Raw genomic sequence first — 56,783 nt, 5'->3', positions numbered from 1 at the left:
CTTGTCGGTGACACGTGTCAGGCCACCTGTGCCTGGCAATACGCCGAGCAATGGCACTTCGGGCAAAGACACTGCAGAAGAACGGTCGTCCACCAACACGATGTCGTCGCAGGCCAAGGCCAATTCATAACCGCCACCAGCACATGCGCCGTTCAATGCGGCCACAAACTTCAAGCCAGAGTATTTGCTGGAGTCTTCAATGCCATTGCGTGTTTCGTTGGTGAACTTACAGAAGTTCACTTTCCAGCCGTGTGTCGACACGCCCAACATGAAGATGTTGGCACCAGAGCAGAACACGCGGTCTTTCAAGCTGGTGACTACCACGCTGCGAACTTCGGGGTGTTCAAAGCGGATGCGCTGCAGGGCATCGTGCAATTCAATGTCTACGCCCAAGTCATAAGAGTTGAGCTTCAATTTGTAGCCAGGGCGAATGCCTGCGTTTTCGTCGATGTTGATCGACAGGGTGGCCACGGCACCGTCAAAGGCCAAGCTGATGTGCTTGTAGTTTTCGGGTGAGGTTTGGTAATTGACGATGGGCGCTGTGGTCATGAAGGTCTCCAATGAAGGTCTTTGTAGGGTCTGAATCTCTGGTGCGAGACTTAAAAAGCCATCGAACCGCGTTGACATGCAGTTTATTGCATTCAACCTAGGGACTCAACATGCAATTTAATGCAATTATTAAGTGTTTACCCTATGTTTTGAGAATTTTTTCAAACCCTACTCAACCCATTGAATCACTTTGCGAACTTCCGTTTTCAAGCGCTTGAAACTTTCTTCGGCATCTTGTGCACTGGTATCGATGCTGAGATCGGCTTTGGAATAAAACGCAGAGCGTCCTTCCAAAATGCGTTTCAAATCTTCCATCGCCTCGGGACTGGCGGCCATGGGGCGCAGGTCACCTTGCGCAGCGACGCGTGACATGTGGTCGTTGGCACTGGCTTGCAACCACACGGTGGTGCAATGGGTCAGCAGCAAATTGAAATTGGCGGAGTCAGAGACCAAACCACCCGGTGTGGCAATCACCACCTCGGGGTAAATTTGAATGGCCTCTTCCAATGCACGTCGCTCATATCGGCGATACGCATTGGCACCGTACAAGTTGTGAATTTCACTGATTTGGCAACCTGCAAACTTTTCAATTTCGCGGCTGAGTTCAATGAACGTAAAACCCAAATCATCGGCCAAACGCTGGCCCAGTGTGGTTTTGCCAGCCCCTCGCAAACCAATGAGGGCAATGCGGGTGCGGCGTGCTGTGGCGTCACCACTTTCACCAAACATTTCTGTCAACTGAACGCGCGCACGACGCAGATCGGCCTCTGTGCGCTTGCTGAGCAGTTCACGAATCAACAACCATTCGGGTGAGCTGGTGCTGATGTCACCCAACAATTCTGCCAATGAGCATTGCAAGGCATGCGACACCTGCAACAACACCAACACAGAGACATTGCCTGTGCCGTACTCCAAATTGGCCAAGTGCCGTTCTGACACATCGGCCGCTAAAGCGACTGCTTTTCGGGTCATGCCTTTGCGAGAACGCAGGTTGCGCACACGATCACCCAGCGCCATCAAAAATGGGCTGCGCAGGGGCTCTAAAGAGCTACCCACTTCAACAAATGCGGTCGATGATTCGGTCACCGAAGTCTCCAAGGACAATGAATTGGCGATGCTGATTTTTCAAAATAAAGGGAAAACCCTGATTTTTCATGACAGACAAAACATGCACTTTATTGCATACTCGTCCGCAAGCAAGATAGTGCATTTATACCGCGAGTTGTCCTAAAGCCCAAGCGTTTTAATGCACACCATCCAAATTTTTGATCAAGATCACGGAGATCAACATGACGCTGCCCTCAGCCCCACCCGCGCAATTCAACTTCGCGCAATTTTTGATCGCAGCCAACAACAGTCGCAAAGACAAGACGGCGCTCATCGACGATGTAGGCAGCCTCACCTATGGCGAAATGGGTGAACAGATCAGAGCCTGTGCAGCGGGTCTGCGCAAGTTGGGACTGAAGCGCGAAGAGCGCGTGCTCTTGCTGATGCAAGACAGCACCGATTGGGTTGTGTCATTTTTGGGCGCTCTTTATGCTGGGGTGGTGCCCGTGGCGGTCAATACGCTGTTAACAGCGGACGACTATGCCTTCATGATCAACAACAGCCGCGCGCAAGCGGCCTTGGTGTCCTCCGCATTGCTGGGCACGTTGAATGCCGCCATTGCACAAGGCACCAAAAGCATCAAACACATCGTGGTCTCACGCCACGAGGGTGATTTGCCTGCACCCAACCTGCACTTCAAGGATTTCTTGGCTTCGGCAACAGGCCCCAGCTTGCCTGCCGAAACACATGCCGACGAACCCGCCTTCTGGTTGTTCTCATCGGGCTCTACTGGCAACCCCAAAGGCACAGTGCATACCCAAGGCAATTTGTATTGGACAGCGCAGTTGTATGGCAAAGGCGTGTTGGCTTTGACGTCTAACGACGTGGTGTTTTCAGCCGCCAAATTGTTCTTCGCTTACGGCTTGGGCAACGCCCTCACCTTTCCTTTAAGTGTCGGCGCCAGCGTGGTGTTGATGGCCGAACGCCCCACACCGCAAGCCACATTCAAACGCTTGGTCGATCACAAGCCCACCGTGTTTTACGGTGCGCCCACAGGTTACGGCGGTATGTTGGCAAGCCCTGACTTACCCACCAAGGACAAAGTGGCCTTGCGCCTTTGCTCATCTGCCGGCGAGGCCTTGCCCGCAGACATTGGCGAACGTTGGACGGCTCATTTTGGCTGCGAAATCATTGACGGCATTGGCTCGACTGAAATGCTGCACGTGTTCTTGTCCAACACACCAGGCGATGTGCGCTATGGCACCACAGGCAAACCTGTACCTGGCTACGAAGTGCAATTGCGCGGCGAACAAGGCGAAGTGCTAACCGGTCACAACGAGATTGGCGACCTGTACATCAAAGGCCCTTCAGCCGCTTTGATGTATTGGAACAACCGAGAAAAATCTCGCGACACCTTTCAAGGTGAATGGACCAAGAGTGGCGACAAATACTCGCGCGACCCCGAAGGCTATTACACCTATGCTGGCCGCAATGACGACATGCTGAAAGTCAGTGGCATCTATGTGTCACCTTTTGAAGTGGAATCAACCTTGGTTCAGCATCCCGCCATTTTGGAAGCCGCCGTCATTGGCAAAGTGGACGCCGATGGCCTGACCAAAACCAAAGCTTTCATTGTGCTGAAGGCGGGACAAAGCTTGACCGAAGAAGAGGTGAAGTCCTTTGTGAAAGAGCGTTTGGCGCCCTACAAATACCCACGCTTCATTGAATTCGTCACTGAACTGCCCAAAACCGCCACAGGCAAAATTCAACGTTTCCGTTTGCGCGATTTGGAAAACAAAAAGGCTTGAAAGCCTAAGCCTTCAAGCCTTTGCGAAGTGGCCTCATTCAGAGGCCACTGCTTTTTGTATCAAGTGTTTTTTGACACGGTGATGGTTGGGAACTTGGCAGAAAAGTCCTTGGCCTTGGCCGCAATTTTGATGGCCACTTGGCGCGCCACCGATTTGTAAATGCTGGCCACTTCGCCATCGGGATCGGCCACCACAGTGGGTTTGCCATTGTCAGCTTGCAAACGAATTTGCATGTTCAAGGGCAAGGCACCCAGGTAGTCCATTTGGTAGTTCTCGGCCATTTTCTTGCCGCCATCAGCGCCAAAGATGTGCTCAACATGACCGCAGTTTGTACAGACGTGAACCGCCATGTTTTCCACAATACCCAAAATAGGCACGCCTACTTTTTCAAACATCTTGATGCCCTTTTTGGCATCCAGCAAGGCGATGTCTTGGGGTGTGGTCACAATCACGGCGCCTGTCATGGGCACGCGTTGGCTGAGTGTGAGTTGAATGTCACCCGTGCCAGGCGGCATGTCGATGATCAAATAGTCCAAATCTTTCCAATTGGTTTGTCGCAGTAACTGCTCAAGGGCCTGCGTGGCCATGGGGCCGCGCCAAATCATGGCCTCGTCTTGGTTCACCAAGAAACCAATCGACATCACTTGCACGCCGTAGTTTTCCATGGGCTCCATGGTTTTGCCGTCTTCGCTCTCAGGACGACCTTCAATGCCCATCATCATGGGCTGGCTGGGGCCGTAAATGTCGGCGTCGAGCAAGCCCACACTGGCGCCCTCTGCGGCCAGCGCCAAGGCCAAATTGACAGCCGTGGTGCTCTTGCCCACGCCGCCTTTGCCAGACGCAACAGCGATGATGTTTTTGACCTGCGGCAACAAGGCCACGCCGCGCTGAGCTGCGTGGGCCACAATTTTCATGGTGACGTTGGCTGAGACATTGGTCACGCCGGGCACCTGCTTGGCGGCGGCAATGAGGGCATTGCGCAAACCCGGAATCTGGCTCTTAGCTGGGTAACCCAATTCAACGTCAAAGGCCACATTGCCGCCGTCTACCACCAGGTTTTTCAGGGCTTTGGTGGAGACAAAATCTTTGCCGGTGTTGGGATCGATGACCGATTCGAGGGCTTTTTGGAGTTGTTCTGGGGTCGACATGTGAAACTTTCTGCGAATGGCCGGAAGTTTAGCGACATCAAGTGGCTGAAGCCCATAAAATCAAGGATTCCCCTACAAATTGACCCCTCATGTCTGCCTCGTCTGTTTCGAACCTCACTGCTGCCCAGCGACAAATTTTTGTCACGACCGCATTGCCCTACGCCAATGGCAATTTCCACATCGGTCACATCATGGAGTACATCCAGGCCGACATCTGGGTTCGCGCACAACGCATGCAAGGCCATGAGGTGCATTTCGTGTGCGCTGACGATGCGCACGGTGCCCCCATCATGATTGCCGCCGAAAAAGCCGGCATCACACCTCAACAGTTTGTGGCCAACATTGCAGCGGGCCGCAAACCTTATCTGGATGGCTTTCACATTGCCTTTGACAATTGGCATTCCACCGATGGCCCTGAAAACCACGAACTGGCGCAACAAATTTACCGCGACCTCAAAGCCGCTGGCTTGATTGCCACCAAAACCATCGAGCAATTCTTTGACCCTGAAAAGTCAATGTTCTTGCCCGACCGCTTCATCAAAGGCGAGTGCCCCAAGTGTGGCGCCAAAGACCAGTACGGCGACAGCTGCGAATCTTGCGGTGCGGTTTACTCGCCCACAGAGGTCAAGAACCCCTACTCCGCTTTGTCTGGCGCAACACCCGTGCTCAAACAATCGGAGCACTACTTCTTCAAATTGTCTGACCCACGCTGCGTTGAGTTCCTTGAAAAATGGACACACGACACCGGCCGCCTGCAGCCCGAAGTGCTGAACAAAATCAAAGAGTGGTTTGCCAAAGACGAAGAGGGTCAAGGCGGCCTGGGCGACTGGGACATCAGCCGCGACGCACCTTACTTCGGCATTGAAATTCCCGACGCACCCGGCAAATATTTTTATGTGTGGCTCGATGCGCCCATTGGCTACTTGGCTTCGCTCAAAAACTATTTGGGCAAGATCGGTGTGGACTACAACGCCTACATCAACAACCCCAATGTCGAGCAGTACCACTTCATTGGCAAAGACATCACGTATTTCCATACGCTGTTCTGGCCGGCCATGCTGCACTTCAGCGGCCGCAAAACACCCAATGCGGTCTATGTGCACGGCTTCTTAACCGTCAGCGGCGAGAAGATGAGCAAGAGCCGCGGCACCGGCCTCGACCCGCTCAAGTATTTGAAGCTCGGCATGAACCCCGAGTGGTTGCGTTACTACATTGCCGCCAAACTCAATGGCCGCAACGAAGACGTCGATTTCAACCCCGAAGACTTCATGGCCCGCGTCAACTCCGACTTGGTGGGCAAGTACATCAACATCGCATCGCGCGCTGCAGGCTTCATTGCCAAGCGATTGGGCGGCAAGTTGGGCACGGTGTCGGCTGATGGCCAGGCTTTGCTGAAGCAATTGCACGAAGGCGTGCCCCCTATTGCCAAACTTTATGACGAGCGTGACTACGCCAAAGCCCTGCGCGAAGTGATGCTCTTGGCCGATCGCGTGAACGAGTACGTCGATCAAAACAAACCTTGGGAATTGGCCAAACAAGAAGGCATGGATGCACGCCTGCACGACGTTTGCACCACCTGCATTGAAGCTTTCCGATTGCTCAGCCTGATGCTCAAGCCGGTGCTGCCTTCATTGGCCAGCAACGTGGAAAAATTCTTGAACATCGATGCCATGAACTTCACCCATGTGCAAGCTTCCCTGGGTGCAGGTCACGCCATCAACGACTACAAACATTTGATGCAGCGTGTGGATGTGGCCATGCTCGATGCCTTGTTCGAAGCGCCCGAGCCCATGGTTGAAGCGGCACCGCTGCCAGGTGGCGAGGCCATTGCGCCCACCATCTCGATTGATGACTTCGCCAAAGTAGATTTGCGCATCGCGCAGATCGTGCAATGCGAAGCAGTGGAAGGTTCGACCAAACTCTTGCGCCTCACTTTGGATGTGGGCGAAGGCAAACACCGCAATGTGTTCAGTGGCATTGCCAGCGTTTACAAACCTGAAGACTTGGTGGGCAAGCTCACCGTGATGGTGGCCAATTTGGCGCCGCGCAAAATGAAGTTTGGTGTGTCTGAAGGCATGGTGCTGGCCGCCAGCCATGCCGATGAAAAAGCCGAACCCGGCATTTATGTGTTGAACCCATGGCCCGGTGCAAAACCTGGCATGCGCATTCACTGATCGGCGTCACATCAAAGGCCATTTGCAACGCTACACTGACACATGGCCTTTTTCTTTCGCCCCAAGCTCGTTGACTCGTTAAAGGCTTACTCGCGCGAGCAGCTGGGCGCTGACATCGCCGCTGGACTTACCGTTGGCGTGGTGGCCTTGCCCTTGGCCATGGCCTTCGCCATTGCCTCTGGCCTCAAACCCGAAGCGGGTTTGTTCACCGCCATCATTGCAGGCTTCATCATTTCTGCATTGGGTGGCAGCAAGGTCCAAATTGGCGGTCCAGCCGGCGCCTTCATCGTCATTGTGTATGGCATCTTGGAACGCTATGGGTTGGCCAATCTGATCATTGCCACCGCCGCATCGGGCGTGCTTTTGTTCATCATGGGCTTACTCAAATTGGGCACGCTGATTCGCTTCATTCCAGTGGCGGTGGTCATTGGCTTTACCAACGGCATTGCTGTGCTCATCATGCTGTCACAGGCCAAAGATTTTTTAGGTCTCAAAGTGAGCAACATGCCTGCCGACTTCTTTGGCATCTTGCGCGCTTTGAGCGATGCATTGCCCAGCTTTCAACCCACTTCTTTTGCTTTGGCTTTGGGATCTCTCCTTTTGATTGTGGTGTGGCAACGCACTTTTGCAGCTCGCCCGTCACAAACTCAAGCCAGTGGCTTGCGCCGCACATTGCAAGTCATCCCAGGCTCCATCGTGGCCTTGGTCGTAGCCACTTTGGTGGCGCAAAGCTTGAGCTTGCCTGTGGAAACCATTGGCAGCAAATTTGGCGGTATCCCTTCCGCGTTGCCCAGCTTTGTGTGGCCCGAGTTCAGCTTGGAGGCATTGAAGAACTTGAGCATGCCCATCTTCACCATCACCTTGTTGGGCGCCATTGAGTCATTGTTGTGCGCACGCATTGCCGATGGCCTGATTGGCGACAGGCACAACCCCAATCAAGAACTGATGGCGCAAGGCGTGGCCAACTTTGTCACACCCTTCTTTGGTGGCATGCCAGCCACAGGCACCATTGCGCGGACCGTGACCAACGTGAAAAGTGGCGGACGCTCGCCGGTCGCAGGCATGGTGCATGCGCTGACCTTGTTGGTGGTGGTGTGGGTGGCCGCGCCGCTGGCCAACCACGTGCCCTTGGCTGCCTTGGCCGCCATCTTGATGTTTGTGGCATGGAACATGGGTGAATGGCACGCATTTTCTGATTTGAAACAGTTCCGTGCGCCCTATCGTATCACCCTGCTGGCTGTGTTTTTGCTCACCGTGATGGTCGACCTGACAGTGGCGGTTGAATTTGGCTTGTTTGCGGCTTGCGTGACCTTCATTTACCGAATTTCCAACCTCAGCCGGGTGGAGCAACTGTCGCCTGTGGACACCCAAGCCCTGATTGGCCAAGACGGACGCATCAGCGCTTATCGGTTTTACGGCGCTTTGTTCTTTGGTGCGGTCAAACTGGTGGAGGCCATCGAAGACCACTTACCGCAAAAAGCGGTCATTTTGGACCTCAAAAACATCATTTACATCGATTCTTCAGGCGCTGATGCCTTGATGGCATTGGCGCAGGTCTGTCAAAAACGGCAGGTTCGACTCTTGATCTGTGGCCTGAACCACCAACCCATGGACATTGCCAAGCGCACAGGGCTTCTGGATTTGGTCGGCAAGGACTGCCAGCCCGATTGGGGCACGGGCCTCGAAACCGCCTTGTCGTCAGAAAACCTCTAGCGCAAGCCCGCTAAAATACGGACTTCTAACCAGAAAGCGCTTTGTCATGTCGCTCTTGCATTTTTTCCGTCGTCCAGACTATCAGTCCGACGCCACACAATTCATTGAACAGCTCAAAGCTGACCGCCCGCATTTGGATGCCGCCCAACAAGAAGCCCGCGCTTTGTTGTGGAACGCATCAGTTGACCGTCATGTGTTGAAAGAATTCAACGAAGGTCGCGTCGCTCAAAAACCTTACGTCTATCAGACCAAAGGTTGAGACTTTTGGAAAACACGGCCACATCTCCCGAGGTTCTTCCCGCGATTGACAACACCGCGGGCTTGCCCGAGGTCATCGACCACGTGGCCGTGGCACGCCTGTATGGCGAGCCTTTGTTTTCCATGCCCAACGACCTCTACATCCCACCGGATGCCTTGGAGGTTTTTCTAGAGGCCTTTGAAGGTCCTCTGGACTTGTTGTTGTATTTGATTCGCAAGCAAAACTTCAACATCCTCGACATTCCCATGGCGGCGGTTACGCGCCAGTACCTCAGTTATGTCGACGAAATCCGCGAGCACAACTTAGAGTTGGCCGCTGAATATTTGCTAATGGCGGCCATGCTGATTGAAATCAAATCACGCATGTTGCTGCCACCCAAGAAAGTGGCTGAAGGTCAAGAACCTGAAGACCCACGTGCCGAATTGGTTCGCCGTTTGCTCGAGTACGAGCAAATGAAAATGGCCTCCATGCAATTGGGCAATTTGCCGCAATACGGCCGCGATTTCCTCAAGGCCCAGGTATACATCGAGCAAAGTTTGCAACCCCGCTTCCCCGATGTCCATTTGGTGGAATTGCAAGAAGCCTGGCGCGACATTCTGAAGCGTGCCAAGTTGGTTCAGCATCACAAAATTTCGCGCGAAGAGCTCAGCGTGCGCGAGCACATGAGCATCGTCTTGAAGCACCTTCAAGGCCGCAAGTTTGTGGAGTTTGAAAACTTGTTCGATCCCAGCAAAGGCACACCGGTGTTGGTGGTCACCTTCATTGCACTACTGGAACTGGCCAAAGAAACTTTGATTGAAATCACGCAAGCCGAAGCATTCGCTCCCATCTACGTGCGCTTGGCCTTCACACCTGCATAAGCTTGGCAAAACCACTGCCCCGAATGGGTCAGGAACTTAAAGACGCTTCGCCTTTGGCACCCCGTCCCATCAATGCGGCGACGGCTTCTGCAGGTTTCAACTGGCCATCGAGCAAGGCCACAACCGCTTGAGCAATGGGCATTTCAACGCCTAAGGCCATTGCGCGCTTGACCACAGTGCGCGCGCTGTAAACCCCTTCAGCCACATGACCCAAAGATTGAACCGCTTGCTGCAAATCCATGCCTTGCGCCAGCAACAAACCCACTTTGCGATTGCGACTTAAATCACCTGTGGCAGTGAGCACCAAATCGCCCAAGCCAGACAAGCCCATGAAGGTTTCGGGCTTGGCGCCCAAGGCTACGCCCAAGCGCGTCATTTCAGACAAGCCACGTGTGATCAACGCGGCGCGGGCATTCAAACCAAGGTTCAAGCCATCGCACAAACCTGTGGCAATCGCCAATACGTTTTTAACTGCACCACCCACCTCAACGCCCACAATGTCCTCGTTGGCATAAACGCGCAAACTGGCACTGTGAAACGCATCCACCAACAACTGACGCACCTTGGGGTGCGCACTGGCAGCCACCAAAGCGGTTGGCTGTGCTGTGGCCACTTCCAAGGCAAAGCTAGGACCACTTAAAGCCCCCGCTTGAAGTTGGGGAGCGACTTGCTGACACACCTCATGCGGCATGGCACCCGATTCAACACCTTGGCTGCCCGCTTCAAAGCCTTTGCAAAGCCAAGCCACGGGCACCTGCACATCTTTCAAGGTCATCAACATGCTGCGCAAAGCAGACATGGGCGTGCCAATCACAACCAAATCGTGCTGCTGAGCCCAGGCGGCCAATTCAGACACAGGTGCGCTGACACACTGCAATGACGCAGGAAAACGAATCCCAGGCAAATAGCGCTGATTGCTTCTTTGGGATTGAAGTTCTTTGGCGGCAGCAGGGTCACGCGTCCACAACTGAACGTGATGCCCTGTGCCCTCACGGCTGGCACTGATGGCCAGCGCGGTGCCCCAAGCACCTGCCCCGATGACCGCAATCTTCAGGCTCAAGCTGAGGCCTTGGTGATGAATTTACTGAACTTGAGGTGCAGCCGCCGCTTGGCCCGCAGCTTCAGCTTGTTGCTGCTCATACATGGCTTGGAAGTTGATTTCGGCCAAGTGCACAGGCGGGAAGCCAGCGCGAGTGACCATGTCGGCCACATTGCCACGCAGGTAGGGGTACACGATTTGGGGGCAAGCGATGCCCATGATGGGGCCCATTTGGTCTTCAGGCAAATTGCGGATTTCGAAAATGCCTGCTTGTTTGCACTCCACCAAAAAGACCGTTTTGTCTTCAATTTTGGTGTGCACGGTGGCCGTGACGCAAATTTCGTAAACGCCTTCAGCCGCCTGGTTGGCTTCCACACCCAATTGAATGTCGACCGCAGGTTGTTGTTGCTCCAACAAAATGGCGGGTGAGTTGGGCTGCTCCAAAGACGCTTCCTTCATGTAAACGCGTTGGATTTGGAACACGGGGGTGTTGGCTTCTGACATAAATAATTTTGCTTTGAGGGTGATCATCCCTGCGGCCGCTTGAACAAGCCCCAACCGCGGGTTCAGGTCAGATTATCACCGATGGCAGGGGGCGCAAAAGCCCCCCTGCAAAGATCAGCTGGCTTGCAGCAACGGCATCAAGCCGCCTTTGGCATCCAAAGCCATCAGGTCATCACAGCCACCCACATGCGTCTCACCGATGAAGATTTGAGGCACTGTGCGGCGACCCGTGATTTTCATCATGTGATCACGTGCTTCAGGTTGGGTGTCGATCCTGATTTCCTCAATGTCCGTGACGCCTTTGGACTTCAAGACTTGTTTGGCGCGGACACAGTAGGGGCAAACGGCCGTTGTGTACATCTTCACTTGTGGCATGACAACTCCAGATTCGATGGTTAGGCTTTTTCAACAGGCAGGTTGGCTTCGCGCCATGACTTCAAACCGCCGGACAAGGCCTGCGCACGTTCAAAGCCCAGCTTCTGGGCTTGGGCCGCAGCGCGGCTGGCACGGCCACCCACTTGGCAGACCATGATGACCGGCAGGCTTTTGTTTTTGACCAACTGGGGCAGTTGTTGCTCAAGCTGACCCAAGGGAATGTTTTTGGAGCCGACCACATGGCCTTGGGCAAATTCGGCAGGCTCGCAGACATCAATGACCACCGCTTTTTCACGGTTCATGAGCAGAACCGCTTCGGAAGGTTCCACCCCACCGGCAGCACCTTTGGTAATGGCTGGCCAAAAAAGCGCCAAGGCTGAGGCCGCGGCCACGGAAACCAACATCCAGTTTTCAATCAAAAAATTCACAAAAAACCCTTAAAAAGTTCACATGCAGCACATTTCACGGCCGCACGCCAGATTCGAATTCTAAAATGGCGAACGGAAAACCGTATTGTCCTCTCTGATTAAACCTTTCACCATGTACAAATTCGTTCTCATTCGCCACGGCGAGTCCACTTGGAATTTAGAAAATCGCTTCACTGGCTGGACCGATGTTGATTTAACCCCCACCGGCATTGAGCAAGCCAAAGCCGCTGGTCGTCTTCTGAAAGCCGAAGGCTATGAGTTTGACTTGGCCTACACCAGCGTCTTAAAGCGCGCCATTCACACGCTGTGGCACACCTTGGATGCCATGGACCGCCAATGGCTGCCTGTGCACAACAGCTGGCGTTTGAACGAGCGTCACTACGGTGCGCTCCAAGGCTTGAACAAAGCTGAAACTGCCAAAAAGTATGGCGATGATCAGGTTTTGGTCTGGCGCCGCAGTTTTGACACGCCGCCACCCGCTTTGGAGCCGCAAGACCCCCGCTGCGAACGTGGTGATCTGCGTTACGCCAAGATCAACGCCCAAGACGTGCCATTGACCGAATGCCTCAAAGACACGGTGGCGCGTGTGGTGCCTTTTTGGACCGAGTCCATGGCACCTGCCATCAAAGCAGGCAAGCGCGTGGTGGTGGCCGCCCACGGCAACTCCATTCGAGCACTGATCAAGTACTTGGACAACATTTCAGACGACGACATCGTGAACTTGAACATCCCCAATGGCATTCCCTTGGTGTACGAGCTCGATGCCAACTTGAAGCCTGTCAAAAAATACTATTTGGGTGATGCCGAAGCAGCCGCCAAAGCGGCAGCGGCTGTGGCCAGCCAAGGCAAGGCCTAATTACCACCAAGACAATCCCTGATGCCTCCAAACTTGGGCGTCAGGGTGTATATTGGTTCAAAAGGAGACCCTCTGGGTCAATGAACATGGGTCAAAAATTGAAAATAGTGGGCTGGTTAAGCGTGGGCGCCTTGGCAGGTGCACTCACTACGGTGTCCTTGCAAACCACGGCACGAGGCGCGTTTGCACCTTTGCCACTCGAAGAGTTGCAGCAATTGGCTGCCGTGTTTGGCATGGTGAAAAGCGACTACGTCGAAGCTGTGGATGAGAAAAAACTCATCACTGAAGCCATCTCGGGCATGGTCGCCAGTCTCGACCCCCACTCTCAATATTTTGACAAGAAAAGCTTCAAAGAATTCAGCGAAGGCACATCCGGTCGATTCGTCGGCGTGGGCATTGAGATCACCCAAGAAGAAGGTGTGGTTAAAGTGGTGTCCCCCATTGAAGGTTCTCCCGCAGACCGGGCTGGCCTCAAAACCAACGACCTGATCACCAAGATCGACGACACTTTCGTCAAAGGCTTGTCCATGAACGATGCGGTGAAACGCATGCGCGGCGAGCCCAACACCAAAGTGCTCTTGACCATTTTCCGCAAAGACGAGAGCCGCACCTTCACCGTCACCATCGTGCGGGAAGAAATCAAAACACAATCGGTCAAAGCCAAACTTTTGGATTCTGGCTACGGTTGGATTCGGGTGTCTCAATTCCAAGAACGCACCGTCGAAGACTTTTCTAAGAAGCTAGAAGACATGTACAAACAAGAACCCAAGCTCAAAGGCTTGGTGCTTGATTTGCGCAACGACCCCGGTGGTTTGCTCGATGCAGCAGTGGCCTTGTCTGCCGCTTTCTTGCCAGAAAACGCCACGGTGGTGTCCACCAACGGCCAGTTGGAAGAAAGCAAGTTTGTTTACAAAGCAGCGCCGCAGTTTTGGCGCCGCAGTGCCGATGTCGATCCCATTCAGCGACTCACCCAAAACACCCAAGGTCAGTTGAAAAAAGTACCGCTGGTGGTGTTGGTCAATGAAGGCTCTGCTTCAGCCAGCGAAATTGTGGCCGGTGCATTGCAAGATCACAAACGCGCTGTGGTCATGGGCAGCCAAACATTTGGCAAAGGCTCCGTGCAGACGGTGCGCCAACTGGGTCCTGACACCGCATTGAAACTCACCACAGCGCGCTACTACACACCCAGTGGTCGCTCCATCCAAGCCAAAGGCATCTTGCCCGACGTGATGCTGGACGAAACCGAGAACGGCAATGTGTTTGCAGCCTTGCGTACACGTGAAGAAGATTTGGAAAAGCATTTGGGCAATGGCCAAGAAGCCGAGAAGAAAAACGAAGAGCGCCAAAAGGCACGTGAAGAAGCGCTGAAGAAATTGGAAGCAGAAGCCAAAAAACCAGAGTCCGAAAGACGACCCCCTGAGTTTGGCTCCGACAAAGACTTCCAACTCAACCAAGCCTTGAACCAACTCAAAGGTTTGCCCGTCAAAGTGAGCGCCACTTTGGCCGCGCGCAAAGAAGAGAAAAAAGACAAGTAAGCGCCCATGAGGGACGACCAACTCCTGCGCTATTCGCGCCACATTCTGCTGGACGAATGGGGTGTTGAAGGGCAGGAGCGAGTGAACGCATCGCATGCACTCATCATTGGTGCGGGTGGCTTAGGCTCTCCAGTTGCTTTGTATTTGGCCAGCGCAGGCGTAGGCCGCATCAGCCTGGTGGACCATGACCACGTGGATGTCACCAATTTGCAGCGCCAAATTGCACACACCCAAGCACGTGTGGGCCAACCCAAAGTTGAATCACTGCGTGCCGCCATGAGCGCCATCAATCCCGATGTTCACATCAGCACACATGCCTTGAAGGCTGATGCCACTTTGTTGCACCGCTTGGTTCCCCAAGCCGATGTGATCCTGGATTGCACCGACAATTTTGAAATACGCCACGCCATCAACTTGGCATGTGTGACGCATGGCAAACCCCTGGTCTCTGGCGCTGCCTTGCGTCTTGATGGCCAATTGGCGGTGTACGACACACAGCACACCGAGTCACCGTGCTACGCCTGTGTGTTTCCGCCGACTCAAAATTTTGAAGAAACTCGATGCGCCACCATGGGCGTGCTGGCGCCACTGGTGGGTGTGATTGGCAGTTTGCAAGCCACCGAGGCACTCAAAATTTTGAGTGGCATGGGCAGCAGTTTGCGCGGACAACTGATGATGTTCAATGCGCAACACATGGAATGGCAAACCCTTCAAACACATCGCCAAGCCCATTGCCCTGTGTGCAGCAGCTTGCGCCGCTAAGCGTTTGCCTGAAGGTCCTCGGCAGGTAAATGCCTCTATGATTGCCGCATGAATTCTCTCCAAGCTTGGTTGCCCTTTCTCAAGTGGCCGCGCTTAAGCGCTCAGCTGTTTCGACAAGAGTGGCTCGCCGGCTTTTCGGTGGCCCTGCTCATGGTGCCGCAATCGGTGGCCTACGCCGCGTTGGCGGGCATGCCCTTGGTCACCGGTCTCTACGCGGCTTTATTGCCAGCTGTGGTGGGCGTGATGTGGGGTGGGTCAACCCGTTTGTCCATTGGCCCCTCCGCCCTCACCTGCGTTCTCATCAGTGCGTCGCTGGCTGGCATGGCGCAACCGGCCAGTTCACATTGGGTGCACTTGGCCGTTTGGTTGGCACTCATTGCGGGCGCCTTGCAATTGCTGATGGGCATCATGCGTTATGGCTGGCTGCTCAACCTGATCAGCTCGCCCGTCATGATGGGATTTACACAAGCTGCAGGTTTGTTGGTCATGGCCTCTCAATTGCCCGCCATCACAGGCTGGCAAGCAGGCGGCTCTGTGCAAGTGTCAGATCTGGCATTTGGACTGATCAGCCTGGCCTCCCTCTTTGCCGCCAAAAAATGGCTGCCCAAATGGCCCAGCATCATGTTGGTGGTGGCCGCGTCTGCGGTCATCAGCTATGCCATCGGTTTTGCCGAACAAGGTGGCACAGTGATTGGCGCTTTGCCAACGTCCTTGCCCGAACTTTCGCTACCGCCTCTGATCACTTGGACCGAGCTGGGCATGTTGGCGGGGCCTGCGGTGTTGATCGCCTTGGTGAGTTTTTTGGAGGCTGCTTCAAGCGCCAAAACTGAAAATCAAAAAGACGGCACCTTGTGGCAAGAGAACCAAGATTTGATTGGACAAGGACTGGCCAAAATCACTTCTGCGCTTTGCGGCAGTTTTGCAACCAGTACCTCGTTTTCCAGGTCCGCCATCAGTTTGGCATCAGGCGCCAAAACTGGGTGGGCCGTGATCGGCACCACGTCCTTTGTGCTCTTGGCGGTGTTTGCTTCACCCGCCTTGTTTCATGTGCCGCGAGCGGTGTTGGCGGCCATTGTGATTTTGGCTGTCTCGAGTTTGATTCAACCCAAAGCTTTTGTGAAGCTCTGGCACATATCGCGCATTGAAGCCATCACGGCTGGCCTGACCTTTGCCATCACACTGCTCAGCACGCCTCGAATTTATTGGGGTGTATTGGCTGGGGTGCTGATGGGCCTGAGCCACTTTTTGCATACGCGTCTTCATCCACGCATCATCGAAGTGGGCCTGCATGAAGATGGCAGCCTGCGCGATCGTCACCTTTGGCAACTGCCCGCCATCACGTCCGATGTGCTTGCTTTGCGCATGGATGCCGAGCTCGACTTTGCTGCGGCCAGCAGCTTTGAAAAATACATCACTGAAAAATTGCGTGATTTGCCGCACATTCAACATGTGTGCTTGTTTGCACAGCCCATCAATCGCATCGATGCCACGGGCGTCGAAACCATGCAGCAGTTGCGCAAGCAATTGACACAAGCTCACATCCAGCTGCACATCAGCGGCATCAAACTGCCCGTTGAAAAAGCACTGCGTTTGGCAGGCGAGTTAGATGGCAAAGACGGCGTAAAGTTGTACCGCACCGACACTGAGGCCGTCAACGCATTGCGCGCCTTGCAAGCCTTGCCCGACGACATTGCAGGCATGGCCATTTAAATTCAGGCACTCACAATCCAGCCTTCGAGTGGATCAAAGTTGGGCAAGCCATAGTTGGCCTGTTGCCCGGCAGCTTCAGCCGCAGTGTGTTGCGTTGCAGCCCAAGCGGCTTGCACCATGCACAGCACAGCATCCAAGCTGTCGCCCGATGCATCGGCCAACAAAGTGTCGTGCTGTGAAGCACTCAGTTTCAAGCGAAGACCCAAGCGCGTTTGCGCCAGGTCCAGGGCGTGCAAAATGTCTTTGCGTGCCACCCACCGTTCAGGCGTTTGTTTTTGTTTGTCGTCGCTTTTGTAACTTCTGTGCCCCACCACTTCGCGCGCCAGCAAACCTGGATAGGCTTCTAAAGCAACACAGTCGGGCCGCCCTGTTTGCAAGCCGGGCAAGGTCCAAGCAGCTTGCCGCAGCAAAGGCACACCTGCATGCATCATCCAAGCCACAGGAGGATTGACCCATTTCATGGAGGGGCTAGACCCCGCAGGTAGATCTGTCTTGCGATGCGCAAACTTCGACCCTGCCGGCCTGGCATCGCAGAAAGATTTGAACAACTGCCGCAATTCCTCGCGCGAATGGGCGGCAAAACGGTCCATGCATTCAGGCCAGGTTCTTGGCCAGTTCACGGCTTCTACCCATTCCCGGGGCAAGCCAAAGGGCAAGTCAAAACCGCCCACACAGGCTTGACCTTCGGGCGCAGGTTGTTGAAGGAATTCTTGAAACGATGAGAGGGTTTCAAACTGTTGCAATTGCTTCAGTTGAACACTGCCTCGGTGCACGGCACCCAATGCCACCACGATGGGTTTGCGCTTGCTGGGGCTGCTTGAAAAATCGCATCCCAGCAAACACAAGGCAGAAAGATCAGGCGCGCCCAATGATGGAAGCCGTGGCCATCAGTTCTTCCAGCAATGCCAGAGAAACTGAACCAGAGACACTGTAGGGGTCGAGCTCTGCACGCTCGGAGTACTTGAGCAAGATGCTGGTGTTGACACGTGCCACATCGACTTGGCCCATGGTCCAACCACTGAAGCGGCGCTCTGAAATTTCTTCGTAATGCAGCAAGACCACATTTTTGTGACGCGCGTCTTTTTGAATGTGGCCATAGAGGTCACTGACGGCTTCACGACCACCTTCGATGGCCTGCAAAAAGATACCTCCGCCGTAAACCAGAATGCCTGTGATGCCAGTGCTGGGGTTGAACTGTCGAGACTGCGCCAAAATGGATTCAATGACATCGGGGTGAGCATCCACCGCACGACTGGCGTAAAGTAAACGGACCAACATGTTCAGGCCTTTCTGGGGATCAATGACAAGAATTCACGGCGCAAGTTGGCGTCTTTCAAGAACACACCGCGCATGACCGAATTGATCATTTTGCTGTCCATGTCTTTGACACCCCGCCAGCCCATGCAAAAGTGGCTGGCCTCCATCACGATAGCCAAACCATCGGGTTGTGTTTTGCGCTGAATCAAATCAGCCAACTGAACCACAGCTTCTTCTTGAATTTGAGGACGTCCCATGATCCATTCGGCCAAACGAGCGTACTTGGACAGGCCAATGACGTTGGTGTGTTCATTCGGCAAGACGCCAATCCAGATTTGACCAATGACAGGGCACAGGTGGTGGCTGCAAGCGCTGCGCACAGTGATGGGGCCCACAATCATGAGTTCGTTCAAATGCTCGGCATTGGGAAACTCTGTGACTTCGGGGCCTTCAACATAGCGGCCTTTGAAGACTTCCTTCAAATACATTTTGGCCACACGCCGCGCTGTGTCTTGGGTGTTGTGATCGTTTTGAGTGTCGATCACCATGCTGTCCAACACCGTTTGCATTTTGCCTGCAACTTCGTCGAGCAAATGATCTAACTCACCGGGCTGGATGAACTCAGCGATGTTGTCGTTGGCATTGAATCGTTTGCGCGCAGCCTTGATGCGCTCGCGAATCTTCACGGAAACCGGCGTACCAATGTCCTCAGCGTTTAAATGGACGGGTGCATTCATAAGCGTTTTTTGAAAAGTCAAACCCTGATCCTACCAGTGATTGATGCCATTGCAAGGTGTAGGGCTTGGCAACAACAGGGCATGCCGAGGTGCTCAGTAACGATTTCCTGTCAGCCAAATTGCAAAACGCATCAAGCCAAAGGCCACCCAGTCCATGCCGCGCTGAAGCTTTGAGCGCGTCAGCAACGCCTCTGCGACGACCCGTTGACTGCCCGTCTCAATGGCTTGGCTCAAAGCTTCGTGCAATTGCTTGGCAAAAAACCCATCGACCACCACCACATTGGCTTCGCGGGCTAACAACAAGCTAAAGGGGTCGAGGTTGGAAGAACCCACGGTGGCCCAAGGATGGGCATGATGCGCATCGATGACGGCCACTTTGGCGTGCAAAAAACTCTCGGTGTATTCGTAAATCTCAACCCCTGCGGCCATCAATTGACGGTAAACCGGTCGGACAGCGTGGTATTGCATGAAGTACTCGTACCGCCCTTGCAACAAGAGTTGTACCCGAACACCCCTTTGAGCCGCGTGAATCAGCGCTTGGCGCAATTTGCGGCCCGGCAAGAAATAGGCATTGGCCATCACAATGTCGTGGCGCGCCATGCCAATGGCACGCCGATAGGCCTTTTCAATTTGACTGCGATGCAACACGTTGTCTCGCAGCAGCAAGCCAGCTCGCGCCACCCAACTCTGACCTTGCGCCGCTTGGGCATCTTGTAACCATGGCAGATGCACACCAGCGGCCCTGAATGAGCTGAATGCCTCCGGAAAGTTTTGTTGTCGCACATGGCGAACGGCTTGCATGCGCCACCACAGTTGCGTCGTGGTCTCTTGCACTTGCTGCACCAGCGCACCTGTGGCGCAAACGGCAAAATCCAAACGAGGTGATTTCAAAGCCCCGTAATAAGGGTCATGCCAATCGTCCAAGACATTGATGCCGCCACAGAAAGCCAAGTGACCATCGATGACACACAGTTTGCGATGCAAGCGTCGCCATCGACTGGGGATCAAAAGGCCCAAGGTCCCAAGCGGGGAGTAAACACGCCACACCACACCAGATTCATCGAATCGAGCTCGCCACTCTTCGCTCAAACGAGGCGTCCCCACACCGTCCACCACCACCCACACCCTCAACCCTCTTCGGCCAGCCCTCTCCAAGGCTGCAGCCACCAGCGCACCCGCTGCGTGAAAGTCAAAAATATAAGTTTCGAGGTGAATGTGCGAACGGGCAGCATCAATGGCCCGAATCAGCTCTGGAAAAAACTCTGCGCCACCCTTCAATAACTTGATTTGATGGCCATCGTGCAAAGGGGGACGGTTTTTCATCGTTCAAACTTTGCGACCAAGGGCAAATGGTCAGACATGCGTTGCCAAATTTTGCCCTGCGGGACCATTTGACTCACTGGCGTTAAGCCTCTGGCGTAGACGTGATCGAGTTGCGCCATGGGCAAGCGAGAGGGGTAAGTGGGCTTCGCATCGGTTGGCCATTCGTGCAAGCTTTCGCGCTGCATCATGCGTGTGATGCGGGTACCCCAATCGTTGAAATCGCCCGCCACCAACAAGGGGGCATCTTCAGGCACTTCACGTGCAATGTACTTGTGCAATTGCGCGACTTGGCGCACACGGCTGGCCGGAATCAAGCCTAGATGCACCACGATGACATGGACAGAGATGGGCGCAGTGGGACTGCTGTGTGCCGCTCTTGCATCCCCCACCTGAACCTCCACATGCAACAAACCCCTCTGCTCAAAGCGATGGTCTGAGATGTCTTCATGCCGATGCGAGACGACTGGCCAGCGCGACAACAAAGCGTTGCCGTGTTCCCCATGACGAGTGACCGCATTGGTTCGATAGACCGCCTCATAACCAGGTGGCGCTAAAAATTCTGCTTGTGGCAACTCCGGCCAATGCTTGAAGTATTTCTCTTCTCGGCGATGGACTTTTCTGACCTCTTGCAGGCACACGATGTCCGCATCCAACTGCTCAATGGCCAAACCCAAGTTGTGGATTTCCAAACGTCGCGCTGGCCCCAAACCTTGTACACCCTTGTGGATGTTGTAGGTGGCCACTTTCAAAAAGGCTGGCTTTTCAGTTGGCATGGTTAAGCGCCATCCTGTGCCATCCAGTGTGGCAACATCAAAATGGCTTCGGCATTTGACGGCGAGAAGCAAAGGTCTGCGGCATCACGCCAAGCATGCCATTGGTGCTCGGTGTGTTCTGTTGGGCTGAGTTGAACTGGCAGCCTGTGGGGCAAGGCCAAGCCAAACACACGCTCTCGGTTATGCGTGACATGGGGCGCATAACGCCATCGCCAAGCCGGGTAAATTTCATAGGTGTTTTCTAGTCCCCAATCGGTCAATTTCAAATGGGGGTTCAAAGCGTCTAAGCCTGTTTCTTCCATCACCTCACGGCGTGCCGTTTCTTCCCAAGTTTCATGGACAGCATCTTTGCTGCCTGTCACCGATTGCCAAGTGCCCGCATCGGCGCGGCGAATCAGCAAGACTTCAGCTTGGGCGGTGTAAATCACCACCAAGACCGACTCAGGAATTTTGTAGGAACTGGCACTCATTGCATGAACATTCTGCATGAACTTTCAGGTTCAAGCTGCACTTTCACAGACAGCTTGATGAAACGCCTATGATCACCCCATGCACCGTTCAGAAACAACCCCCTCCTCTCCAGTGGCCTTGAGCGCTTCTGCCACCCAACTGACTTGGCAAGAAAATGGCCACGACTGTCAGGATGAATGGCGCAGCGAACGCGGCGCACCCGTCCCCAAACGGGTCGTCTTGGCCGATGACACCCTCAGTGCCGACAGCGCCTACCGCTTGGCCTGTGCCGGAACTGGCATGCTGTGGCGAGGTGACTTCCAGAACGCCCGCTTGTTGCTGCAAGCTTTGGCGCGCCGTTGTGATGCGCCTAAAAAAGTGCGCCGAGCATCCAAAACCTATCCTGAGGTAACGCACACCCCTCAAGAGAATTTCCATTTGCACCGCCAAGCCCAATCACAGCGCGCGCGCACCTTGAGCATGATCTTGATTCAAGTCAATCCAGACCGACAGATCAGCCTGCGCCGTGCGCCCGATTGGCGCGAAGCCATGAAGGAAGCTTGGGGCCCCGCAGGCACCACAGGCTGCGTCACTTCTTTGCGTGAATTGCTCGGACTGGTGGGTGCGCATGAATGGCATCAAAAGGGCATGGAAATTTCTGCCCTGGGCAGCGCGCCCCACAACCGCATTCACCCCAGCTATGGCGTTTTCTCACCCGTGCGCGGCGAGTACATTCAGTTGGTGGCCGACGCGCCTTTGCCCAGTACCGAATTGGCATTTGACATTGGCACGGGCACAGGCGTGCTGTCTGCCGTTTTGGCCAAGCGAGGCGTCAAACGCGTGGTGGGCACCGATCTCGATCCGCGTGCCTTGTCTTGTGCCAAAGACAACATCCAGCGCTTGGGCCTGAAAGACAAAGTTGAATTGGTTCAAGCCAACCTCTTTCCAGATGGCAAAGCACCCCTGATCGTCTGCAACCCCCCTTGGTTGCCCGCACGTGCCAGCGCCCCCATTGAACGGGCCATCTACGATGAAAACAGCACCATGCTGAAAGGTTTCTTGGCAGGACTGGCCGCGCACCTTGCACCCAAGGGCGAAGGCTGGTTGATCTTGTCAGACTTGGCGGAGCATTTGGGTTTGCGAACTCGCGCAGAACTCGAAGCGTGGATTGCAGAGGGCGGCTTGAAGGTGATTGGCAAACTCGACACCAAAGCCGAGCACAAGAAAGTTCAAGACGAAAGCGATCCTTTGCATGCCGCTCGTGCTGCAGAGCTCACTTCTTTGTGGCGCCTGGCTGCCAAGTAATCTGACCACTTTCAAGCAGAACGAGGTCATCATGCCCTCATGAAAAAAGGCCGCTGATGCGGCCTTTTTGCTTTAAGCCTTGACGGCTTCGGGGTTGCGCACACGAATGTGCAATTCGCGCAATTGTTTTTCGTCCACAGGGCTTGGCGCTTGCGTCAGCAAGCACTGAGCACGTTGTGTTTTCGGGAAAGCAATCACGTCACGAATGGACTCGGCACCGGTCATCAAGGTGATGATACGGTCCAAACCAAAGGCCAAGCCGCCGTGAGGTGGTGCGCCGTATTGCAAAGCGTCCAGCAAGAAACCAAACTTGAGTTGGGCTTCTTCGGGTGTGATCTTCAAAGCATCAAACACTTTTTGCTGGACATCGGCGCGGTGAATACGCACAGAGCCACCGCCAATTTCCCAGCCGTTCAAGACCATGTCATAGCCTTTGGCAATGCACTTCTCGGGTGCCGTGACCATCCAGTCTTCGTGGCCGTCTTTGGGCGCTGTGAAGGGGTGGTGCACGGCGGTGTAACGCTGTGACTCGTCGTCGTATTCGAACATGGGGAAATCAACCACCCACATCGGTGCCCAACGGTCTTCAAACAGACCCGATTTTTTGGCGAATTCGCTGTGGCCAATTTTGAGGCGCAAAGCACCGATTGAATCGTTGACCACTTTGGCTTTGTCGGCACCGAAGAACAAGATGTCGCCGTCTTGTGCGTTGGTGCGTTTCAGAATTTCGGCAATGGCGGCATCGTGCAAGTTCTTCACGATAGGGCTTTGCAAACCGTCGCGGCCTTTGGCCACTTCGTTGACCTTGATCCAGGCCAAACCTTTGGCGCCGTAAATTTTGACGAATTCGGTGTAACCATCGATCTCGCCGCGGCTGATGTCAGAACCACCGGGTACGCGTAAGGCCACCACACGACCACCAGGCGTTGTGGCAGGTGTGCTGAACACTTTGAAGTCCACATCACCCATGATGTCGGTCAATTCTGTGAACTCCAACTTGACGCGCAAGTCGGGCTTGTCTGAGCCGAAGCGGTGCATGGCTTCTGAGTAAGCCATCACAGGGAAGGTGCCCAGGTCGATGTTCAAAACTTTCTTGAACACGCTGCTGATCATGCCCTGGAACATGTCACGGATTTCTTGCTCGCCCAAGAAGGACGTTTCAATATCAATCTGCGTGAATTCGGGCTGACGGTCGGCGCGCAAGTCTTCATCGCGGAAGCACTTGGTGATTTGGTAGTAACGGTCGTAGCCGGCCACCATCAACAATTGCTTGAACAACTGAGGCGATTGGGGCAACGCAAAGAACTGACCATCGTGCACACGGCTTGGCACCAAGTAATCGCGCGCGCCTTCGGGCGTGCTCTTGGTCAGCATGGGGGTTTCAATGTCGATGAAGCCGTTCTCGTCCAAGAACTTGCGCACTTCCATGGCCACTTTGTAACGCAGCATCAGGTTGTTTTGCATGTAGGGACGGCGTAGGTCCAGCACGCGGTGCGTGAGGCGAGTGGTTTCAGACAGGTTGTCGTCGTCCAACAAGAAAGGCGGCGTGACCGAGGGGTTGAGCACCGTCAGTTCGTGGCACAAGATTTCGATCTTGCCGCTTTTGAGGTTGTCGTTGGTGGTGCCTTCGGGACGGGCACGGACCAAGCCTTTGATCTGAATGCAAAACTCGTTGCGCAAGCCTTCAGCGGTTTTGAACATGTCGGCGCGATCGGGGTCGCACACCACTTGCACATAACCTTCACGGTCACGCACGTCGACGAAGATCACGCCACCGTGGTCACGACGGCGATTGACCCAACCGCACAAAGTGACGGTTTGGCCCATCAGGGCTTCGGTGACAAGACCGCAGTAGTGTGAACGCATAGACATGGAGAGGATCTTTCAGTTGAAAAATTGAAGCGGGTCTGAACCCACTTACAGAGAATTTGAAGAAGCAGGCTGAGTGTTGTCGGCAACTGACTTCACGGGCAAAGCGTCTGGGCCACCCGGCACCACGACACCCATCGAGATGATGTACTTGAGCGCATCGTCGACACTCATGTCGAGCTCAACCACACTGCTTCGCGGCATCATCAAAAAGAAGCCCGACGTAGGGTTGGGCGTGGTGGGCACATACACACTGACGCAATCGCCAGGCAAGTGACGTGCCACTTGGCCACCCGGCGCACCCGTTAAAAAGGCGATGGTCCAAGAGCCCTGATGAGGGTACTGCACCAACAGCGCTTTGGAAAAAGCGTTGCCACTGCCAGAAAACAAAGTGTCGGCCACTTGTTTGACGCTGGAGTAAATGCTGTTGACCACTGGAATGCGGGTGATCACTTTGGACCATTGACGCAACCACCATTGACCAAAAATATTGGCCACGAAGACGCCCGTGCCGAAAATAACCAGTGCCACCAAGGCCACACCCAAACCTGGCACGTGCCGCAAGGAGTCGGCCAACGAATGCATGCCAGGAATGATCGCGTCCAAGGCTCCTAGAACGGCCAAGAAAATACCGTCCATGGTGCCCACCAGCCAAGTCAGCAGCCACACGGTGACACCCATGGGCAGCCAAACCAGCATGCCGGTCAGGAAGTAATGGCGGAGTTTCAAGTTCATTCAGCAGGTCTCAGTGACAGGCACAAGAAGCACCGCAAGCCGCTGGCGCAGCCGAAGCACTCGGTTCGGCAGAGGGCGTCGAACCGCCTGCATCGGAAGATGTTGAGGCAGCACCGGCTCCTGCGCCCGCCACAGCAGGCGCAGACGTGCCAGAAGAGCCGCCTTTAAAGTCGGTGGCATACCAGCCATTGCCTTTGAGCTGAAAACCAGCGGCAGTGAGCTGTTTATTGAAAGTGGGCGCGCCACAGGAAGGGCATTTTGTCAGAGGGTCGTCTGACATTTTTTGCAATACATCCTTGGCATGGCCACAGGAATCACACTTGTAAGCGTAGATGGGCATGTTGAAGGTTCTCGCGTGGAATTCACAAAACCCTCAATTATAGGCGGGTGCCTGCCAGTGCATGGTGTGCACCGTGCTTGTTTCTGAGGGCTTGCGGGCCTAGAGAGCCCACCAACATGCCAGTCAAGCTGGCCAACACACCGGCCAATTGGGCCGGAAACTCTTCGCCTGCGGGGGTCATGAGGAACAAGAGCCATGCCAAAAGTCCCAAAACGATGGCAAAAATGGCGCCTTGGGTCGTTGCCTTGGACCAATAAAGGCCAAACACCAAGGGAACAAATGCGCCCACCAAGGTCACTTGGTAGGCACCAGAGACCATGTCGTAAATGGAACTGCCTTGCATCAAGATGGCATAGGTCAGGACCAAGCCACTGAACACCAAGACCGTGATGCGCATGGCCAACAAGGCCTGCTTGTCGCCTTGGTGCGGGAAGAATTGACGCCAAATGTTTTCTGTGAAAGTGACGCTGGGGGCTAGCAAGGTGGCCGAAGCACACGATTTGATGGCCGACAACAAAGCGCCAAAGAACAAGACTTGCATGACAAATGGCATTTGCTCCATCACCAAAGTGGGCAAGACCTTTTGGGGATCCTCTTTGATGAGTTGAGCCGCCTTCTCGGGCATGATGATCAACGCACTGACCACCAAGAACATCGGCACAAAGGCAAACAAGATGTAGCAAATGCCGCCAATGATGGGGCCCTTGGTGGCTGCGCCCAGGCTGTTGGCCGACATGACCCGTTGAAACACGTCTTGCTGGGGAATCGAACCAAACATGATGGTGATGGCCGCAGCCACAAAGAACAAGATCTCTTTCAGCTCAGGCTCTGGCAAGAACTTGAACATGTCTTGACTGACCGCCAATGCAATCACCTTGTCAGCGCCACCCGCTTGGTTACCTGCAAAAATGGCCAAGGTGGCCAAACCCACCACCAATATGATCATTTGAATGAAGTCGGTGATGGCCACTGACCACATACCGCCAAACAAGGTGTAGGCCAATACCGAGACCACCCCAATGGCCATGCCCATGGGCATGCTGACCACACCGCCGGACAACAGATTGAAAACCAAACCGAGGGCGGTCACTTGGGCTGAGACCCAACCCAAGTAACTGACCATGATGATGATGGAACACAAAACCTCAACCGTGCGACCATAACGCTCGCGGTAATAGTCACTGATGGTCAACAAGTTCATGCGGTACAACTTGGCGGCAAAAAATACGCCCACCAAAATCAAACAACTGCCCGCACCAAAGGGATCTTCCACCACACCATTCAAGCCACTGTTGACAAACTTGGCTGGAATTCCCAACACTGTTTCGGAACCAAACCAGGTGGCAAAGGTGGTGGTGACAATCATGGCCAAAGGCAGATGTCGACCTGCAATGGCAAAGTCAGCAGAACTTTTAACGCGCTTGGCGGCCACCAAACCAATGGCAATGGTGATCAGTAAATAGGCAATGACCAAAGTCAACAACACAACAACGCTCCTTAGATTTGTTGGAATCTTTCGAGTGCTTGAAGCACGATGAGGGTGGACACAAAACCAATCACCACATACACAATGGCTTGCAACAGTCGGTTGGTGCGTTGCTGCTCAGCCAAGAGGGCTGCCAGTTGATTTCGCTCATGCGCACTGGCGGTGGTTTGTTTCAAATAGTCATGCATCAACCGAGGCAGTTGAGGCAAGATTTTGGCGTATTGAGGGGCTTGCTCGCGCAATTGCTGAATGAAACGCTTAGGGCCCACTTGGTCAATCATCCACTGCTCTAGGAAGGGCTTGGCCGTGTTCCACAAATCGAGCTCTGGGTCTAATTGACGTCCCAAACCTTCAATGTTGAGCAAGGTTTTTTGGAGCAGCACCAACTGCGGTTGAATTTCAACATTGAAGCGCCGCGACGTTTGGAACAAACGCATGAGCACCATGCCCAATGAAATTTCCTTGAGGGGTCTGTCGAAGTAAGGCTCGCACACAGAGCGAATGGCCGACTCCAACTCATCAACGCGCGTGGTGCTGGGCACCCAGCCAGACTCGATGTGCAATTCGGCCACACGTTTGTAATCGCGCCGGAAAAAAGCGCTGAAGTTTTGCGTCAAATATTCTTTGTCAAATTCGGTGAGCGTGCCCACAATGCCAAAGTCTAAGGAGATGTAGCGCCCCAAGCTTTCAGGTTCCACGCTGACCTGGATATTGCCTGGATGCATGTCGGCGTGAAAAAATCCATCGCGAAAAACCTGCGTGAAAAAAATCGTCACGCCATCTTTGGCCAGTTGCGGAATGTCGACACCGGCACTGCGCAATGCGTCTACTTGACTGATGGGCAAGCCCTTCATGCGCTCCATGACGATCACTTCAGGATGGCAATAGTCCCAATACATTTCGGGGATCAACACCAAATTCAAGCTTTGCATGTTGCGGCGCAACTGCGCAGCATTGGCAGCTTCGCGCACCAAGTCCAATTCATCGTGCAAATGTTTGTCAAACTCGGCCACCACTTCGCGCGGCTTTAAACGTTTACCGTCTGCACTGACTTTCTCGAGCCAACCTGCCATCATGCGCATCAAGCTCAGGTCTTTTTCAATGGCGGGCAACATGTTGGGGCGCAAGACTTTGACCGCCACTTCTTGAACAGTCCCTGTCTTGTCTTTCAACAACGCAAAATGCACTTGCGCAATCGAGGCGCTGGCGACAGGCACTCGGTCAAAGGACTCAAAAATCTCAGACACCGAACGGCCAAAGGCCCGCTCAATGGTGGCCACAGCAATGTCAGAGCTGAAAGGTGGCACCCGGTCTTGCAACTTGGCCAACTCTTCAGCAATGTCTTCTGGCAACAAGTCGCGCCGCGTCGACATCACTTGTCCAAATTTGACAAAAATTGGCCCCAAGCCTTCCAAAGCCAAACGCAAACGCTCACCGCGGGGCTTGGTATGCGAACGACCCAAACTCAACAGGTGCGCCAACACGCGCAACAAGGGCTGCTTGAAATTGGACAAAACCATTTCGTGCAGGCCATAGCGCCAAACCGTCCAAACAATGAAGCTGCCGCGAAGGAAGCGGTTCATGATGCGGCCTTGCGTGCAAATTGTTGGATGGCTTGCACTGCTTGCTTGCCCATGCCAACCAGCGTGTGAGCGGCCGCATCGCCCAACCAATAGGAGAGGTCTTCGGTCACGTCCCATCGCACATGATCGATCAGCCAATTGACTTCGGCGGCCAACTGCACATCGCCTTCAACATGCACGCCAGGCTTTTCACCTTTGAGAACAGTAGCGGCCATGTCGAAGGGGGATGCATCGGTCAATGTGAGCTTCAAATCTGTACGCTGACCATTCACGCGTTCAAACATGCCAGCCGGTGTAGGCGTCAGTTGAATCAGTTTGTCTTGCCATTGCAACTGAATGCAGCGGCCCTTTTGACGGGCCAATCGATTTTGCGCTTCCGGTTCACGGCTGATGACGTGATTTAAAAACAAAACCACCCGATTGAGGGTCTCATCGACCACCCAAGCGGGCGGCCGAGTTTGGGTTGCAAATTGGGTGATCGCGTCGCTCACCAAAGAAAAAGGGGACTGTGTTGCCATAGTCCCCAATTATTCCCGAAAGGCCGGCTTCTGCCAGCATTTCGGGCTAGATAGTCCTGAATTTATTGCAGGGCTTGAACACCTGCCACCAGCCAACCGCTGTCGCCGTTTTTGGGCTTGGTCATGTTCCAAACTTCACGGAAGGGGCTGGGTGCAGCATCGGCTTCTTCGCGGATGACACCATTGAACTCCACGCTGGCCATGTACGCGTCTGGCAACTCTTCAATGCCCAGCAACAAGGCGTCCAACTTGACCACTTCGGTTTTGTTGGGTTGGCCTGGGAAGTTGGCTTCACGCTCGGCCAATTGGCTCTTGATTTCTGACAGCATGCCGTCGGTCATCATGGCGCGCAAAGAGCCCATGTCTGCACGGTCCCATGCGTCTTGCAAGGTGATGAAGTTGCGCTTGGCCGCTTCCACAAAGTTCTCGCTGTCGAAGCCGGCAGGTACACCCCATGTTTGCGAACCTTGCAGGGCGTTGGGCACAGAACCACCAATGGCAGAACCAATCATGGAGCCACCTGTTTGGGGGTTGGCTTCGGGGGTGCTGTCAAAGGCTGTTTGTTGTCCTTCCCAAGGACGGGCAGACGCATCATTGCCCACTTTTTCAGGGTTGTACTGGCGCAAGGTGACGGGCGTATCGGGCGTATTGCCGGCTCCTTGATAAGCCAGGCCATCTTGAGAAGTATTTTTGCCGCGTGAACGCAAGAAATAACCGATGACCGCCACAGCCACCATGGCCAACAATGCAAACATCAGCATGTTGCCAAACGCTTCACCCATGCCCAAGCTGTGTGCCAGCCAGGCCAGACCCAAGCCAGCGGCCAAGCCACCCAACATGGCGCCCCAAGGACGTTTTGCAGGTGCAGGTGCTGGCGCTGCTGTAGGCGTTGCGGGTTTGGCAGGGGCCGCCGCTTGCGTAGGTGCCGCTGCAGGCGCAGCCGGCTTCACGGCCTCACGCTGTGTAACGTTGCCAGATTGTTGACCCACAGATTTGCCACCGCCCAATCGGCGTGCAGCTTCGGCGTTCAAAGCGCCCAAGGTCAATACCAGTGTCAATGCGATGCTTAGAAATTTATTCACTTTGTCTCCGACAAATTCAGAAAAAAACCGTCAGCATTTAATGCCGACATGCAAGGCTACCACCCCTGCACTCAAATTGTGAAAATCGACGTGTCCAAATCCGGCATTTTTCATAAGGGCTTTCAGCTCTTCTTGACTGGGATGCATGCGAATGGATTCAGCCAAATAGCGGTAACTGGCATCGTCACCAGCCACCCACTTGCCCAGCTTGGGCAGCACATTGAAAGAGTACCAGTCGTAGGCTTTCTCAAGGGGTTTGGCCACTTTGGAAAACTCCAACACCAGCAACTTGCCGCCCGGTTTTAAGACGCGGCACATTTCTTGGAGCGCTGCATCTTTGTGGGTCATGTTGCGCAATCCAAAGGCCACGCTGACCACGTTGAAATGGTCATTGGGAAATGGCAGTTTTTCGGCATCACACACCAAGGTGGGCAACACCACACCCTCATTGACCAGCCTGTCGCGGCCTGTCCGCAACATGGCTTCATTGATGTCGGTGTGAACCACTCGGCCTGTGGCACCCACTTTTTTGGAAAAGGCCAGCGACAGATCGCCCGTGCCACCGGCAATGTCCAGCACTTGATCGCCCTCTTTCAAATTGGCCACCTGCACGGTGTAGGCCTTCCAGACGCGGTGCAAGCCGGCCGACATCAAGTCGTTCATGACATCGTATTTGGAAGCCACGGAGTCAAACACGCCACGCACGTGTTTGGCTTTTTCCTTTTCGTCAACCGTTTTGAAACCGAAATGGGTCGAGCTCATGATGTCGTTCTCTTCAATGTGAATGACCGCAAGCGCCAGCTGCAGCCACGGGCATGGGATCGTCTCGCTGCGCACCAGCAGCCAGCAAGCGTTCGTTGTACTGGGTCCAAAGTTGGTCTTGTTCGGACCCTAAGAAGTACAAGTAATCCCAGGAAAAAATGCCACTGTTGTGACCGTCAGAAAAGGTCGGTTGCACGGCGTAATTGCCAACTTGCGCCAGCTCCACAACGTCCACGTCGCGCTTGCCTGTTTGCAAGACCTCTTGGCCAGGACCATGACCTTGCACTTCGGCCGAGGGTGAATAAACGCGCATCAACTCGAAAGGAATTCGGAAAGTTTTGCCATCCGAAAAACTGATTTCCAAGGCTTTGCTTTGACCATGAAGGGTCAAGGCCTCTGGCGTTGGAGCGCCTGCTATCAATCCGGCCATGCGATGCTTTCTTTAAACCAAAACGCGTTCAATGCCACCCGCATTGGCGGCAGCCACATACTCGGGCATCCACTGGTCGCCCAAAATGTGCTTGGCCATTTCAACCACGATGTAGTCGGCTTCTAGCAAGCCATTTTGCAAATCGTCACCGTAACGCGACAAGCCCTGCAAGCAGCTTGGGCAGCTGGTCAACACCTTGATGTTGTCTTTGGCGCCCACCATGCCAGCGTCACGCATTTGCGTTTCACTCTTGCGAATTTCTTCTTCCTTGCGGAAGCGAACTTGCGTAGCGATGTCGGGACGCGTCACACCCAAGGTGCCTGACTCTCCGCAGCAACGATCTGACTTGAGGACTTGCGGGCCCAACAAAGATTTGACGGTCTTCATGGGGTCTTGCAACTTCATCGGACTGTGGCAAGGGTCGTGGTACAGGTAGGCGCCGTTGTTGTTCAGCGTCATGCCCTTTTCAAGCAGGTACTCGTGAATGTCCACAATGCGGCAGCCAGGGAAGATCTTGTCAAACTCGTAGCCTTGCAATTGGTCGTAGCAGGTACCGCAGCTGACCACCACCGTTTTGATGTCGAGGTAGTTCAGGGTGTTGGCCACGCGGTGGAACAACACGCGGTTGTCGGTGATGATTTTCTCGGCCTTGTCAAACTGACCACTGCCCTTTTGCGGGTAGCCGCAGCACAAGTAACCTGGCGGTAAAACAGTTTGCACGCCGGTGTGCCAGAGCATGGCCTGCGTGGCCAAGCCGACCTGGCTGAACAAGCGTTCCGAGCCGCAACCGGGGAAGTAAAACACCGCCTCTGTTTCGGGGGTGGTGGCCTTTGGGTTGCGAATGATCGGCACGTAATCTTGATCTTCAATGTCAAGCAAAGCGCGAGCCGTTTTCTTGGGCAAACCACCTGGCATCTTCTTGTTGATGAAGTGAATCACTTGCTCTTTGATAGGCGCTGCCCCAATGCTGGCCGGTGGTGCCTTGGTTTGCTTGCGCGCAAAAGTTTTGAGCAAGTCGTGCGCAAAACGCTGAACCTTCATGCCCACACCCACCATGCCGGCACGCGCCAGCTTGATGGTTTCGGGGTTGGTGGCGTTCAGCATGAACATGGCCGCGGCGTTGCCGGGGCGGAATGTTTTTTGGCCCATCTTGCGCAACAAGTTGCGCATGTTCATGGACACATCACCAAAGTCAATTTTGACCGGGCAAGGTGTGAGGCATTTGTGGCACACCGTGCAGTGGTCGGCCACATCTTCAAACTCTTGCCAATGCTTGATCGACACACCGCGGCGGGTTTGCTCTTCGTACAAGAAAGCTTCAACCAACAGGGATGTGGCCAAGATTTTGTTGCGGGGGCTGTACAGCAAGTTGGCGCGTGGCACGTGCGTGGCACACACCGGTTTGCACTTGCCGCAGCGCAAGCAGTCTTTGACGCTGTCGGCAATGGCGCCGATGTCGGACTGTTGCATGATGAGCGATTCATGGCCCATCAAACCAAAACTGGGCGTGTAGGCATTGGTCAAGTCGGCTTGGATTTCCATACCTTCAGGACCCGCCACATGGCGCATCAATTTGCCTTTGTTGAAACGACCTTCGGGATCAATGCGCTGCTTGTAATCGGCAAAGGGCTTGAGTTCAGCGTCGCTCAAAAACTCCAGCTTGGTGATGCCAATGCCGTGCTCACCCGAAATCACACCTTCCAAGCTGCGCGCCAAAACCATGATGCGCGACACCGCTTCGTGCGCGGTTTGCAACATGTCGTAGTCGTCCGAGTTGACTGGAATGTTGGTGTGCACGTTGCCGTCACCGGCGTGCATGTGCAAAGCAACCCACACACGGCCTTTCAGCACGCGTTTGTGGATGGCCACACACTCGTCAAAAATAGGTTGGAACGCAGCGCCCGAGAAAATGGTTTGGAAAGGCGCTTTGATTTGCGTTTTCCAGCTGGCGCGCAAAGTGTGGTCTTGCAATTGGGGGAACAAGGTTTCGACGCCTTGCAACCAGCCTTGCCACAAATCACGCACATCCCGCACCACAGCCAAAGCTTGCGCCACACGGTCTTCAAGCAGCTCGGCGGATGCAATTTCGCTGGTGTCATCGTCTTTGCCCAAAGGCAAGTTGCCTTTGCTTAAAAACAGCTCTAACTCGTTGCACAACTTGATCTTGTTGCGCATTGACAATTCAATGTTGATGCGCTCAATGCCATCGGTGTACTCTGCCATGCGGGGCAAAGGAATCACCACGTCTTCGTTGACTTTGAAAGCATTGGTGTGGCGGCTGATGGCCGCCGTTTTCTTGCGATCTTGCCAAAACTTTTTGCGCGCTTCGGGGCTGATGGCGATGAAGCCTTCACCACTGCGCGAGTTGGCAATGCGCACCACCTCAGAAGTGACCTTGGCCACATCGTCGGCGTTATCGCCTGCAATGTCGGCCAGCAACACCATCTTGGGAAAGCCGCCACGTTTGGACTTGGTGGTGTAACCCACCGCGCGCAAATAGCGATCGTCCAGATGCTCTAAGCCTGCCAACAAAACGCCCGAGCGCTTTTGTTCGGCAAACATGAAATCTTTGATTTCCACGATGCTGGGCACGGCATCTTTGGCATTGCCAAAAAATTCCATGCACACCGTGCGTGTGTGATCGGGCATGCGGTGCAAAACCCAGCGCGCGCTGGTGATAAGGCCGTCACAGCCTTCTTTTTGCACACCCGGCAGACCCGCCAAAAACTTGTCGGTAACGTCTTTGCCCAAGCCTTCTTTGCGGAACACGGTGCCAGGAATGTCCAAGCGTTCTTCACGGACCAGCGTGGTGCCATTGGCCTCAAAGTATTTCAATTCAAAGCTGGCCACTTCCACATCATGGATCTTGCCCAGGTTGTGTCCCAAACGTGTGACTTCGAGCCACTGCGCATCGGGCGTGACCATGCGCCAGCTGGCCAAGTTGTCGAGCGCCGTGCCCCACAACACAGCCTTCTTGCCGCCTGCGTTCATGGCAATGTTGCCGCCAATGCAGCTGGCTTCAGCAGACGTGGGGTCCACCGCAAACACCCATCCGGCGCGCTCTGCGGCATCGGTGACACGCTGGGTGACCACACCCACTTCGGTCCACAAGGTGGGCACTTCTTTGTCGAGGCCAGGCAACTTCACCATCTCGATGCCCGACATGGCTTCGAGTTTTTCGGTGTTGATGACGGCACTGTTCCATGTCAGTGGCACAGCCCCCCCGGTGTAACCGGTACCGCCGCCACGTGGAATGATGGTCAAGCCCAAGGTGAAACAGCCTTTGACCAAATTGGCCATTTCGGCTTCGGTATCGGGCGTTAACACCACAAACGGGTATTCAACGCGCCAGTCGGTGGCGTCGGTGACATGGCTCACGCGCGACAAGGCATCGAACTTGATGTTGTCTTTGGCCGTGAGCTTGCCCAAGGCCTTTTGCGATTTGCGGCGCAAGGTCGCCATGGCGGTAAAGGTTTGGTCAAAGCTGGCAACAGCCTGTTTGGCCAGTACCAATAACTCACCCACCAAGCCATCGCGCAAAGCATCTGCGTCAGGCGTGCGTCGCTTTTGCACCTCACCCAAGCGATGTTGCAAGGCCTCCACCAACAATTTGCGGCGATCGGGGTTGTCCAGCAAGTCGTCTTGCAGGTAGGGATTTCGCTGAACGACCCAAATATCACCCAACACTTCGTACAGCATTCGCGCGGACCGACCCGTGCGGCGCTCATCACGAAGCTGGTTCAAAAGGTCCCAGGCGCGAGAGCCCAGCAAACGAATCACAATTTCTCGGTCAGAGAAGCTTGTGTAGTTGTAGGGAATTTCGCGCAAACGAGGCGATGAATCGTCCGCTTGGAGCAGGTGTTGGAGGGTGGTAGGTGCGTTCATGAGATTTAAGCCCGATTTTACGTCAGGGGGTCAATCACGCACCGCAGGTGGGGACAGACCGGCAATTTGAGCTGCGTCATGGAAACCCCGGGTTGTCACCAAACGGTCATGGCACTGTAATAGCATCCGAAAGTCAGTCATCGCATCAGGCGATGACACAACAATAGGAGTACTTATGAATTACAAAAAATCCCTGGCCGCGCTGGCCATTGCAGCCTTCAGCGTTGGCGCACAAGCCCAAACCGAGATTCAATGGTGGCACTCTATGGGTGGTGCTTTGGGCGAGTGGGTCAATGACCTGGCCAAAGATTTCAATGCCAGCCAAAAAGATTACAAAATTGTGCCCACCTTCAAAGGTGGTTACGACGAATCCATGACGGCTGCCATTGCAGCTTATCGCTCTGGCAATGCGCCCCACATCCTTCAAGTGTTTGAAGTGGGCACCGCCACCATGATGGCCAGCAAGGGCGCCATCGTGCCAGTCGGCAAAGTGATGCAGGACGCGGGCCTCAAATTTGACCAAGACGCCTACGTGCCTGCCGTCTCTGGCTACTACACAGCCCCCAACGGCCAAATGCTGAGCTTCCCCTTCAACAGCTCCACGCCCGTCTTCCACTACAACAAAGATGCGTTCAAAGCTGCGGGCATGGACCCTGAGAAGCCCCCCACAACTTGGCCTGAAGTGGCTTTGGCTGCCGCCAAATTGAAAGCCAGCGGCCACAAGTGCCCCTTCACCACCAGCTGGATCAGCTGGACGCAGTTAGAGAGCTTCTCTGCTTGGCACAACACGGAATTCGCGACCAAAGGCAATGGCATGCGCGGCATCGATGCTCGCCTGAGCTTCAACACACCCTTGCATGTGCGTCACATTGAAAACTTGGCCAACATGGCCAAGAGCGGTTTATTTGTTTACAAAGGTCGCGGCAATGCAGCAGATGCCACTTTCGTTTCAGGGGAATGTGCCATGGCCACAGGCTCTTCCGCCCTTTACGGCAACGTGGTTCGCAATGGTAAGTTTGCCTACGGCATTGGCACGCTTCCCTACTACCCCGATGTGGCCGGCGCACCTCAAAACACCGTCATCGGTGGTGCCAGCTTGTGGGTGATGAGCGGCAAGAAAGCCAACGAATACAAAGGCGTGGGTCAGTTCTTTGCCTTCTTGTCCAAACCTGATGTAGCGGCTGCCAGCCACCAACGCACAGGCTACTTGCCAGTCACGAAGGCCTCTTTTGAGTTGACTGAAAAATCAGGCTTCTACAAAAAGAATCCTGGCACAGACGTGTCTGTGACGCAGATGATTCGCAAAACAACCGACAAATCTCGTGGCGTGCGTTTGGGCAACTTCGTTCAGATTCGAACCATCATCGATGAGGAACTCGAAGGCGTTTGGAGTGGCAAGAAGCAACCGAAAGAAGCTTTGGACCTCGCCATCAAACGCGGCAATGAACAACTTGAGCGTTTCGAAAAAGCCAACAAGTAAACTCCAAGCAGTTCCCACTGGCGACATGCTTCTGAAAAGAAACATGTTCGCCCCATCAAAAGCAGAGGAGCCATCCTCTGCTTTTGTCCTTTACATTGACTGAAGTTTCACAAAGAGTTTCATGGAAAAGCGCGTACGCTTCAAATCAGCTTGGTTGCCTTGGCTGCTCATTGCACCGCAAATGGCGGTGGTTTTGGTCTTTTTCTTTTGGCCAGCAGGACAAGCGCTTTTCCAAAGTGTGCTGACGGAAGACGCCTTTGGCGGGTCGGTTCAGTTTGTCGGAATGGAAAACTTTGACCGGCTTTTCAGCGACAGCAGTTATTTGACTTCGTTCAAAACGACCGCTTTCTTTTCCATCTTGGTTGCAAGCACGGGGTTGACTGTGTCATTGTTGCTGGCCGTGATGGCCAATCGAGTGGTTCGTGGTGCAGGGCTCTACAAAACCCTGCTGATTTGGCCCTACGCCGTTGCGCCTGTGGTGGCAGGCGTGTTGTGGATTTTCATGTTTGCGTCGCCCATGGGCGTGGTCGCTTATTTTCTGCGAAGCATCGGCTTTGAATGGAACCATTTGCTCAACGGCAACCATGCCATGGGACTGATCGTCATGGCCTCGGTGTGGAAACAAATTTCATATAACTTTTTGTTTTTCTTGGCAGGACTTCAATCCATTCCCAAGTCATTGATTGAGGCGGCTGCCATCGATGGCGCATCGCCTTGGCATCGTTTCTGGACCATCGTGTTCCCGCTGTTGTCACCCACCACATTCTTCTTGTTGGTCATCAACGTGGTTTACGCGTTCTTTGACACATTTGCCATCATTGATGCCACCACACACGGAGGTCCCGGTAAGGAAACTGCCATTTTGGTTTACAAGGTTTACTACGACGGCTTCAAAGCGCTCGACATGGGCGGCTCGGCTGCACAGTCGGTCATCTTGATGGTGATTGTGGTGGCCCTCACGGTGGTGCAATTCCGCTTCGTCGAAAAGAAAGTGCAGTACTGACATGATCGAAAGACGTCCTGCCCTAGACATCCTGTCGCACGTCATCTTGTTGCTAGGCGTGTCGATTGTGGCTTTTCCGCTGTACCTCACCTTTGTGGCTTCAACCCAAACGGCCGAGCAAATTTCCAGAAGCATTCCCATGTCAATGTTGCCTGGCACCAACTTTTGGGAGTCTTATCGACTTGCTTTGTTTGGCGGTGAAACCTCCTTGGGCGGCAAGGTGCCAGCGGTCTGGCCCATGATGCAAACCAGTTTGATCAGCGCCTTGGTGATTTCGATTGGCAAAATTGCCATTTCTTTGCTGTCTGCATTTGCGCTGGTTTACTTTCGCTTTCCCTTGCGCAATTTTTTCTTCTGGATGATCTTCATCACTTTGATGCTGCCTGTTGAGGTGCGCATCAGTCCCACCTACGAAGTGGTGTCTAACCTTGGAATGCTGAACACTTATGCAGGTCTGACCGTGCCTCTGATTGCGTCAGCCACCGCCACATTTTTGCTGCGTCAGTTTTTCTTAACAGTTCCCGATGAATTGGTAGAAGCCGCACGCATGGATGGCGCAGGCCCCATGCGCTTCTTCAAAGACATCTTGCTACCTCTGTCAGCCACCAACATCGCTGCTTTGTTCGTCATTCAATTCATTTACGGTTGGAACCAATACCTCTGGCCCCTCTTGGTGACCACCAATGAAGACATGTACCCCATCGTGATGGGGATCAAACGCATGCTGGCCGGTGAGGCCTATACCGAATGGAACATCGTCATGGCAACCGCTATTTTGGCCATGCTCCCGCCCGCCCTCGTGGTGATCTTGATGCAAAAATGGTTCGTCAAGGGCCTGGTTGATACTGAAAAATAATGGCTTCCATCTCTCTTCAAAACATCGTCAAAGAATACGGCTCTGGCGCCAAAGCGGTGCCCGTCATTCACAACCTCAACGCCCAAATTCACGACGGCGAGTTCGTGGTCATTGTGGGTCCTTCTGGCTGCGGTAAATCCACCTTGCTGCGCATGGTGGCCGGCCTTGAAGAAATTACGGGTGGCACGATCGCCATTGGTGATCGCGTGGTCAACGACCTCGAACCTGCTGAACGCGACATTGCCATGGTCTTTCAAAACTACGCGCTGTATCCACACATGAGCGTGTTCGACAACATGGCCTATGGTTTGAAGATTGCCAAGGTGCCTTTGGAAGACATCAAACAACGTGTCGATAAAGCGGCGGGTATTTTGGAGTTGGGCCACTTGCTGCAACGCAAACCCCGTGAACTGTCTGGCGGCCAACGCCAGCGTGTGGCCATGGGCCGCGCCATCGTGCGCCAGCCGCAAGTGTTTTTATTTGACGAGCCTTTGTCCAACCTTGACGCCAAACTGCGTGCTCAAACGCGGCTGGAAATTCAAAAGCTGCACCGCGAGTTGGGCATCACGTCTTTGTTTGTGACGCATGATCAAGTGGAAGCCATGACCCTGGCACAGCGCATGATTGTGATGAACGGCGGCGTGATGGAACAGTTTGGTACACCCGAAGAGGTTTACAACCGACCTGCCAGTACCTTTGTGGCCAGCTTCATCGGCTCACCGCCAATGAACTTGCTCAAGCAAGCTCCCGGACTTGCGGCTGGACAAATTTTAGGCATTCGACCTGAGCATCTAGAGCTCAGTAGCGCGGGCTGGGAATTGAAAGTGGACACGGTGGAATTGCTGGGCGCCGAACGCTTGGTGCATGCGCACCTAGGCACCGAAACACTCACACTGCGCTTAGACGCCAGCTTGGCTGCACCCGCTGCAGGCCAAATCTTTTATGCAAGGCCCAAAGAAGGCTGTTTGCACCACTTCAACGCCGAAACAGGAAAACGTTTGTGACCCCACACAGCGCTCGCCCTTGGCCTTATCCGCGCTGGGTTGCCCACCGCGGGGCAGGCACACTCGCCCCTGAGAACACCTTGGCAGCCTTTCGCAAAGGCGCTGAACATGGCTACCGCATGTTCGAATGCGATGCCAAACTGAGCGCAGACGATGTGGTGTTTTTAATGCACGACGCCACGCTGCATCGCACCACCAATGGCCATGGCATTGGCGGCGAACTGAACTGGCAACAACTCTCGCAGTTGGACGCAGGCAGTTGGCACTCCAGAAATTTCAGTGGCGAGCCCCTGCCTACGTTGGCCAATGTGGCGCAGTTTTGCATTCGCAATCGCTACTTCTTGAACATCGAAATCAAACCCACGCCGGGCATTGAATACAAAACAGGTGAAGTGGTGGCTCGTGAGGCAGCCCAGATTTGGCAGCACGAAGCCGTACCGCCCTTGCTCACGTCTTTTCAAGTGGAATCGCTGAAGGGCGCTTTTAAAACTGCACCTCATTTACCGCGTGGCTTGTTGCTCAATAGCCTTTCTGAGGGCTGGCTAGACACAGCCAAAGCTTTAGAGTGTTGCGCCGTGGTGTGCTTGTACGCCTTGTGGACACCTGAAACAGTCAAAGCCGTTCATGACGCGGGCATGAAGTGCCTGAGTTACACCGTGAACGACGAATGGGTGGCCGAACATCTGCTGCAACTGGGGACTGACGGCATCATCACAGACCGGGTTGATGTCTTCAGCCCTGCCGCTTAAAGCGCATTTGCATCAGCCACTCCAGCGTGGCGCAAACCAACACCAGGGCCCCATAAGTGGCCATTTTGCCGTCGTTGCCCGTGATCACCAGGCCCGCCACCAACACGCACGTGCCGGCCAGTACATTGAGCAAGCAACGCCAAATCCAGCGAATTTGGGCTTGGCGCCTGAATTGAAATGAGCCCCAGGCTGTGATGCCCAGCGACAACACCCACGCGGGAAGCGCAAAATTCATCACATGCCAGAAGACATCGTCCCAATTCATTGAAATCTTTCTTACAACTCAAAGTTTTATAATCCAAGTATGGCAGTTTGGGCATTGGGGTTAAACCACACAACAGCCCCGCTCGATTTGCGCGGGCGGTTTGCGTTTGCCATGGACCAATTGCCCCCCACTTTGCACCAATTGCGCGGCAACTTGGCTGCCCAAACCCAACAGCAACCCGAAGCCGCCATTCTCTCAACTTGCAATCGCACAGAAATTTATTGTGCCGCAGATCAACTGGCCATTGAGGACACTTTAAAGTGGCTGGCCCAAACAGGCGGCGTGTCGGTTCATGAACTTCGTCATCACACCTACTTGCTCGAAGAAGGTCATGTCGCTCGGCATGCTTTTCGGGTGGCCAGTGGTCTTGACTCGATGGTCTTGGGTGAAGCCCAAATTTTGGGTCAATTGAAAGATGCAGTTCGCGCAGCCGATGAGGCTGGCGCTTTGGGCAGCACCTTGAATCAACTGTTTCAGCGCAGTTTTGCGGTGGCCAAAGAAGTTCGCACCACCACCGAGATTGGCGCGCACTCCATCAGCATGTCTGCTGCCGCAGTGCGATTGGCAGGTCAATTGTTTGAGGACCTGTCCAAAATCAAGGTGTTGTTTGTCGGTGCGGGTGAAATGATCGAACTGGTGGTCACTCACTTTGCGGCCAAAAATCCACGCAGCATGGCGATCGCCAACCGCAGCATGGACCGCGGTGAAAAATTGGCCGCGCAATTTGGCGCCGAAGTGATGCGCCTCTCTGAGTTGCCAGACCGCTTGCATGAGTTTGATGCCGTCATCAGTTGCACGGCCAGCACCCTGCCCTTGATTGGCTTAGGCGCCGTTGAACGTGCCCTTAAAAAACGCCGCAACCGCCCTATGTTCATGGTCGACTTGGCCGTACCACGCGACATCGAGCCTGAAGTGAAATCATTGGAAGACGTCTACCTCTACACCGTCGACGACTTGGCCAGTGTTATCCAAACTGGCCAAGCGCACCGTCAAGCTGCGGTTGCCGAAGCCGAAGTCATCATTGATGCGGGCGTGCAAAGTTTCATGCACTGGATGGTGCAACGCGGCAGCGTGCCGCTCATCCAACAGCTGAACGCTCAAGCCGATCAATGGCGCGAAGCAGAAATGGCTCGCGCTCGCAAGCTCTTGGCCAAAGGCGAAGATCCCGAGAAAGTGCTGGAAGCCTTCTCACGCGGTCTGACCCAAAAAATGTTGCACGGCGCCATGGCGGAATTGCGCGAAGCCGATCCAGAACACATGCCCCACGCTGTGCATGCTGTGCAGCGCATGTTCTTGCGCAAAGAGCGCTAGCGAAGCTCAAGCTTGCCTTCGCCGCATTGAGACTTTCTCAATGCCTTGTCTCTCTTTCTTCCAAGTGTCATGAAACCCTTTTTACGTCATCAACTTGAGCGATATGCCCAGCGCCTTGAGGAGCTGGATTTTTTGCTGTCGCGCGAAGACATCATGGCGGACATGAACCAGTTTTTGAAGTTGTCCCGTGAACATGCCGATGTGAGCGCTGTCGCAAAACGCTATGCACGCTACCAAGAGCGCAGCCAGGATTTGGAAGCCGGGCATGTCTTGGCGGCAAGCAGTGCTGAAGACGCCGACATGAAAGCCATGGCCGATGAAGAAATTCAAAGTGCCACCCAAGAAATGGCGGAATTGGAAATTGAATTGCAGCGCATGCTGCTGCCCAAAGACCCTGACGACGCTCGTCCTGCCTACTTAGAAATTCGCGCCGGCACTGGTGGGGATGAATCCGCTTTGTTTGCAGGCGATCTACTGCGCATGTACACCAAATTTTGTGAGCGCAAAGGCTGGCGGACCGAGATCATGTCCGACTCGCCAAGTGAATTGGGTGGCTACAAAGAGGTCGTGATTCGCATCGAGGGTGACAACGTGTTTGGCAGCTTGCGTTTTGAATCGGGCGGCCATCGTGTGCAGCGCGTGCCTGCCACCGAAACACAAGGTCGTATTCACACCAGTGCTTGCACCGTGGCTGTGTTGGCTGAACCCGACGAAGCCCAGGCTGTGACCATCAACCCGGCCGACTTGCGCATTGACACTTACCGCGCCAGCGGTGCAGGCGGTCAGCACATCAACAAGACCGACTCCGCCGTGCGCATCACCCACATTCCCACGGGCATCGTGGCCGAGTGCCAAGACGATCGGAGCCAACACCGCAACAAGGCCAAGGCCATGCAGGTACTGTCGGCACGCATTCAAGACAAAGAACGCAGCGAACGCGCCGCAAAAGATGCAGCGCTGCGCAAGGGCTTGATTGGCAGTGGCGACCGGTCCGATCGCATTCGCACCTACAACTTCCCCCAAGGTCGTCTGACAGATCACCGCATCAACCTTACCTTGTACAAGCTGAGTTTCATCATGGAAGGTGATTTGGAAGAAGTCACCCAAGCTTTGCAAAATGCACGGCAAGCAGAGCAATTGGCAGAGCTGGAATCGAGTTTGCCCTCATGAACGTTTTGCAATGTTTGCAACATGCGCAAGTCTTGGGCTTGCCCCGATTGGAAGCGCAGCTTTTATTGCTTCATGCTTTGGGTCGTCCACTGCATGACCGTGCTTGGCTGTTAGCCCATGACACGGACGAAGTGCAAGCGGATCAAGTGGATGCTTTGAAGTCCTATGCGCAACGCCGACTGCAGCATGAACCCGTGGCCTACATCGTGGGGCAAAAAGAATTCTTTGGCTTGACACTTCACATCGACAAGCGTGTTCTGGACCCTAGGGACGATACCGAAGTCTTGGTGGAATGGGCCTTGGCATGCGGACAATCTTTCAAGGCGACGCGCTACTTAGATTTAGGCACAGGCAGTGGCGCCATTGCACTGGCCCTTCAATCGCAGCACAAGGATGCGCAAGTGACCGCGGTGGATACCAGCACCGATGCATTGAATGTGGCGAAGCACAACGCTCAAAATTTAGCCTTGGACGTGAGTTTCCTGCAAAGTGATTGGTTCAGCCAAGTCACTGGTGAGTTTGACGTGATCGCTTCCAACCCCCCCTACATTGAAGCGCAAGACCCGCACCTGGCCCACCTGCATCACGAGCCTTTAGAGGCCCTGGTGAGCGGCGACGATGGCCTGGCAGATATTCGGAACATTGTGCAAAATGCCCAGTCGCACCTGGTGCCAGGGGGTTGGTTGCTGTTAGAACACGGGTGGCAGCAAGCACCTCAAGTTCGCGCCTTGCTTGAGGCGGTAGGTTACAAGCAAGTTCAGTCCAAAAAGGACTTGGCTGGGATCGAGCGGTGTTCTGGCGGGCAAAAATAGACCCTAAACAGCGCAAGCCCTTTCAACATGAAATAATCACCCCCATTGAAGACACCGGAAAGACAACGAGGATTCCTATGAGCGATACACAAGCCCGCATTGATGATTTGGTCAAACACAACGACGTTGTGCTGTTCATGAAAGGCAGCGCCAGTTTCCCCATGTGCGGATTCTCCGGCCGCGCTATTCAAATTTTGAAAGCCTGCGGTGTGGACACCAAGACTGTCAAAACAGTCAACGTGCTAGACGATGCGGAAATTCGCCAAGGCATCAAGGAATACAGCAACTGGCCCACCATTCCTCAGCTTTACGTCAAAGGCGAGTTCATTGGCGGCTCCGACATCATGATGGAGATGTACGAATCTGGTGAGATGGTTCAAGTTTTGGGCACTACACCCAAAGAATAAACGCACCTTTATTTTTCAAGCTTCTTGTTGAAGCTTGATCAGCTTGGCTTCAATCTACCGGTTGAAGCCATTTTTTTTGTGCAGCCAAAACCGCTTGAGGATAAGCAGCTTGTCCCCGGCTGCCGTTGTAACGACCTAAAGCGAAAAACAAATTGCCGTTTTCTCGTTCCAACATGTGGCGCAAGATGACACAGCCAAAGCGAAGTTGGGTTTGCGTGTGAAACAAGGCACTTTCGTTGCCATCGCCGATGCTGCGCACCCAAAAGGGCATCACCTGCATGAACCCCCTGGCACCTGCGCTGGAAATGGCGTATTTTCTGAACGCGCTTTCCACCTCAATCAGTCCCAACACCAAAGACAAAGACAAGCCAGCCCGGCGCGCTTCATACCAAAGGGTGTTGAGAAATTCTTGCCGATCGTCTGGATGGTCCATCCATTTGCTCAGAATTCGCGACGTAGCACTGCGCCATGCATTGAACTGCTGCTTCGCCTGTGCAGTCGGCAGAACGGGATCGGGCGGTCCACTTTGCTGAACAGCTTGACTGAGGGCAGTCCGAACAGAATCTGAAAGCACCTCTTCCGCTTGATTACCCGCTTTGGCCAAAGGCATCAGCAGGGTCATCCAACCCACCCATTGAAGGGTTTGTGCGGCAATACTTGCCTGTAAAACTTGGCGCAAGGATTTGCGTCTGTGCAAATTCATGCGCCAGCTCCTCAGGGTGTCAATGTCACTTGCCGAGTTTGGCCAAGACAAACGCGGCAATGTCGGCAGGCGCCACAGCGGTGGCGGCTTCATCGCGGCGATGTTGGTATTCCACTTTGCCTTCTTTCAAGCCACGGTCGCCCAGGGTGACGCGGTGCGGTACACCGATCAGTTCCCAGTCGGCAAACATGGCGCCTGGGCGCTCGCCGCGATCGTCCAACAGCACATCCACACCCGCAGCCATCAGGTCGGCATAGAGCTTCTCTGAAGCTGCTTTGACATCGGGGCTGCGGTCGGCGCCAATGGGGCAAATGACCACGGTGAAAGGCGCAATGGCGTCGGGCCAAATGATGCCTTTGGCATCGTGGTTTTGTTCAATGGCTGCCGCAGGCAAACGCGTCACACCAATGCCGTAGCAACCCATTTCCAAGAATTGAGGTTTGCCGTTTTCGTCCAAGAACGTAGCGTTCATGGCTTGGCTGTACTTGGTGCCTAAATAAAACACATGACCCACTTCAATGCCTCGCTCGATGGCCAAAGGACCTTTGCCATCTGGCGATGCGTCGCCGGCCACCACGTTGCGCAAGTCGGCCACCATCATGGGTTCTGGCAAGTCACGGCCCCAGTTCACACCGGTGATGTGGTGATCGACTTGGTTGGCGCCACAAATCCAATCGGCCATGACGGCCACTTCACGGTCGGCCACCACATTCAAGGGCTTCTTCAAATTCAAGGGGCCTAAGTAACCAGGCTTGCAGCCAAAGTGTTCGTCAATTTCTGTCAAAGTGGCAAAACGGAAGCCCGCATTCAAGCCTGGCAATTTGGCGACTTTGACTTCGTTCATGTCGTGGTCACCGCGCAGCAACAACAACCAAACTTTGGAGGCCTTGATGTTGCCCTGATCATCTGTTTCGTCAGTGGCCAAAACCAGCGACTTGACGGTGGTGGTCAAAGGCACATTCAACAATGCCGCCACATCGTCGCAAGTGCTCTTGCCCGGTGTGGGTGTGAGGGTTTGAGGTTTGGATGCCGCAGGCCGTGCGTGCGCAGGCGCCAAGGCCTCAGCCTTTTCCATGTTGGCTGCGTAGTCGCTGTTGGGGCAATACACGATGGCGTCTTCGCCCGTGGCGGCAATCACTTGAAACTCTTCGCTCAAATCGCCACCAATGGCGCCGCTGTCGGCGGCCACAGCGCGGTAGCTCAAACCAAAGCGGTCAAAGATTTTGCGGTAAGCATCCGCCATGATCTTGTAGCTTTGCTTGGCAGACACTTGGTCGCGATCAAAGCTGTAGGCATCTTTCATGATGAACTCACGGCCACGCATCAAACCAAAACGGGGACGGCGCTCGTCACGGAATTTGGTTTGAATTTGGTAGAAGTTCTTGGGCAATTGCTTGTAGCTGCGCAACTCTTGACGTGCCACATCGGTGATCACTTCTTCGCTGGTGGGCTGCACCACAAAGTCACGGCCATGACGGTCCTTGATGCGGAGCAGCTCAGGGCCCATCTTTTCAAAGCGACCCGTCTCTTGCCATAGCTCGGCAGGTTGCACCACAGGCATGGTCATTTCAATGGCGCCAGCGCGGTTCATTTCCTCGCGCACGATGGCTTCCACTTTGCGAATCACGCGCAGGCCCATGGGCATGTAGTTGTAGATGCCAGCGCCCAAGCGTTTGATCATGCCGGCGCGCATCATCAGTTGATGACTGACCACCTCGGCATCAGCAGGCGCCTCTTTCAGGGTGGAAATTAAAAATTGACTGGCTTTCATGGGCTAATTCCAAGCGTTCTCAGGGTGAGTCCCAATGCTGCACGGATCTGTCCGTGCATAATGGACACAGTTTAAAAATTTGGGGTTTGATTATGCTTGACCGCGAAGGCTTTCGGCCTAACGTCGGCATCATTCTGCTCAACCAGAAAAATCAGGTGTTCTGGGGCAAGCGCATCCGGACTCACAGCTGGCAGTTTCCGCAAGGCGGCATTGATCGAGGCGAAAGCCCCGAGCAGGCCATGTTTCGAGAACTGCACGAAGAAGTGGGACTCCTGCCGGAGCATGTGCGCATCGTGGCCCGAACCCGAGATTGGTTGCGCTATGAAGTGCCGGATCGTTTCATCCGGCGCGATGCCAGGGGCCATTACAAGGGCCAAAAGCAAATTTGGTATTTACTCCAGCTGGTTGAACCCGACTGGAACATCAACTTGCGCGCCACCAGCCACCCCGAGTTTGACGCTTGGCGTTGGAATGACTTCTGGGTACCGCTCGATGTGGTGGTGGAGTTCAAACGGGGCGTCTATGAAATGGCCCTCACAGAGCTTTCCAGGTTCTTGCCACGCTACGACAACCGTGGGCGGTCTTACCGCGGCCCAGCCAGGCCCCGACAAGACAACTCAGAGGGCTCAACATCCAATTCGCCCAAGCACGAAGCGTCCTTAACGGTTCAATTTGGCTTCATGCAAACCCAAATTCGCATGGAGCTGCCACCGGGCGGCAGTTTTGACCCTGATCCCCAAAACAGCTTAAACAAACCGCCCTCAGACGGGCAATGAAAAAGGGGCTTCAAAGCCCCTTTTTTGTGAATGCTTGAATCGCTTAGCGCGTCAAGATCAGATTGTCACGGTGAACAAACTCAGGCTCTGCAATGTAGCCCAGCAAGCCTTCAAATTCGCTAGAGGGTTTGCGGCAAATTAAGCGGGCTTCTGCACTGGCGTAGTTGGCCAAACCACGGGCAATTTCCAAACCGCTCACATCGCGAATGGCAATGACGTCGCCGCGAGAAAAATCACCTTCCACCTGGGTCATGCCAATGGCCAATAAGCTTTTGCCTTCTGCCTGCAATTTAGAGGCAGCGCCTGGATCGACAGTGACAGCTCCGCGCAATTGCAAGTGGTCGGCCATCCATTGTTTGCGCGCTTGCTGCTTTTGGGTTTGCGCCACCAGCAAAGTGCCAATGGCTTCGCCTTTGCACAAGCGAATCAGCGCATCGGGTTCACGACCCCATGCAATGACGGTCGATGCGCCGGAACCCGCAGCACGCTTGGCCGCTAAAATTTTGGTGATCATGCCGCCACTGCCAATGCTGGAGCCCACACCACCGGCCATGGCCTCTAGCGCTGGGTCACCCGCACGCGCTTCGTGCACAAATTCAGCCGCAGGATTTTTGCGAGGATCGGCGGTGTACAAACCTTTTTGATCGGTCAGGATGACCAAGGCATCGGCTTCGACCAAGTTGGCCACCAGTGCACCCAAAGTGTCGTTGTCGCCAAACTTGATTTCATCGTTGACCACCGTGTCGTTTTCGTTGATCACAGGCAGCACTTTGTGTTGCAGCAATGTGAGCAAGGTGGAACGGGCGTTCAAATAACGTTCGCGATCGGCCAGGTCGGCATGCGTGAGCAAAACCTGCGCACTGCCTAAACCGTTTTGACGCAATTTGGTTTCGTACATTTGGGCCAAACCCATTTGCCCCACTGCCGCAGCAGCTTGCAAGGCATGAATTTCTTGCGGGCGAGTGGCCCATCCCAAACGCTTCATGCCTTCGGCAATGGCACCACTTGAAACCATGATGACTTCCCGGCCATCTTGCGCCAGCAAAGCCATTTGCCGGCACCATTCGCCAATGGCGGCTTCATCAAGACCGCGGCCTTCATTGGTGACCAAGCTGGAGCCAACCTTCACCACGATGCGGCACGCATCGCGCAGAACGGTGGACGAGAAGGGTTGACTCATGATTTTTAAAAGTGCAATAAGTTCCGTGGCAGCACGGACATCTCAATCCTTGGGAGGCTCTTCCACAAAGCGCGGGTCCACATAAACCGGCTCTTGCTCTTGCACCTGTTGGGCTTTGATGTGCTGGAAAATGGTCTTGATCAAAGGCTCACAACCTTCACGGGTGAGCGCAGAAATTTCAAACACAGGTCCTTTGTATTTGAAGCGCTTGATGAAATCTTTGACGCGGGCTTCGCGCTCATCTTCAGGCACCATGTCCAGCTTGTTGAGCACCAACCAACGTGGTTTGTCATACAAGGCTTTGTCGTATTTCTTGAGTTCGCCCACAATGGCTTTGGCCTGCGCTACTGGATCGACGGCTTCGTCAAACGGTGCAAAGTCAATGATGTGCAAGAGCAAACGCGTGCGCTGCAAATGGCGTAAGAACAAATGGCCCAATCCTGCGCCATCGGATGCGCCTTCAATGAGGCCTGGTACATCGGCCACCACAAAGCTTTGCTCGGGGCCCACACGGACCACACCTAAATTAGGATGCAAGGTGGTAAAGGGATAGTCGGCAATTTTGGGGCGCGCATTGGAGATAGCGGCAATCAGCGTGGACTTGCCCGCATTGGGCATGCCCAACAAACCGACATCGGCCAGCACCTTCAATTCGAGCTTCAGTTCTTTTTTCTCACCGGGCCAGCCAGGTGTTTTTTGCCGTGGTGCGCGGTTGATGGCGCTCTTAAAGCGCATGTTGCCAAATCCACCATCGCCGCCTTTGGCAATCATGATGACCTCGCCCGGCTTGAGCAACTCATACAACACCTCGCCGGTTTCGGCGTCAGTGATGATGGTGCCCACAGGCATTTTCAAAGTGACATCGTCACCCATGGCACCGAACATGTCGGAGCCCATGCCGTGTTGGCCACGCTTGGCCTCATGACGGCGTGAGTAACGGTAGTCCACCAAGGTGTTGAGGTTGGGGTCGGCCACAGCGAAGACGTGACCACCGCGGCCACCGTCGCCGCCATTGGGGCCGCCAAACTCTTTGTACTTCTCGTGCCGGAACGAGACGCAGCCGTTCCCGCCATCGCCCGCGGCGATGTCAATGTAGGCTTCGTCAACAAATTTCATGATCGATCCGGTTAGTATTCCAGTTTATCTTTTTAACGAGGAGCTCTGGAACAAAAAAGCCCCGACTCGGCGGGGCTCTTTGCGCAATGGCTGACGCTGTTTAGGCAGCAGTCACATTCACCATTTGCTTGTTCAGAGCACCCTTTGTGCCGAACGACACGTGGCCGTCAACCAAAGCGAACAATGTGTGGTCTTTGCCCACGCCAACATTGGTGCCAGCATGGAACTTGGTGCCACGTTGACGAACAATGATAGAGCCTGCGCTGATGAGTTCACCACCGAAAGCTTTCACGCCGAGCATTTTGGGCTTTGAATCGCGCCCGTTTCGCGTAGAGCCGCCGCCTTTTTTCTGTGCCATGACCTAAGCTCCTTAGCCTGCAATCGCACCGATTTGCAGTTCTGTGTACTGCTGACGGTGACCTTGACGTTTTTGATAGTGCTTGCGACGGCGCATCTTGAAGATGTGCACTTTGTCGTGCTTGCCGTGTGCCAACACAGTGGCTTTAACAGTGGCGCCGGACACCAGGGGCGTGCCAACCTTCAGATCTGCGCCGTTGCCGACTGCCAGAACCTGGTCGATCACGATTTCCTGGCCCACGTCCGCAGCAATCTGTTCTACTTTAATTTTTTCGCCAGCAGCAACACGATACTGTTTGCCGCCGGTTTTTATGACCGCGTACATAATGACCTCTTAATTGGAAGTTTCCTAGGACGAACCCTAAGGAACCGCGGATTTTAGCACGGACTTTTGGGACTTGCCAAGCCCCCTAGATCAGAAGCTGGCCTGTTCAGTCAAGTCAGGCTTTTTCGCTCTCTATAATCAGCTTGGAACCGGAAATTGGGGCTCAAACTCGGGAAAACCCGTGATTTACTTCATTCTGGCCCCAACACCCCGTCCTGACACCCTGTTGAGTGAAGCCATTTTGTCTACCACTGCGTCCTCTGAATCAGCCTCCCCAGCCTCCGCTTTGGCCCTGGTGGCCCAAGACATGGCCAAGGTCGATGAGGTCATTGCCGACCGCCTGAGCTCCGGTGTGCCATTGGTAGGTCAAGTGGCTCAGTACATTATTTCGGCTGGCGGCAAGCGATTGCGCCCAGTCATTTTGCTGCTCACGAGCGGCGCCTTGAATTACCAAGAACACCATAAGTACAGCCTGGCAGCCGTGGTGGAGTTCATCCATACCGCCACCTTGCTCCATGACGATGTGGTGGACGAGTCCACCCTGCGCCGCGGCAGGCCCACGGCCAATGAGCGCTTTGGCAACCCCGCCAGCGTGCTGGTGGGCGACTTTTTGTATTCGCGCGCCTTTCAAATGATGGTCGATGTCGGCAGCATGCGCATCATGCAAGTCTTGGCCGATGCCACCAATGTGATTGCGGAGGGCGAAGTGCTGCAATTGATGAACATGCACGACGCCTCCTTGGACGAAGAAGCCTATTTGCGCGTGATTCGCTCTAAAACCGCCAAATTGTTTGAAGCCAGCTCGCGCTTGGCCGCCATCTTGGCCCAAACATCGCCTCAACTCGAAGAGGCCTGTGCTGAATATGGCCAAGCCCTTGGCACCGCATTCCAAGTCATCGACGATGTGCTGGACTACGAGGGCAACGCGGCTGAAATGGGCAAGAACTTGGGCGATGACCTGCGGGAAGGCAAAGCCACTCTGCCCTTGATTTTGGCCATGCAACGCGGCACACCTGCTCAAAAAGAGTTGGTTCAAAAAGCCATTGAAACCGGCTCTGTGGACCAGTTGAGCCAAGTGATTGCCATTGTTCGCGAGACAGGCGCCTTGGATGGCAGCCGCCAAGCCGCCATGTCAGAAGCGCAGCGCGCCATCAACGCCGCACAACAATTGCCTGACGGCCCGTACAAAGAAGCCTTGATCGGGCTAGCGTCCCAACTGCTGGTGCGCCGAACCTGAGCTTTCGAGGTTCGCTTTAAGGCGCCACTTCACGCAAGAGTCGCATGCCCAGCAATGTGTAGCGGCTGTCTGGCGCATTGATGTTGCGATAACTGCAACGCGCATAAATGGGCCATGTGTGCCAAGACCCACCTCTTCGAACTTTGAGATGACCCGCGTCGGGGCCTTGCGGGTCGATGGCAGGTGAGGTCTTGTAGTAATTTTCTGCGTAATGGTCGCTCACCCATTCCCAGGCATTGCCGACCATGTCGTACAAACCAAAGGCATTGGGCGGGTAACTGGCCACTGGTGAGGTGAAGGCATGGCCGTCGTTGCCTGGCAAAGCTTTGTCTTGCCAGCGCTGCCAATGCGGGGTAGCCGCTGCGTCAAACAGATTGGCCCACTTCGTCAAGGTTTGCGGATCATTGCCATGTGGAAAACGCGTCTGCGTTCCAGCTTTACAGGCGTACTCCCATTCGGCCTCGGTAGGCAGTCGATACGTCACGCCTTCTTTTTGCGAAAGCCACTTGGCCATGGCCATGGCATCGTGCCAAGTGATGTTGACTACGGGGTGGTCGTTGGCTTGTTCAAAGCCTGGCGTTTTCCAACTGTAGGCCGGGTCTCTGCCTGCAAACGCATCGGCTTTTTCGGGTCGGTTGCGATCGTGCTGGACGCTGTAACCATAGCCACCGGTTTTGTCGCGAACAGATTCGGGCACGTACCCAGACAGGTTCAAAAACTGTTCAAACTGAGCCCGTGTGACTTCTGTTTGGCCGAGGTCAAATGCACGAGAAATTTTGACGAGGTGCAAAGGCATCTCATCCGACAGCTCGTCGAGTCGTTTGACTTCCAACTGAGGAAAGTCAGCTTGCAAGGACGCCACGGTCTCGTTGCTGCCCATCATGAATTCGCCAGCAGGAATGCGCACGAATTTCATGCCCACTGAATTGACACTGACAAGGGGTGACGCAGTTGGGGTGGACTGCGCCTGCGCCAGCAGTGACATGCCCCATGTCATTCCCAAAGTCACACTGAAGGCAAACAGTGAAGATTGCAAATAGGGTTGGCGTGTCATGGGAGTGTTGCCAGTAACTGTGCAAATCGGGCCAGGTCCACATTGCCGCCACTGATGATGACGCCCACGCGCTGACCTTTCAAGGAGGGTGCCGCCTGAATGGCGGCAGCCAAAGACAAACAGCCAGTGGGCTCGATCACCATCTTCATGCGCTCTGCATAAAAGCGCATGGCCGCAATCAACTGCGCATCGGTCACTGTGTGAATGTCATCGACCAAGGCTTTGATGATTTCAAAGGTGATGGCGCCCACCATCGGGGTTTGAGCGCCATCCGCAATGGTGATCGGCGTTGGAATTTTGACGCGCTCACCTTTGCGAAAAGATTGTTGGGTGTCATTGCCTGCCTCGGGTTCGACACCGTAAATTTTGCACAAGGGTGAGCGCGCTCTGGTCGCCAAGGCGCTGCCACTGAGCAAGCCACCGCCCCCTAGGCACACAAACAAAGCATCGAGCTCGCCCACTTCGTCAAACAACTCCAAGGCTGCCGTGCCCTGCCCTGCCAACACATCGGCGTGGTCAAAGGGTGGAATGAAGGTGAGGCCTTTTTCTTGTGCCAATTGCATTGCTTTGGCGCTGGCATCTTCTGAATAGCGATCGTAACCAATGACCGTAGCGCCATAGCCTTGGGTGGCCGCCAGCTTGGCAGGCGACGCATCATGCGGCATGAAGATGGTGGCTGGGATGTTCAGGATACGGGCAGACAAGGCCACCGCTTGGGCATGATTGCCTGAGGAATAAGCCACCACGCCGGCTTTGCGCTGCACCTCGTTGAGTTTGGCCAAAGCATTGAAGCCCCCTCGAAACTTGAAGGCCCCCATGCGCTGAAAGTTTTCACATTTGATGAAAACCTTGGCTTGTAGCTGTTCATTCAGGGTACTGGACTGCAAAACAGGTGTCTTGTGCGCAATGCCTTCTAGCCGCGCAGCGGCAGCGATTACATCGTCAAAGGTAGGCAAAGCTTGCGGCATGAGATTTACTCGATTGAACCCAAAATTGATAACACCGCCCTTCACGTACGAACATGTGTTGCAGGCCTTGTAATGTGCAGGGCTCTTAAGTGCGCATGGCAGAGGTCATGAGCTTACCAAGCTTGTCAAAATAATCGATGCTCATTTGGGTGGGCACCAAAAATTTGATTTTTTGATTCTGCTCGGTTTGCTGCACTTGGATGAGTCCTGCCTTCAGCAAAATGCCAATACGGCGATGGATGGTGGCGGGGCTGGCAATGTCACTCAGCTCCATGGTTTGGGTGACCACCAAGGGTTGACCTTGTGCGCTTCGGATGGCAATGGCTTCCAACAATTTTTTGCCCACATCGTCGATGCCAGAAAGATCAATGTTGGATTTACGCAATGCTTCCGCCAACACCAAGTAGCGCAGGTAAATTTGATTCATGATGGGTTGCTCTGGTTGTAGGGGAAGATGACGAAAAAACTGCTTAGGAATCCGAACCTGATGGTGGCTTTGCCGTGCTTTGTAACAGCAGCTTGAAAATCATCAAGACAAGCCAAGTGCCAGCCAAGTTGCTCATGGCCATCACCCCAAAACTCATCGGAAAATGTTCAGTCAATCCTTGGGAGAAAAACCAAATTTGATGCAAAAGCGCGCTAAGGGTAGCGAAAAGCATGGATATTTTCAACAGGGTTAGCGGGGAAACAACTTTAAATTCCGGATCCAGATCCAAAAATTTGATGCTCAGCATGCGGGCAATGACAGGTGACAGGCCAGCAATCACACCAGTGATCAATGCGAATTCAATCCCCAAGTCGGGATGATCTTGAAAGTTCCAAAGCATGCCGCCCACGGCAATGCCAACCGCGCCCGATTCAAGCGCCAACAAAACCAAAATGAAACGGATGCCACTTGGAAAAAAGACCCAATGCACATCGAAAGAAAACTCCGTCTGCCCCCAGATCAGCTCATTGAACCAAAGCGACGCGTAATACAAAACTGCCGAGACGGCAATGACCAAGATTTTTTTGGGAAAGCTCATGTGGGTGAATGGGCGATGCGCTCGTACAACAAGTTGCCATACTGCTCGACCAGTGCAACGGGCTCAACAGGCGGGTTGGTGTCCATATTGGCAGGAGGATAAAACCATTCCAGCATGGCATTGTTGTCGAGTCTTGCCCTAGAAATCAATTGCGTGGTGACCAAAAAGCGTCTGGCCACCACCACCCAAGGTACTGGTACGCCCAGTTTCACCTCGAGGTTTTGAGTAGCCGCGTCGATGATGACGTTGCCTGCACGACAAACGACATGGCCGTTCCACTCACTGCTTGGCTCTTGCTGGTCCAAAAATCCAACCACGTAGTTTTGCGTTTGATTGGTATACCAAAGCTGGCAGGACATCAACTCGTTGCCAATGCCAAATTTATCCAAGACATGTTTGGATATGCGCGACGTTAAAGAGCAAAAAGTTCTGAGATCTGCAGGCACGACGTCATAGTAAGCCAAACGAAGTTTGTCCACGATGCGATTTTCGGCTTCAGTCAAAATGTGCACGAGCAATATGCTTATTGAATGTATAAGCATATTATTATAATCGTGCCAACAATCCTCTGGTAAATCTTTACAGAAACTTTAGCTATCAGGGCCCTATTTCACTTGCGCCAAGCATTGTTGCTTCATGTCATGCGACTTGATGCTGTGACAATAACTTTGCTGGGCCATGACATTGGCCAGGCACATGTTCTTGGTGTCGTGGTCCTTGACCGAATAGCAGTAAGAATTTTGTTTTTTGGACATGGCCAAACACACATTTTTTCTGTCTGGGTCGTGAATGGAAAAACATGCCGCATCATTGGCCCATGCCGTTTGAATCACAAATTGACCCAGTCCCAAGAACAAATAAATCAAGATTTTCATGGTGAACTCCAATTGATTGGCATCAGCAGGATGATTCCACAAGCCAATTGGGTTGACAATGAGGTCTTGCTAGCGGCCACCCCTTTCAATTTGAGTTACAGGAGCATTCATGTCTGAGATTCGTCCCACGCAAAGTCGTCCTGAGCCACAACGCATTCAACAAGAACGACCTGCCAAGGCTGAGAATCACCCGCATCATGAACAGATGCAGCGGGTTGAAGCCAAACGCGAGGTGGTCAAACATGAAGCGGCCAACCCCAAACTCAAAGGTGGGAATGTGGACATCACGGTCTGATTGATTCACCCGGCCCAACAGATTGCGGTCATCGCCGCCATGCGCATGATTTAAACTCGCTGCTTCAACATCCAGCAAGAAAGTAGACCTCTATGGGCGCGCAGTGGAAAGCAAAAGGCAAGGCACAAGCCGCAGATGCCAGAGGCAAATTGTTTGGTCGCTTGGCCAAAGACATCATGATGGCCGCCAAAAGTGGCGCCGATCCAGCCGCCAATTCCCGCCTGCGCTTGGTTGTTGAGCAAGCACGTAAGGTCTCCATGCCCAAAGACACCTTAGAACGTGCCATCAAAAAAGGCGCTGGTTTGTTGGGTGACCCCGTCAATTTTGAACGCGTCATTTACGAAGGCTTTGCACCGCATCAAGTACCTGTCATGGTGGAGGCCCTCACAGACAACTTGAACCGCACAGCCTCCGAAGTTCGGGTGCTGTTTCGCAAAGGTCAATTGGGCACCTCCGGTTCCGTGTCATGGGATTTTGACCATGTGGGCATGATTGAAGCTGAGCCTGCCAAGTCAGATGCCGACGCAGAACTCGCCGCCATCGAGGCAGGCGCCCAAGATTTTGAAGCAGCTGATGAGGATGGCGTGACCGTGTTCATCACGGATCCCAGCGATTTGGACTTGGTCAGCAAAGCACTGCCAGACCATGGCTTTACCGTGCTGTCGAATAAATTGGGCTACAAGCCCAAGAACCCGGTCAATCCAGCCAACCTGTCGGCTGAGCAACTTGAAGAAGTTGAAAA

59 protein-coding genes (2 of these 59 only partly in view) are annotated in these 56,783 nt (G+C 54.1%); 23 read left to right on the top strand and 36 right to left on the bottom strand.

The window, feature by feature from the left end; translation table 11 throughout:
• Positions 1–549: the beginning of a 2,3-epoxybenzoyl-CoA dihydrolase gene (gene boxC / locus L103DPR2_RS04140; protein ID WP_055359881.1), read on the bottom strand. 1,110 nt of this gene lie to the left of the window's left edge; only the first 549 of its 1,659 coding nucleotides appear in the window; its start codon is at positions 547–549; its stop codon lies beyond the left edge, outside the window.
• Positions 550–717: 168 nt separating this feature from the next.
• Entirely contained in the window at positions 718–1,635 is a 918-nt protein-coding gene (locus tag L103DPR2_RS04135; protein ID WP_055361838.1) for a helix-turn-helix transcriptional regulator, read from the bottom strand.
• A gap of 203 nt (positions 1,636–1,838) precedes the next feature.
• Here L103DPR2_RS04135 and L103DPR2_RS04130 point away from each other — a divergent pair, with 203 nt between their 5' ends.
• The gene (locus tag L103DPR2_RS04130; protein WP_055361837.1) at positions 1,839–3,404 is read left to right on the top strand and encodes a benzoate-CoA ligase family protein; all 1,566 of its coding nucleotides are present in this window, start codon (positions 1,839–1,841) and stop codon (positions 3,402–3,404) included.
• Between the two features lie 59 nt (positions 3,405–3,463).
• Here the strand turns inward: L103DPR2_RS04130 and apbC are convergent, their stop codons facing one another.
• Positions 3,464–4,552: an iron-sulfur cluster carrier protein ApbC gene (gene apbC / locus L103DPR2_RS04125; RefSeq protein WP_055359880.1), complete on the bottom strand. Its 1,089-nt coding sequence runs from the start codon at positions 4,550–4,552 to the stop codon at positions 3,464–3,466.
• A gap of 89 nt (positions 4,553–4,641) precedes the next feature.
• Between apbC and metG the strand changes: the two genes are divergently transcribed.
• Genes metG through L103DPR2_RS04105 form a run of 4 tightly spaced genes read left to right on the top strand, consistent with a single transcriptional unit; the run spans position 4,642 to position 9,558 of the window.
• Complete coding sequence (gene metG, locus L103DPR2_RS04120; protein WP_055359879.1) at positions 4,642–6,726, top strand: methionine--tRNA ligase; 2,085 nt, start codon at positions 4,642–4,644, stop codon at positions 6,724–6,726.
• 42 nt (positions 6,727–6,768) lie between these two features.
• On the top strand, positions 6,769–8,439 hold the full coding sequence (locus L103DPR2_RS04115; protein WP_055359878.1) for a SulP family inorganic anion transporter: 1,671 nt from the start codon (positions 6,769–6,771) through the stop codon (positions 8,437–8,439).
• A 55-nt stretch (positions 8,440–8,494) separates the two neighbouring features.
• Positions 8,495–8,698 carry a DUF3460 family protein gene (locus tag L103DPR2_RS04110; RefSeq protein WP_108256435.1) on the top strand — a complete coding sequence of 68 codons (204 nt, stop codon included), beginning with the start codon at positions 8,495–8,497 and terminating at the stop codon, positions 8,696–8,698.
• 5 nt (positions 8,699–8,703) lie between these two features.
• Positions 8,704–9,558 (top strand): segregation and condensation protein A, encoded by an 855-nt coding sequence (locus L103DPR2_RS04105; protein ID WP_055359876.1) that lies wholly within the window; start codon positions 8,704–8,706, stop codon positions 9,556–9,558.
• A 28-nt stretch (positions 9,559–9,586) separates the two neighbouring features.
• On the opposite strand, the gene L103DPR2_RS04100 is transcribed toward L103DPR2_RS04105, so the two are convergent.
• The 4 genes from L103DPR2_RS04100 to L103DPR2_RS04085 form a co-directional block, all read right to left on the bottom strand.
• On the bottom strand, positions 9,587–10,612 hold the full coding sequence (locus L103DPR2_RS04100; protein WP_055361836.1) for an NAD(P)H-dependent glycerol-3-phosphate dehydrogenase: 1,026 nt from the start codon (positions 10,610–10,612) through the stop codon (positions 9,587–9,589).
• A gap of 27 nt (positions 10,613–10,639) precedes the next feature.
• Positions 10,640–11,101, bottom strand: coding sequence for a protein-export chaperone SecB (gene secB, locus L103DPR2_RS04095; protein ID WP_055361835.1), 462 nt, complete (start codon positions 11,099–11,101; stop codon positions 10,640–10,642).
• A gap of 114 nt (positions 11,102–11,215) precedes the next feature.
• On the bottom strand, positions 11,216–11,476 hold the full coding sequence (gene grxC / locus L103DPR2_RS04090) for a glutaredoxin 3 (protein WP_055359875.1): 261 nt from the start codon (positions 11,474–11,476) through the stop codon (positions 11,216–11,218).
• A gap of 20 nt (positions 11,477–11,496) precedes the next feature.
• A complete protein-coding gene (locus tag L103DPR2_RS04085; protein ID WP_055359874.1) occupies positions 11,497–11,904 on the bottom strand; it encodes a rhodanese-like domain-containing protein in 408 nt (135 codons plus the stop codon).
• Between the two features lie 112 nt (positions 11,905–12,016).
• Here L103DPR2_RS04085 and gpmA point away from each other — a divergent pair, with 112 nt between their 5' ends.
• The 4 genes from gpmA to L103DPR2_RS04065 all read left to right on the top strand — a co-directional run bounded on the left by gpmA (position 12,017) and on the right by L103DPR2_RS04065 (position 16,767).
• Positions 12,017–12,760: a 2,3-diphosphoglycerate-dependent phosphoglycerate mutase gene (gene gpmA, locus L103DPR2_RS04080; protein WP_055359873.1), complete on the top strand. Its 744-nt coding sequence runs from the start codon at positions 12,017–12,019 to the stop codon at positions 12,758–12,760.
• An 86-nt stretch (positions 12,761–12,846) separates the two neighbouring features.
• The gene (locus L103DPR2_RS04075) at positions 12,847–14,295 is read left to right on the top strand and encodes a S41 family peptidase (RefSeq protein WP_055361834.1); all 1,449 of its coding nucleotides are present in this window, start codon (positions 12,847–12,849) and stop codon (positions 14,293–14,295) included.
• 6 nt (positions 14,296–14,301) lie between these two features.
• Complete coding sequence (locus tag L103DPR2_RS04070; protein WP_055359872.1) at positions 14,302–15,057, top strand: HesA/MoeB/ThiF family protein; 756 nt, start codon at positions 14,302–14,304, stop codon at positions 15,055–15,057.
• 48 nt (positions 15,058–15,105) lie between these two features.
• Positions 15,106–16,767 carry a SulP family inorganic anion transporter gene (locus L103DPR2_RS04065; RefSeq protein WP_055359871.1) on the top strand — a complete coding sequence of 554 codons (1,662 nt, stop codon included), beginning with the start codon at positions 15,106–15,108 and terminating at the stop codon, positions 16,765–16,767.
• Between the two features lie 2 nt (positions 16,768–16,769).
• Here L103DPR2_RS04065 and L103DPR2_RS04060 read toward each other — a convergent pair whose 3' ends face one another.
• From L103DPR2_RS04060 to nudB, 6 genes are all read right to left on the bottom strand, one after another.
• Complete coding sequence (locus L103DPR2_RS04060) at positions 16,770–17,636, bottom strand: DUF429 domain-containing protein (protein WP_231717678.1); 867 nt, start codon at positions 17,634–17,636, stop codon at positions 16,770–16,772.
• Entirely contained in the window at positions 17,623–18,045 is a 423-nt protein-coding gene (locus L103DPR2_RS04055) for a BLUF domain-containing protein (protein WP_055359870.1), read from the bottom strand. The genes L103DPR2_RS04060 and L103DPR2_RS04055 overlap by 14 nt, the downstream gene beginning before the upstream one ends.
• Positions 18,046–18,047: 2 nt before the next feature.
• Positions 18,048–18,761: a GTP cyclohydrolase I gene (gene folE / locus L103DPR2_RS04050; RefSeq protein ID WP_055359869.1), complete on the bottom strand. Its 714-nt coding sequence runs from the start codon at positions 18,759–18,761 to the stop codon at positions 18,048–18,050.
• A gap of 93 nt (positions 18,762–18,854) precedes the next feature.
• Complete coding sequence (gene clsB, locus L103DPR2_RS04045; RefSeq protein WP_055359868.1) at positions 18,855–20,084, bottom strand: cardiolipin synthase ClsB; 1,230 nt, start codon at positions 20,082–20,084, stop codon at positions 18,855–18,857.
• Positions 20,081–20,857, bottom strand: coding sequence for an endonuclease/exonuclease/phosphatase family protein (locus L103DPR2_RS04040; protein ID WP_055359867.1), 777 nt, complete (start codon positions 20,855–20,857; stop codon positions 20,081–20,083). Before L103DPR2_RS04040 ends, clsB begins: the two co-directional genes overlap by 4 nt.
• Positions 20,858–20,859: 2 nt before the next feature.
• Positions 20,860–21,327, bottom strand: coding sequence for a dihydroneopterin triphosphate diphosphatase (gene nudB, locus L103DPR2_RS04035; protein WP_055359866.1), 468 nt, complete (start codon positions 21,325–21,327; stop codon positions 20,860–20,862).
• Positions 21,328–21,406: 79 nt separating this feature from the next.
• Here nudB and L103DPR2_RS04030 point away from each other — a divergent pair, with 79 nt between their 5' ends.
• Positions 21,407–22,612: a 50S ribosomal protein L11 methyltransferase gene (locus L103DPR2_RS04030; protein ID WP_082466705.1), complete on the top strand. Its 1,206-nt coding sequence runs from the start codon at positions 21,407–21,409 to the stop codon at positions 22,610–22,612.
• 72 nt (positions 22,613–22,684) lie between these two features.
• Here the strand turns inward: L103DPR2_RS04030 and aspS are convergent, their stop codons facing one another.
• From aspS to L103DPR2_RS03980, 10 genes are all read right to left on the bottom strand, one after another.
• The gene (aspS, locus tag L103DPR2_RS04025; RefSeq protein ID WP_055359865.1) at positions 22,685–24,484 is read right to left on the bottom strand and encodes an aspartate--tRNA ligase; all 1,800 of its coding nucleotides are present in this window, start codon (positions 24,482–24,484) and stop codon (positions 22,685–22,687) included.
• A gap of 45 nt (positions 24,485–24,529) precedes the next feature.
• Entirely contained in the window at positions 24,530–25,216 is a 687-nt protein-coding gene (locus L103DPR2_RS04020) for a DUF502 domain-containing protein (RefSeq protein WP_197274906.1), read from the bottom strand.
• Between the two features lie 10 nt (positions 25,217–25,226).
• Complete coding sequence (locus L103DPR2_RS04015; RefSeq protein WP_055359864.1) at positions 25,227–25,556, bottom strand: FmdB family zinc ribbon protein; 330 nt, start codon at positions 25,554–25,556, stop codon at positions 25,227–25,229.
• A gap of 37 nt (positions 25,557–25,593) precedes the next feature.
• A complete protein-coding gene (locus L103DPR2_RS04010; protein ID WP_055359863.1) occupies positions 25,594–27,042 on the bottom strand; it encodes a sodium:solute symporter family protein in 1,449 nt (482 codons plus the stop codon).
• A gap of 11 nt (positions 27,043–27,053) precedes the next feature.
• The gene (gene ubiB / locus L103DPR2_RS04005; protein ID WP_055359862.1) at positions 27,054–28,625 is read right to left on the bottom strand and encodes a ubiquinone biosynthesis regulatory protein kinase UbiB; all 1,572 of its coding nucleotides are present in this window, start codon (positions 28,623–28,625) and stop codon (positions 27,054–27,056) included.
• The gene (locus L103DPR2_RS04000) at positions 28,622–29,143 is read right to left on the bottom strand and encodes a hypothetical protein (protein ID WP_055359861.1); all 522 of its coding nucleotides are present in this window, start codon (positions 29,141–29,143) and stop codon (positions 28,622–28,624) included. Before L103DPR2_RS04000 ends, ubiB begins: the two co-directional genes overlap by 4 nt.
• 62 nt (positions 29,144–29,205) lie before the next feature.
• Entirely contained in the window at positions 29,206–30,225 is a 1,020-nt protein-coding gene (locus L103DPR2_RS03995) for a Tim44 domain-containing protein (protein WP_055359860.1), read from the bottom strand.
• A gap of 30 nt (positions 30,226–30,255) precedes the next feature.
• Positions 30,256–30,987, bottom strand: a complete 732-nt coding sequence (gene ubiE, locus L103DPR2_RS03990; protein WP_055359859.1) for a bifunctional demethylmenaquinone methyltransferase/2-methoxy-6-polyprenyl-1,4-benzoquinol methylase UbiE — start codon at positions 30,985–30,987, stop codon at positions 30,256–30,258.
• A gap of 13 nt (positions 30,988–31,000) precedes the next feature.
• Entirely contained in the window at positions 31,001–31,417 is a 417-nt protein-coding gene (locus L103DPR2_RS03985) for a gamma-butyrobetaine hydroxylase-like domain-containing protein (RefSeq protein WP_055359858.1), read from the bottom strand.
• 12 nt (positions 31,418–31,429) lie between these two features.
• Positions 31,430–35,302 carry a DUF3683 domain-containing protein gene (locus tag L103DPR2_RS03980; RefSeq protein WP_055359857.1) on the bottom strand — a complete coding sequence of 1,291 codons (3,873 nt, stop codon included), beginning with the start codon at positions 35,300–35,302 and terminating at the stop codon, positions 31,430–31,432.
• 175 nt (positions 35,303–35,477) lie between these two features.
• Here L103DPR2_RS03980 and ugpB point away from each other — a divergent pair, with 175 nt between their 5' ends.
• From ugpB to ugpQ, 5 genes are all read left to right on the top strand, one after another.
• Entirely contained in the window at positions 35,478–36,782 is a 1,305-nt protein-coding gene (gene ugpB / locus L103DPR2_RS03975; RefSeq protein WP_055359856.1) for a sn-glycerol-3-phosphate ABC transporter substrate-binding protein UgpB, read from the top strand.
• Between the two features lie 121 nt (positions 36,783–36,903).
• Positions 36,904–37,785 carry a sn-glycerol-3-phosphate ABC transporter permease UgpA gene (gene ugpA / locus L103DPR2_RS03970; protein WP_055359855.1) on the top strand — a complete coding sequence of 294 codons (882 nt, stop codon included), beginning with the start codon at positions 36,904–36,906 and terminating at the stop codon, positions 37,783–37,785.
• A 1-nt stretch (position 37,786) separates the two neighbouring features.
• On the top strand, positions 37,787–38,641 hold the full coding sequence (gene ugpE, locus L103DPR2_RS03965; protein WP_055359854.1) for a sn-glycerol-3-phosphate ABC transporter permease UgpE: 855 nt from the start codon (positions 37,787–37,789) through the stop codon (positions 38,639–38,641).
• The gene (gene ugpC, locus L103DPR2_RS03960; protein WP_055359853.1) at positions 38,641–39,645 is read left to right on the top strand and encodes a sn-glycerol-3-phosphate ABC transporter ATP-binding protein UgpC; all 1,005 of its coding nucleotides are present in this window, start codon (positions 38,641–38,643) and stop codon (positions 39,643–39,645) included. Before ugpE ends, ugpC begins: the two co-directional genes overlap by 1 nt.
• Positions 39,642–40,394 carry a glycerophosphodiester phosphodiesterase gene (gene ugpQ, locus L103DPR2_RS03955; RefSeq protein ID WP_055359852.1) on the top strand — a complete coding sequence of 251 codons (753 nt, stop codon included), beginning with the start codon at positions 39,642–39,644 and terminating at the stop codon, positions 40,392–40,394. Before ugpC ends, ugpQ begins: the two co-directional genes overlap by 4 nt.
• On the opposite strand, the gene L103DPR2_RS03950 is transcribed toward ugpQ, so the two are convergent.
• The gene (locus tag L103DPR2_RS03950; protein WP_055359851.1) at positions 40,378–40,659 is read right to left on the bottom strand and encodes a hypothetical protein; all 282 of its coding nucleotides are present in this window, start codon (positions 40,657–40,659) and stop codon (positions 40,378–40,380) included. The two genes, ugpQ and L103DPR2_RS03950, sit on opposite strands and share 17 nt — an antisense overlap.
• 39 nt (positions 40,660–40,698) lie before the next feature.
• Here L103DPR2_RS03950 and hemA point away from each other — a divergent pair, with 39 nt between their 5' ends.
• From hemA to grxD, 4 genes are all read left to right on the top strand, one after another.
• Complete coding sequence (hemA, locus tag L103DPR2_RS03945; RefSeq protein WP_055359850.1) at positions 40,699–41,970, top strand: glutamyl-tRNA reductase; 1,272 nt, start codon at positions 40,699–40,701, stop codon at positions 41,968–41,970.
• Between the two features lie 69 nt (positions 41,971–42,039).
• Positions 42,040–43,140 (top strand): peptide chain release factor 1, encoded by a 1,101-nt coding sequence (prfA, locus tag L103DPR2_RS03940; RefSeq protein WP_055359849.1) that lies wholly within the window; start codon positions 42,040–42,042, stop codon positions 43,138–43,140.
• A complete protein-coding gene (gene prmC, locus L103DPR2_RS03935) occupies positions 43,137–43,952 on the top strand; it encodes a peptide chain release factor N(5)-glutamine methyltransferase (RefSeq protein ID WP_055359848.1) in 816 nt (271 codons plus the stop codon). The genes prfA and prmC overlap by 4 nt, the downstream gene beginning before the upstream one ends.
• 77 nt (positions 43,953–44,029) lie before the next feature.
• Positions 44,030–44,359, top strand: coding sequence for a Grx4 family monothiol glutaredoxin (grxD, locus tag L103DPR2_RS03930; RefSeq protein WP_055359847.1), 330 nt, complete (start codon positions 44,030–44,032; stop codon positions 44,357–44,359).
• Between the two features lie 49 nt (positions 44,360–44,408).
• Here the strand turns inward: grxD and L103DPR2_RS03925 are convergent, their stop codons facing one another.
• Positions 44,409–45,062: a lytic transglycosylase domain-containing protein gene (locus tag L103DPR2_RS03925; protein ID WP_055359846.1), complete on the bottom strand. Its 654-nt coding sequence runs from the start codon at positions 45,060–45,062 to the stop codon at positions 44,409–44,411.
• A 25-nt stretch (positions 45,063–45,087) separates the two neighbouring features.
• A complete protein-coding gene (locus L103DPR2_RS03920) occupies positions 45,088–46,833 on the bottom strand; it encodes a proline--tRNA ligase (protein WP_055359845.1) in 1,746 nt (581 codons plus the stop codon).
• Positions 46,834–46,925: 92 nt separating this feature from the next.
• Between L103DPR2_RS03920 and L103DPR2_RS03915 the strand changes: the two genes are divergently transcribed.
• Positions 46,926–47,609 carry an RNA pyrophosphohydrolase gene (locus L103DPR2_RS03915; protein ID WP_055359844.1) on the top strand — a complete coding sequence of 228 codons (684 nt, stop codon included), beginning with the start codon at positions 46,926–46,928 and terminating at the stop codon, positions 47,607–47,609.
• Positions 47,610–47,652: 43 nt separating this feature from the next.
• On the opposite strand, the gene proB is transcribed toward L103DPR2_RS03915, so the two are convergent.
• From proB to rplU, 4 genes are all read right to left on the bottom strand, one after another.
• On the bottom strand, positions 47,653–48,789 hold the full coding sequence (gene proB / locus L103DPR2_RS03910) for a glutamate 5-kinase (protein WP_055359843.1): 1,137 nt from the start codon (positions 48,787–48,789) through the stop codon (positions 47,653–47,655).
• A gap of 42 nt (positions 48,790–48,831) precedes the next feature.
• Entirely contained in the window at positions 48,832–49,905 is a 1,074-nt protein-coding gene (gene cgtA, locus L103DPR2_RS03905) for an Obg family GTPase CgtA (RefSeq protein ID WP_055359842.1), read from the bottom strand.
• Between the two features lie 100 nt (positions 49,906–50,005).
• Entirely contained in the window at positions 50,006–50,263 is a 258-nt protein-coding gene (rpmA, locus tag L103DPR2_RS03900) for a 50S ribosomal protein L27 (RefSeq protein ID WP_055359841.1), read from the bottom strand.
• A gap of 12 nt (positions 50,264–50,275) precedes the next feature.
• The gene (gene rplU, locus L103DPR2_RS03895) at positions 50,276–50,587 is read right to left on the bottom strand and encodes a 50S ribosomal protein L21 (RefSeq protein WP_055359840.1); all 312 of its coding nucleotides are present in this window, start codon (positions 50,585–50,587) and stop codon (positions 50,276–50,278) included.
• 307 nt (positions 50,588–50,894) lie between these two features.
• Between rplU and L103DPR2_RS03890 the strand changes: the two genes are divergently transcribed.
• The gene (locus tag L103DPR2_RS03890; RefSeq protein WP_055361830.1) at positions 50,895–51,824 is read left to right on the top strand and encodes a polyprenyl synthetase family protein; all 930 of its coding nucleotides are present in this window, start codon (positions 50,895–50,897) and stop codon (positions 51,822–51,824) included.
• 16 nt (positions 51,825–51,840) lie between these two features.
• Here the strand turns inward: L103DPR2_RS03890 and L103DPR2_RS03885 are convergent, their stop codons facing one another.
• The 6 genes from L103DPR2_RS03885 to L103DPR2_RS03860 form a co-directional block, all read right to left on the bottom strand.
• Positions 51,841–52,821 carry a formylglycine-generating enzyme family protein gene (locus L103DPR2_RS03885; RefSeq protein WP_082466853.1) on the bottom strand — a complete coding sequence of 327 codons (981 nt, stop codon included), beginning with the start codon at positions 52,819–52,821 and terminating at the stop codon, positions 51,841–51,843.
• 53 nt (positions 52,822–52,874) lie between these two features.
• The gene (locus L103DPR2_RS03880; RefSeq protein WP_055359838.1) at positions 52,875–53,846 is read right to left on the bottom strand and encodes a threo-3-hydroxy-L-aspartate ammonia-lyase; all 972 of its coding nucleotides are present in this window, start codon (positions 53,844–53,846) and stop codon (positions 52,875–52,877) included.
• An 85-nt stretch (positions 53,847–53,931) separates the two neighbouring features.
• Positions 53,932–54,273, bottom strand: a complete 342-nt coding sequence (locus L103DPR2_RS03875) for a hypothetical protein (RefSeq protein ID WP_055359837.1) — start codon at positions 54,271–54,273, stop codon at positions 53,932–53,934.
• A 43-nt stretch (positions 54,274–54,316) separates the two neighbouring features.
• Entirely contained in the window at positions 54,317–54,715 is a 399-nt protein-coding gene (locus L103DPR2_RS03870) for a hypothetical protein (protein ID WP_156339853.1), read from the bottom strand.
• A 152-nt stretch (positions 54,716–54,867) separates the two neighbouring features.
• Positions 54,868–55,350, bottom strand: coding sequence for a hypothetical protein (locus tag L103DPR2_RS03865; protein ID WP_156339852.1), 483 nt, complete (start codon positions 55,348–55,350; stop codon positions 54,868–54,870).
• 126 nt (positions 55,351–55,476) lie between these two features.
• Positions 55,477–55,746 (bottom strand): hypothetical protein, encoded by a 270-nt coding sequence (locus L103DPR2_RS03860; protein ID WP_146179244.1) that lies wholly within the window; start codon positions 55,744–55,746, stop codon positions 55,477–55,479.
• A 109-nt stretch (positions 55,747–55,855) separates the two neighbouring features.
• Here L103DPR2_RS03860 and L103DPR2_RS03855 point away from each other — a divergent pair, with 109 nt between their 5' ends.
• The gene (locus tag L103DPR2_RS03855; RefSeq protein ID WP_055359833.1) at positions 55,856–56,041 is read left to right on the top strand and encodes a hypothetical protein; all 186 of its coding nucleotides are present in this window, start codon (positions 55,856–55,858) and stop codon (positions 56,039–56,041) included.
• Between the two features lie 92 nt (positions 56,042–56,133).
• Positions 56,134–56,783: the 5' portion of a YebC/PmpR family DNA-binding transcriptional regulator gene (locus L103DPR2_RS03850; RefSeq protein ID WP_055359832.1), read on the top strand. Its footprint extends 64 nt past the window's final position; only the first 650 of its 714 coding nucleotides appear in the window; it begins with the start codon at positions 56,134–56,136; its stop codon lies beyond the right edge, outside the window.

The organism is Limnohabitans sp. 103DPR2, from assembly GCF_001412575.1.
Classification (GTDB): Bacteria; Pseudomonadota; Gammaproteobacteria; order Burkholderiales; family Burkholderiaceae_C; genus Limnohabitans_A.
Note: the sequence above shows the minus strand (reverse complement) of the source record. Positions and strands in the feature narration are given on the sequence as shown.

Bases quoted from the DNA above. Each gene is read 5' to 3' on its own strand.
- rpmA (WP_055359841.1), bottom strand. From the start codon at position 50,263: ATGGCACAGAAAAAAGGCGGCGGCTCTACGCGAAACGGGCGCGATTCA.
- L103DPR2_RS04015 (WP_055359864.1), bottom strand. From the start codon at position 25,556: ATGCCCATCTACGCTTACAAGTGTGATTCCTGTGGCCATGCCAAGGAT.
- L103DPR2_RS03860 (WP_146179244.1), bottom strand. From the start codon at position 55,746: ATGAAAATCTTGATTTATTTGTTCTTGGGACTGGGTCAATTTGTGATT.
- ugpC (WP_055359853.1), top strand. From the start codon at position 38,641: ATGGCTTCCATCTCTCTTCAAAACATCGTCAAAGAATACGGCTCTGGC.
- L103DPR2_RS03880 (WP_055359838.1), bottom strand. From the start codon at position 53,846: ATGCCGCAAGCTTTGCCTACCTTTGACGATGTAATCGCTGCCGCTGCG.
- L103DPR2_RS03925 (WP_055359846.1), bottom strand. From the start codon at position 45,062: ATGAATTTGCACAGACGCAAATCCTTGCGCCAAGTTTTACAGGCAAGT.
- ubiE (WP_055359859.1), bottom strand. From the start codon at position 30,987: ATGAGCTCGACCCATTTCGGTTTCAAAACGGTTGACGAAAAGGAAAAA.
- L103DPR2_RS04055 (WP_055359870.1), bottom strand. From the start codon at position 18,045: ATGTTGGTCCGTTTACTTTACGCCAGTCGTGCGGTGGATGCTCACCCC.
- L103DPR2_RS03875 (WP_055359837.1), bottom strand. From the start codon at position 54,273: ATGAATCAAATTTACCTGCGCTACTTGGTGTTGGCGGAAGCATTGCGT.
- L103DPR2_RS04130 (WP_055361837.1), top strand. From the start codon at position 1,839: ATGACGCTGCCCTCAGCCCCACCCGCGCAATTCAACTTCGCGCAATTT.
- L103DPR2_RS03920 (WP_055359845.1), bottom strand. From the start codon at position 46,833: ATGAAAGCCAGTCAATTTTTAATTTCCACCCTGAAAGAGGCGCCTGCT.
- cgtA (WP_055359842.1), bottom strand. From the start codon at position 49,905: ATGAAATTTGTTGACGAAGCCTACATTGACATCGCCGCGGGCGATGGC.
- hemA (WP_055359850.1), top strand. From the start codon at position 40,699: ATGGCAGTTTGGGCATTGGGGTTAAACCACACAACAGCCCCGCTCGAT.
- L103DPR2_RS04075 (WP_055361834.1), top strand. From the start codon at position 12,847: ATGGGTCAAAAATTGAAAATAGTGGGCTGGTTAAGCGTGGGCGCCTTG.
- nudB (WP_055359866.1), bottom strand. From the start codon at position 21,327: ATGAGTGCCAGTTCCTACAAAATTCCTGAGTCGGTCTTGGTGGTGATT.
- grxD (WP_055359847.1), top strand. From the start codon at position 44,030: ATGAGCGATACACAAGCCCGCATTGATGATTTGGTCAAACACAACGAC.
- L103DPR2_RS04020 (WP_197274906.1), bottom strand. From the start codon at position 25,216: ATGAACTTGAAACTCCGCCATTACTTCCTGACCGGCATGCTGGTTTGG.
- ugpA (WP_055359855.1), top strand. From the start codon at position 36,904: ATGGAAAAGCGCGTACGCTTCAAATCAGCTTGGTTGCCTTGGCTGCTC.
- prfA (WP_055359849.1), top strand. From the start codon at position 42,040: ATGAAACCCTTTTTACGTCATCAACTTGAGCGATATGCCCAGCGCCTT.
- L103DPR2_RS04040 (WP_055359867.1), bottom strand. From the start codon at position 20,857: ATGCCAACTGAAAAGCCAGCCTTTTTGAAAGTGGCCACCTACAACATC.
- L103DPR2_RS03890 (WP_055361830.1), top strand. From the start codon at position 50,895: ATGGCCAAGGTCGATGAGGTCATTGCCGACCGCCTGAGCTCCGGTGTG.
- folE (WP_055359869.1), bottom strand. From the start codon at position 18,761: ATGAATGCACCCGTCCATTTAAACGCTGAGGACATTGGTACGCCGGTT.
- L103DPR2_RS04070 (WP_055359872.1), top strand. From the start codon at position 14,302: ATGAGGGACGACCAACTCCTGCGCTATTCGCGCCACATTCTGCTGGAC.
- prmC (WP_055359848.1), top strand. From the start codon at position 43,137: ATGAACGTTTTGCAATGTTTGCAACATGCGCAAGTCTTGGGCTTGCCC.
- ugpB (WP_055359856.1), top strand. From the start codon at position 35,478: ATGAATTACAAAAAATCCCTGGCCGCGCTGGCCATTGCAGCCTTCAGC.
- L103DPR2_RS03885 (WP_082466853.1), bottom strand. From the start codon at position 52,821: ATGACATGGGGCATGTCACTGCTGGCGCAGGCGCAGTCCACCCCAACT.
- apbC (WP_055359880.1), bottom strand. From the start codon at position 4,552: ATGTCGACCCCAGAACAACTCCAAAAAGCCCTCGAATCGGTCATCGAT.
- rplU (WP_055359840.1), bottom strand. From the start codon at position 50,587: ATGTACGCGGTCATAAAAACCGGCGGCAAACAGTATCGTGTTGCTGCT.
- gpmA (WP_055359873.1), top strand. From the start codon at position 12,017: ATGTACAAATTCGTTCTCATTCGCCACGGCGAGTCCACTTGGAATTTA.
- L103DPR2_RS04000 (WP_055359861.1), bottom strand. From the start codon at position 29,143: ATGGCAACACAGTCCCCTTTTTCTTTGGTGAGCGACGCGATCACCCAA.
- ugpE (WP_055359854.1), top strand. From the start codon at position 37,787: ATGATCGAAAGACGTCCTGCCCTAGACATCCTGTCGCACGTCATCTTG.
- clsB (WP_055359868.1), bottom strand. From the start codon at position 20,084: ATGAAAAACCGTCCCCCTTTGCACGATGGCCATCAAATCAAGTTATTG.
- L103DPR2_RS03950 (WP_055359851.1), bottom strand. From the start codon at position 40,659: ATGAATTGGGACGATGTCTTCTGGCATGTGATGAATTTTGCGCTTCCC.
- secB (WP_055361835.1), bottom strand. From the start codon at position 11,101: ATGTCAGAAGCCAACACCCCCGTGTTCCAAATCCAACGCGTTTACATG.
- aspS (WP_055359865.1), bottom strand. From the start codon at position 24,484: ATGTCTATGCGTTCACACTACTGCGGTCTTGTCACCGAAGCCCTGATG.
- ubiB (WP_055359862.1), bottom strand. From the start codon at position 28,625: ATGAACCGCTTCCTTCGCGGCAGCTTCATTGTTTGGACGGTTTGGCGC.
- L103DPR2_RS03985 (WP_055359858.1), bottom strand. From the start codon at position 31,417: ATGGCCGGATTGATAGCAGGCGCTCCAACGCCAGAGGCCTTGACCCTT.
- proB (WP_055359843.1), bottom strand. From the start codon at position 48,789: ATGAGTCAACCCTTCTCGTCCACCGTTCTGCGCGATGCGTGCCGCATC.
- metG (WP_055359879.1), top strand. From the start codon at position 4,642: ATGTCTGCCTCGTCTGTTTCGAACCTCACTGCTGCCCAGCGACAAATT.
- grxC (WP_055359875.1), bottom strand. From the start codon at position 11,476: ATGCCACAAGTGAAGATGTACACAACGGCCGTTTGCCCCTACTGTGTC.
- L103DPR2_RS03915 (WP_055359844.1), top strand. From the start codon at position 46,926: ATGCTTGACCGCGAAGGCTTTCGGCCTAACGTCGGCATCATTCTGCTC.
- L103DPR2_RS03980 (WP_055359857.1), bottom strand. From the start codon at position 35,302: ATGAACGCACCTACCACCCTCCAACACCTGCTCCAAGCGGACGATTCA.
- L103DPR2_RS03855 (WP_055359833.1), top strand. From the start codon at position 55,856: ATGTCTGAGATTCGTCCCACGCAAAGTCGTCCTGAGCCACAACGCATT.
- L103DPR2_RS04065 (WP_055359871.1), top strand. From the start codon at position 15,106: ATGAATTCTCTCCAAGCTTGGTTGCCCTTTCTCAAGTGGCCGCGCTTA.
- L103DPR2_RS04030 (WP_082466705.1), top strand. From the start codon at position 21,407: ATGCACCGTTCAGAAACAACCCCCTCCTCTCCAGTGGCCTTGAGCGCT.
- L103DPR2_RS04115 (WP_055359878.1), top strand. From the start codon at position 6,769: ATGGCCTTTTTCTTTCGCCCCAAGCTCGTTGACTCGTTAAAGGCTTAC.